This window comes from Arcicella sp. GW822-FHT02H01, from assembly GCF_058802005.1.
Genome location: NZ_JBXANT010000001.1, coordinates 1,913,872 through 1,971,542 on the forward strand (window position 1 = coordinate 1,913,872; position 57,671 = coordinate 1,971,542).

At 35.9% G+C, this 57,671-nt stretch carries 48 protein-coding genes and 1 tRNA gene (2 of these 49 only partly in view); 21 read left to right on the forward strand and 28 right to left on the reverse strand.

The window, feature by feature from the left end:
- Positions 1-150, reverse strand: the 5' end (the start) of a protein-coding gene (locus AC1RNE_RS08105; RefSeq protein ID WP_492800517.1) for an alpha-amylase family protein. 1,953 nt of this gene lie to the left of the window's left edge; the window shows 150 of its 2,103 coding nt (coding positions 1-150); its start codon is at positions 148-150; the stop codon falls past the left edge of the window.
- 166 nt (positions 151-316) lie between these two features.
- Between AC1RNE_RS08105 and AC1RNE_RS08110 the strand changes: the two genes are divergently transcribed.
- Positions 317-1,303: an alpha/beta fold hydrolase gene (locus tag AC1RNE_RS08110; RefSeq protein WP_492800518.1), complete on the forward strand. Its 987-nt coding sequence runs from the start codon at positions 317-319 to the stop codon at positions 1,301-1,303.
- Between the two features lie 245 nt (positions 1,304-1,548).
- Here AC1RNE_RS08110 and AC1RNE_RS08115 read toward each other — a convergent pair whose 3' ends face one another.
- On the reverse strand, positions 1,549-2,385 hold the full coding sequence (locus AC1RNE_RS08115) for a universal stress protein (RefSeq protein WP_492800519.1): 837 nt from the start codon (positions 2,383-2,385) through the stop codon (positions 1,549-1,551).
- A 186-nt stretch (positions 2,386-2,571) separates the two neighbouring features.
- On the reverse strand, positions 2,572-3,933 hold the full coding sequence (gene hemN / locus AC1RNE_RS08120; RefSeq protein WP_492800521.1) for an oxygen-independent coproporphyrinogen III oxidase: 1,362 nt from the start codon (positions 3,931-3,933) through the stop codon (positions 2,572-2,574).
- A gap of 249 nt (positions 3,934-4,182) precedes the next feature.
- Here hemN and ccoS point away from each other — a divergent pair, with 249 nt between their 5' ends.
- From ccoS to AC1RNE_RS08180, 12 genes are all read left to right on the forward strand, one after another.
- The gene (ccoS, locus tag AC1RNE_RS08125; RefSeq protein ID WP_309913645.1) at positions 4,183-4,326 is read left to right on the forward strand and encodes a cbb3-type cytochrome oxidase assembly protein CcoS; all 144 of its coding nucleotides are present in this window, start codon (positions 4,183-4,185) and stop codon (positions 4,324-4,326) included.
- 142 nt (positions 4,327-4,468) lie between these two features.
- Positions 4,469-6,601 (forward strand): cytochrome-c oxidase, cbb3-type subunit I, encoded by a 2,133-nt coding sequence (ccoN, locus tag AC1RNE_RS08130; RefSeq protein ID WP_492800522.1) that lies wholly within the window; start codon positions 4,469-4,471, stop codon positions 6,599-6,601.
- 305 nt (positions 6,602-6,906) lie between these two features.
- Complete coding sequence (locus AC1RNE_RS08135) at positions 6,907-7,809, forward strand: cbb3-type cytochrome c oxidase N-terminal domain-containing protein (protein WP_492800523.1); 903 nt, start codon at positions 6,907-6,909, stop codon at positions 7,807-7,809.
- 191 nt (positions 7,810-8,000) lie between these two features.
- On the forward strand, positions 8,001-9,413 hold the full coding sequence (gene ccoG / locus AC1RNE_RS08140) for a cytochrome c oxidase accessory protein CcoG (RefSeq protein WP_492800524.1): 1,413 nt from the start codon (positions 8,001-8,003) through the stop codon (positions 9,411-9,413).
- A 735-nt stretch (positions 9,414-10,148) separates the two neighbouring features.
- Positions 10,149-12,947: a GAF domain-containing hybrid sensor histidine kinase/response regulator gene (locus AC1RNE_RS08145; protein ID WP_492800525.1), complete on the forward strand. Its 2,799-nt coding sequence runs from the start codon at positions 10,149-10,151 to the stop codon at positions 12,945-12,947.
- Positions 12,948-12,970: 23 nt separating this feature from the next.
- Complete coding sequence (locus AC1RNE_RS08150; RefSeq protein WP_492800526.1) at positions 12,971-13,792, forward strand: CheR family methyltransferase; 822 nt, start codon at positions 12,971-12,973, stop codon at positions 13,790-13,792.
- A 14-nt stretch (positions 13,793-13,806) separates the two neighbouring features.
- On the forward strand, positions 13,807-14,919 hold the full coding sequence (locus AC1RNE_RS08155; protein ID WP_492803615.1) for a sensor histidine kinase: 1,113 nt from the start codon (positions 13,807-13,809) through the stop codon (positions 14,917-14,919).
- 419 nt (positions 14,920-15,338) lie between these two features.
- The gene (locus AC1RNE_RS08160) at positions 15,339-15,764 is read left to right on the forward strand and encodes a FixH family protein (RefSeq protein ID WP_492800527.1); all 426 of its coding nucleotides are present in this window, start codon (positions 15,339-15,341) and stop codon (positions 15,762-15,764) included.
- Positions 15,765-15,837: 73 nt separating this feature from the next.
- A complete protein-coding gene (locus AC1RNE_RS08165; protein WP_492800528.1) occupies positions 15,838-16,551 on the forward strand; it encodes a sulfite exporter TauE/SafE family protein in 714 nt (237 codons plus the stop codon).
- Positions 16,552-16,639: 88 nt separating this feature from the next.
- A complete protein-coding gene (locus AC1RNE_RS08170) occupies positions 16,640-17,464 on the forward strand; it encodes a universal stress protein (protein ID WP_492800529.1) in 825 nt (274 codons plus the stop codon).
- 233 nt (positions 17,465-17,697) lie between these two features.
- Positions 17,698-19,599, forward strand: a complete 1,902-nt coding sequence (locus AC1RNE_RS08175; RefSeq protein WP_492803617.1) for an AAA domain-containing protein — start codon at positions 17,698-17,700, stop codon at positions 19,597-19,599.
- A gap of 172 nt (positions 19,600-19,771) precedes the next feature.
- Entirely contained in the window at positions 19,772-20,797 is a 1,026-nt protein-coding gene (locus tag AC1RNE_RS08180) for a 2-hydroxyacid dehydrogenase (RefSeq protein WP_492800530.1), read from the forward strand.
- 68 nt (positions 20,798-20,865) lie between these two features.
- Here the strand turns inward: AC1RNE_RS08180 and AC1RNE_RS08185 are convergent, their stop codons facing one another.
- From AC1RNE_RS08185 to AC1RNE_RS08200, 4 genes are all read right to left on the reverse strand, one after another.
- Positions 20,866-22,461, reverse strand: coding sequence for a hypothetical protein (locus AC1RNE_RS08185; protein ID WP_492800531.1), 1,596 nt, complete (start codon positions 22,459-22,461; stop codon positions 20,866-20,868).
- A 44-nt stretch (positions 22,462-22,505) separates the two neighbouring features.
- Positions 22,506-23,237 carry a hypothetical protein gene (locus AC1RNE_RS08190; protein WP_492800532.1) on the reverse strand — a complete coding sequence of 244 codons (732 nt, stop codon included), beginning with the start codon at positions 23,235-23,237 and terminating at the stop codon, positions 22,506-22,508.
- A gap of 470 nt (positions 23,238-23,707) precedes the next feature.
- Positions 23,708-24,079 carry a hypothetical protein gene (locus AC1RNE_RS08195; RefSeq protein WP_492800533.1) on the reverse strand — a complete coding sequence of 124 codons (372 nt, stop codon included), beginning with the start codon at positions 24,077-24,079 and terminating at the stop codon, positions 23,708-23,710.
- A gap of 11 nt (positions 24,080-24,090) precedes the next feature.
- Positions 24,091-24,501: a hypothetical protein gene (locus tag AC1RNE_RS08200; RefSeq protein WP_492800534.1), complete on the reverse strand. Its 411-nt coding sequence runs from the start codon at positions 24,499-24,501 to the stop codon at positions 24,091-24,093.
- A gap of 160 nt (positions 24,502-24,661) precedes the next feature.
- On the opposite strand from AC1RNE_RS08200, the gene AC1RNE_RS08205 reads away from it, so the two are divergent.
- Positions 24,662-26,251: a sensor histidine kinase gene (locus tag AC1RNE_RS08205; RefSeq protein ID WP_492800535.1), complete on the forward strand. Its 1,590-nt coding sequence runs from the start codon at positions 24,662-24,664 to the stop codon at positions 26,249-26,251.
- A gap of 45 nt (positions 26,252-26,296) precedes the next feature.
- The gene (locus AC1RNE_RS08210) at positions 26,297-27,355 is read left to right on the forward strand and encodes a response regulator (protein WP_492800536.1); all 1,059 of its coding nucleotides are present in this window, start codon (positions 26,297-26,299) and stop codon (positions 27,353-27,355) included.
- A 3-nt stretch (positions 27,356-27,358) separates the two neighbouring features.
- Here AC1RNE_RS08210 and AC1RNE_RS08215 read toward each other — a convergent pair whose 3' ends face one another.
- The 4 genes from AC1RNE_RS08215 to AC1RNE_RS08230 all read right to left on the reverse strand — a co-directional run bounded on the left by AC1RNE_RS08215 (position 27,359) and on the right by AC1RNE_RS08230 (position 30,831).
- A complete protein-coding gene (locus tag AC1RNE_RS08215; protein ID WP_492800537.1) occupies positions 27,359-28,003 on the reverse strand; it encodes a DUF3267 domain-containing protein in 645 nt (214 codons plus the stop codon).
- A 59-nt stretch (positions 28,004-28,062) separates the two neighbouring features.
- The gene (locus AC1RNE_RS08220; protein WP_309913598.1) at positions 28,063-28,800 is read right to left on the reverse strand and encodes a LytR/AlgR family response regulator transcription factor; all 738 of its coding nucleotides are present in this window, start codon (positions 28,798-28,800) and stop codon (positions 28,063-28,065) included.
- A 54-nt stretch (positions 28,801-28,854) separates the two neighbouring features.
- Positions 28,855-29,955, reverse strand: coding sequence for a sensor histidine kinase (locus tag AC1RNE_RS08225; protein ID WP_309913595.1), 1,101 nt, complete (start codon positions 29,953-29,955; stop codon positions 28,855-28,857).
- 216 nt (positions 29,956-30,171) lie between these two features.
- Entirely contained in the window at positions 30,172-30,831 is a 660-nt protein-coding gene (locus AC1RNE_RS08230) for a histidine phosphatase family protein (RefSeq protein WP_492800538.1), read from the reverse strand.
- A 148-nt stretch (positions 30,832-30,979) separates the two neighbouring features.
- Between AC1RNE_RS08230 and AC1RNE_RS08235 the strand changes: the two genes are divergently transcribed.
- Together AC1RNE_RS08235 and AC1RNE_RS08240 are read left to right on the forward strand one after the other, a co-directional pair.
- Positions 30,980-31,405, forward strand: coding sequence for a hotdog fold thioesterase (locus AC1RNE_RS08235; RefSeq protein ID WP_492800539.1), 426 nt, complete (start codon positions 30,980-30,982; stop codon positions 31,403-31,405).
- A 141-nt stretch (positions 31,406-31,546) separates the two neighbouring features.
- Complete coding sequence (locus tag AC1RNE_RS08240; protein WP_492800540.1) at positions 31,547-32,797, forward strand: chorismate-binding protein; 1,251 nt, start codon at positions 31,547-31,549, stop codon at positions 32,795-32,797.
- Between the two features lie 5 nt (positions 32,798-32,802).
- Here AC1RNE_RS08240 and AC1RNE_RS08245 read toward each other — a convergent pair whose 3' ends face one another.
- The 7 genes from AC1RNE_RS08245 to AC1RNE_RS08275 all read right to left on the reverse strand — a co-directional run bounded on the left by AC1RNE_RS08245 (position 32,803) and on the right by AC1RNE_RS08275 (position 39,622).
- Positions 32,803-34,104, reverse strand: coding sequence for a hemolysin family protein (locus AC1RNE_RS08245; RefSeq protein WP_492800541.1), 1,302 nt, complete (start codon positions 34,102-34,104; stop codon positions 32,803-32,805).
- An 82-nt stretch (positions 34,105-34,186) separates the two neighbouring features.
- The gene (locus AC1RNE_RS08250) at positions 34,187-34,474 is read right to left on the reverse strand and encodes a hypothetical protein (protein WP_309913580.1); all 288 of its coding nucleotides are present in this window, start codon (positions 34,472-34,474) and stop codon (positions 34,187-34,189) included.
- 74 nt (positions 34,475-34,548) lie between these two features.
- On the reverse strand, positions 34,549-37,122 hold the full coding sequence (gene ccsA / locus AC1RNE_RS08255) for a cytochrome c biogenesis protein CcsA (RefSeq protein WP_492800542.1): 2,574 nt from the start codon (positions 37,120-37,122) through the stop codon (positions 34,549-34,551).
- Between the two features lie 132 nt (positions 37,123-37,254).
- Positions 37,255-37,692 (reverse strand): cytochrome c maturation protein CcmE domain-containing protein, encoded by a 438-nt coding sequence (locus AC1RNE_RS08260; RefSeq protein WP_309913574.1) that lies wholly within the window; start codon positions 37,690-37,692, stop codon positions 37,255-37,257.
- 124 nt (positions 37,693-37,816) lie between these two features.
- Positions 37,817-38,038 (reverse strand): CcmD family protein, encoded by a 222-nt coding sequence (locus AC1RNE_RS08265; RefSeq protein ID WP_492800543.1) that lies wholly within the window; start codon positions 38,036-38,038, stop codon positions 37,817-37,819.
- Positions 38,039-38,042: 4 nt separating this feature from the next.
- Positions 38,043-38,702 (reverse strand): cytochrome c biogenesis protein CcsA, encoded by a 660-nt coding sequence (gene ccsA / locus AC1RNE_RS08270; protein WP_309913567.1) that lies wholly within the window; start codon positions 38,700-38,702, stop codon positions 38,043-38,045.
- Positions 38,703-38,956: 254 nt separating this feature from the next.
- Positions 38,957-39,622: a heme exporter protein CcmB gene (locus tag AC1RNE_RS08275; RefSeq protein ID WP_492800544.1), complete on the reverse strand. Its 666-nt coding sequence runs from the start codon at positions 39,620-39,622 to the stop codon at positions 38,957-38,959.
- A gap of 266 nt (positions 39,623-39,888) precedes the next feature.
- Between AC1RNE_RS08275 and AC1RNE_RS08280 the strand changes: the two genes are divergently transcribed.
- Both AC1RNE_RS08280 and feoB read left to right on the forward strand, forming a co-directional pair.
- Entirely contained in the window at positions 39,889-40,107 is a 219-nt protein-coding gene (locus AC1RNE_RS08280; RefSeq protein WP_309913561.1) for a FeoA family protein, read from the forward strand.
- A 150-nt stretch (positions 40,108-40,257) separates the two neighbouring features.
- Complete coding sequence (gene feoB / locus AC1RNE_RS08285; protein ID WP_492800545.1) at positions 40,258-42,378, forward strand: ferrous iron transport protein B; 2,121 nt, start codon at positions 40,258-40,260, stop codon at positions 42,376-42,378.
- Between the two features lie 186 nt (positions 42,379-42,564).
- Here feoB and AC1RNE_RS08290 read toward each other — a convergent pair whose 3' ends face one another.
- The 3 genes from AC1RNE_RS08290 to AC1RNE_RS08300 form a co-directional block, all read right to left on the reverse strand.
- The gene (locus AC1RNE_RS08290) at positions 42,565-44,079 is read right to left on the reverse strand and encodes an NAD(P)H-hydrate dehydratase (protein WP_492800546.1); all 1,515 of its coding nucleotides are present in this window, start codon (positions 44,077-44,079) and stop codon (positions 42,565-42,567) included.
- A gap of 18 nt (positions 44,080-44,097) precedes the next feature.
- Positions 44,098-44,691, reverse strand: a complete 594-nt coding sequence (locus tag AC1RNE_RS08295) for a precorrin-2 dehydrogenase/sirohydrochlorin ferrochelatase family protein (protein WP_492800547.1) — start codon at positions 44,689-44,691, stop codon at positions 44,098-44,100.
- 179 nt (positions 44,692-44,870) lie between these two features.
- On the reverse strand, positions 44,871-46,520 hold the full coding sequence (locus AC1RNE_RS08300; RefSeq protein WP_492800548.1) for a fatty acid--CoA ligase: 1,650 nt from the start codon (positions 46,518-46,520) through the stop codon (positions 44,871-44,873).
- A gap of 428 nt (positions 46,521-46,948) precedes the next feature.
- Here AC1RNE_RS08300 and AC1RNE_RS08305 point away from each other — a divergent pair, with 428 nt between their 5' ends.
- Positions 46,949-49,612: a T9SS type A sorting domain-containing protein gene (locus AC1RNE_RS08305; protein ID WP_492800549.1), complete on the forward strand. Its 2,664-nt coding sequence runs from the start codon at positions 46,949-46,951 to the stop codon at positions 49,610-49,612.
- 106 nt (positions 49,613-49,718) lie between these two features.
- Positions 49,719-50,762 carry a WD40/YVTN/BNR-like repeat-containing protein gene (locus tag AC1RNE_RS08310; RefSeq protein WP_492800550.1) on the forward strand — a complete coding sequence of 348 codons (1,044 nt, stop codon included), beginning with the start codon at positions 49,719-49,721 and terminating at the stop codon, positions 50,760-50,762.
- Between the two features lie 5 nt (positions 50,763-50,767).
- On the opposite strand, the gene AC1RNE_RS08315 is transcribed toward AC1RNE_RS08310, so the two are convergent.
- From AC1RNE_RS08315 to AC1RNE_RS08345, 7 genes are all read right to left on the reverse strand, one after another.
- On the reverse strand, positions 50,768-51,679 hold the full coding sequence (locus AC1RNE_RS08315; RefSeq protein ID WP_492800551.1) for a DMT family transporter: 912 nt from the start codon (positions 51,677-51,679) through the stop codon (positions 50,768-50,770).
- A gap of 157 nt (positions 51,680-51,836) precedes the next feature.
- Positions 51,837-53,159: a ribosome biogenesis GTPase Der gene (gene der, locus AC1RNE_RS08320; protein ID WP_492800552.1), complete on the reverse strand. Its 1,323-nt coding sequence runs from the start codon at positions 53,157-53,159 to the stop codon at positions 51,837-51,839.
- 237 nt (positions 53,160-53,396) lie between these two features.
- Positions 53,397-54,302, reverse strand: coding sequence for a GTPase Era (era, locus tag AC1RNE_RS08325; protein ID WP_492800553.1), 906 nt, complete (start codon positions 54,300-54,302; stop codon positions 53,397-53,399).
- Positions 54,303-54,306: 4 nt separating this feature from the next.
- Positions 54,307-54,771, reverse strand: coding sequence for a group I intron-associated PD-(D/E)XK endonuclease (locus AC1RNE_RS08330; RefSeq protein ID WP_492800554.1), 465 nt, complete (start codon positions 54,769-54,771; stop codon positions 54,307-54,309).
- Positions 54,772-54,839: 68 nt separating this feature from the next.
- Positions 54,840-54,908: transfer RNA gene (locus tag AC1RNE_RS08335), tRNA-OTHER, on the reverse strand.
- 430 nt (positions 54,909-55,338) lie between these two features.
- Positions 55,339-56,067, reverse strand: a complete 729-nt coding sequence (locus AC1RNE_RS08340) for an ABC transporter ATP-binding protein (RefSeq protein ID WP_492800555.1) — start codon at positions 56,065-56,067, stop codon at positions 55,339-55,341.
- 107 nt (positions 56,068-56,174) lie between these two features.
- On the reverse strand, positions 56,175-57,671 hold the 3' portion of the coding sequence (locus tag AC1RNE_RS08345; protein WP_492800556.1) for a tetratricopeptide repeat protein. It continues 951 nt past the right edge of the window; the window shows 1,497 of its 2,448 coding nt (coding positions 952-2,448); its start codon lies beyond the right edge, outside the window; the stop codon is at positions 56,175-56,177.

Consider the following 57,671-nt stretch of genomic DNA (forward strand, 5'->3'; position numbering starts at 1 on the left):
TGGATTGAGGGTTGCAGCCTCATAAGCAGGAAGATTGGTTTGGATTACTCGGAGATTATTTCGTTTCCACCAAAAATCGGTGTTTGATTCTTGAGAAAATACTAGATTGGTCAAAAAAATAAAGACTATCGATAAGAAAGATTTTTTCATGTGCTAATGCTTGAGAGTGAACAAAATAAAAGTAAAACAAAAATCTGAAAGTAAAGGAAGGGTTTATAGGCAACAATATTTTCTTTTAGCTTATATTTTCATGATAGACATCCGTTTTTATGAAGTTTGTATATTTACCAAATATTAAAACAAAACCTTATTTAGCATGAAAAAACTTTTTATTATCGTACTATTATTATCCTTAGTTAAATCGACTTTTGCTCAACAAAAGTTTTATCAGATTGGTGATTATATTTTAGAAAATGGTCAAACACTAAAAGACTGTAAAATTGGTTATCGTACCTTTGGAAAGCTGAATGCTCACAAGTCAAATGCGATATTAGTCCCTACTTGGTTTACTGGGACGAGTCAACAAAAATCTTTTATCGCCAACCCAAGTGATATTGCCGACAGCACTAAATACTTTGTCATCGTTGTAGATGCTCTTGGCAATGGCGTTTCCTCCTCTCCTTCTAATAGTATTACCCAAAAAGATAAACTTTTTCCCACAATCAGTATTCGCGATATGGTGAATACTGAATATAAATTGGTAAAAGAATCGTTAAAAATCAATCATTTATATGCAGTAACAGGTATTTCAATGGGTGGAATGCAGTCTTTCCAGTGGATGGTTAGTTATCCTGATTTTGTTGATAAAATTGTACCTATTATTGGTAGTCCAAAGCAAAGTTCTTATGACAAATTGTATTGGAATCTACAGTTGAATATTATTGAGAGAGGTCAATATTCCAATGAGACGATGAAGACTATCAATGCCTTACACCAGTTAAACTTATGGACGCCTAGTTCCAGAGAAGAAAATACACAGTCGGACGATTATGCTAATTATATCAAAAAGATTGAGGAGGATGCATTGAAACTAAACCCTTATGACTGGGCGATACAATTAAAGGCAATGATTAATCATGATATTTTTCAAGGAAAAAAGCCAGAAGAAATTGCCACAAAAGTAAAGGCAAAGGTAATGATAGTGGTTGCTATTCAAGACCACATGGTAAATCCACAAGCGGCAATTCGTTTTGGAAAATTATTAAAAGCCCCGATAGTAGAGCTTACGGGCAATTGTGGACACATGGCTACTTCTTGTGAAGGGGATAAAATGCGTGCCCATGTTAAAGGCTTTTTGGATTAGGATTTATTTTTAGGCAGTGGCTTAAGTCCTACTCATTACCCATAAGTTTATAAATTATTAATAATCAAATACTTATCTCTAGCGAGGGACTTAAGTCCCTCGCTAGAGATGAGGGCTTCAACGCTTGGTTTTAAAGACTATTTATGTACATTTAAGCTAATTTGATCAATAATAACATTTCTATTTCAACTTTTTAAAAGATGTGGGTAATCAGTAGGGCTTAACTCTCCGCCTAAAAATAACCTTTATAACTCTTCTTTCAACTGAAAAGTAAGTACAGGTAATGGAGAACTAAGAATTACTTGTTTAGACTTACTAGGATCTACAATCTGACTTAAGAAATTACGATGATGAGAAGCCAGTACAATCAAATCTGCACCTTGCTTTTTAGCTGCTTTTAAAATACCCTCAGATACATTGTCAGCTTTGATAGTACTGATTTCAAAGTTTTCTTTCACAAAAGTACCCTTTATCTGAGTGATAAATTGTTCATCTGATTGAATATTGGGTTCAAATGAAGCTTCTATTTTTACAAGATTTACTTTAGCCTTTAATCCGTGCGTGATAGCAAACAATTGTGCTAATATATCACTTTCATCAAATTCTAACTGGGTAGCATATAACACTTGTTTGATAGCTACATTTTCTACATGTTGAGGAATTGCTAACACAGGAATAGTAGATTTGGCTGTGATATGTGCAGCATTACTGCCTATTAACTTATTCAAAAAACCACCAGAACCTGTTCTACCAATCACTAATAAATCTATTTCATGTTTTTCAATAGTATCAAAAACACCAGATGTAACATCATTCAATTCCAACAATGTTTCATATGCTAAGCCCGCTTCTTTTATTTCTTTTACGAAAGGAGCAAACTGTATATTCATACTTTGAAACTGCTCATTCACAGATTCTAACATCAATAAAGAATCACCATAGATGCCAGGCTCTGTATAATAAGGTAAATAAGTATGTAATAAATAGATTTTGGCCTTATAAGGCTTTGCTATTAAGATAGCATATTGTAAAGTTTTGTGTGAGCTTTCCGAAAAATCGGTTGCAACTAGGATATTTTTCATGGTTTGTAAATTGGTTTAATACAAAACGCTGTATTTTTTGATTTATTAGACTAATGAATATCAACCTTTTATTCGAATTTAGTCATATTAAAAGCATTATGATTTTATAAATAAATTTTCATACCAACTACTAACAAATAAAACCCAAAATCTACCTTGTAGATTTACTTTAGGATAAAACAAGCCCTAAACTGTTTGCGAAAACAATTTCTTTGCTGTATTTGCTTGTAACATTCTTTTGTCAAAAGCCATGCATATATTTCTAATAAAAGGTCGTCCTACTGGGTTTACTTCTAACGAATTGGCATCATAAGTCAATAGTTCGTCCTGCTTAAAGCCTTCTAGCTTTTCAAACAGTGTTTGTTTTTCTTCAAAGCTAAATTCTACATCATCCCAAGAGGTAGCAAACTGACACATAATATCAAGTATCTGTTGACGAACTGTTAAATCCTCCTCCGTCAGAATATGTCCTTTCAAAATCGGCAGTTCATTATTTGCTATCATGTTTTGGTACTCATCAATATCCTTCACATTTTGTGAGAAAGCACTCCAAGAATCACTAATTGAGGATACTCCTAGCCCCAACAATACCTTTGTTTGGGTAGTGGTATAACCCATAAAGTTTCTGTTTAAGGTACCTTGTTGCATGGCTTTATACATAGCATCGTGCGGTAACGCAAAATGATCCATCCCGATTTCAGCATAGCCGTTTTCTTCAAAAAGCATTCTGCCTGTTTCATAAAGCTTCCGTTTTTGTTCAGCCGAAGGTAAATCTTCGTCTTTAAAACCTCGCTGGCCACTTCCTTTAATCCAAGGTACATGTGCATAAGAATAAAAAGCCAATCTATCAGGCTGTAATTCAATCGTTTTAGCAATAGTGTCCTCAATAGAGGATACTTGCTGAAAGGGTAAGCCAAATACTAAATCGTGGCTAATAGACTCATAACCGATGGCTCTACTCCATTCCGTTACTTGTCTTACGTTTTCAAAGGGTTGTATTCTATGAATAGCTTTTTGAACGATAGGGTCATAATCTTGTACTCCAAAGCTTACTCTTTTAAAGCCTATATCATATAATGTTTTTAGGTGTTCATGAGACGTATTATTAGGATGGCCTTCAAAACTAAATTCATAAGCTGAATTAATAGTGGCATGTTTTAAAATACCATTTATTAATAAATCCAACATTTCTGGCGCAAAGAAACTCGGCGTACCGCCTCCCAAATGAATTTCTGCGATGTTCGGTTTTTCAGAAAAATGATTTAAATACAATTGCCATTCTTTCAAAACCGCCTCTATATAAGGTTTTTCTACCTGATGATTTTTAGTAATACGCTTATTGCATCCACAAAAAGTACAAAGACTTTCACAATAGGGAAGATGAATATATAGGCTAATACCTGTGGCTGTATTGGTAGTTTCAAAAGTATCACTTAACGAAGACAACCACGCATTTTCTCCGAAACTATCATCCTGCCAGAAAGGTACCGTCGGATAGCTTGTATAGCGTGGGCCGGGCACATTGTATTTATTAATTAATGTATTCATAAGTGGTGATTAGTAAACAGTGATTGGCATTTCAAATTCCTAGTTGTCATTTGTTTACCATAAATAATAACCTTGTTTAAATTATATTGATTACTTAGCTCAAAAGTAGCTTTAAATCCTCACCAAGTCTTATGATTTTTATCAGTTTAGTTACTGATAAATCCTTGTATAGGCTCTGACTTATCTCATGGTCAAAGCAAGTCTTTTAGGCGAATTTTGAGGCATAAATAATGCTAAAATCTTCAAAAAATGCAAGTTATCTTCTTTATGATTGGTATAAGTTTATTGATGGCCCTAGGTTTTCTTGGGGCTTTCTTCTGGTCGATGTCTAAAGGACAAAATGATGATTTACATACACCCGCTATGCGGATTTTATTTGAAGACAAAGACTAAAAACCCTCCCCACCATGAAAAACAACACACAAAATCAAAACAGTCAGGAACAGAAAAAATGTACTTGTGACAAAGACTGTAAACGATGCAAAGCCCTGAAAGAAATTGACTTTGAGCTAATTAACCAGAAATAAATAATATTATGTCAGCGATCAATACTAATGTAGAACATTTTGAGTACGACAATAAAATCGTCCGAAATTTTGCACTTGCCTCTATTATTTTTGCCATAGTGGGCTTGCTAGTCGGAGTACTTATTGCCACTCAACTCTTTATGCCTTCTGCCAACATTACGCAATACTTTACTTTTGGCCGTATTCGTGCATTACACACTAATGCTGTAATCTTTGCCTTTGTAGGAAATGCTATTTTTGCAGGAATTTATTATTCTTTACAACGTCTTTGTAAAGCCCGTTTGTATAGCGACTTACTGTCGAAGATTCACTTTTGGGGTTGGCAATTAATCATTCTATCGGCTGCCATTACGCTTCCTTTAGGGATGAGTACCTCTAAGGAATATGCAGAATTAGAATGGCCTATCGATATCGCCATTGCCTTGATTTGGGTAGTATTTGGTATCAATATGTTTGGTACTATTCTAAAACGCCGCGAACGTCACTTATACGTAGCCATCTGGTTTTATATCGCTACTTTCGTTACAATTGCCTTATTGCATATTGTTAACTCGTTAGCTATTCCAATATCATGGACAAAAAGTTACTCAATATACGCAGGTGTACAAGATGCCTTAGTACAATGGTGGTACGGACACAATGCTGTGGCATTCTTCCTGACAACGCCATTTTTAGGATTGATGTACTATTTCTTGCCTAAAATGGCTAACCGCCCTGTTTATTCTTATAAATTATCAATCCTCCACTTTTGGTCATTGATTTTCTTATATATCTGGGCTGGGCCACACCACTTACTTTATACAAGCTTACCCGACTGGGCACAATCATTAGGAACTGTTTTCTCTATCATGCTGATTGCTCCATCTTGGGGTGGTATGATTAACGGTTTGCTTACGCTACGTGGTGCTTGGGATAGTGTACGAGAAGACCCTCGATTAAAAATGATGGTAGTGGGTATTACAGCCTACGGTATGGCTACTTTTGAAGGACCGATGCTTTCTTTGAAAAACATCAATGCTATTGCTCACTATACCGACTGGATTCCTGCACACGTACACGTAGGTGCGTTGGGTTGGAATGGCTTCCTTTCATTCGCCATCATGTATTATATGATTCCTAAGATTTATGGAAACCAGATGTTCTCTAAAAAATTGATGAACACTCACTTCTGGTTAGGTACTTTAGGGATTTTGTTCTGGGCTGTGCCCATGTATATCGCTGGTTTTACACAAGGGATGATGTGGAAAGAGTTTACAGCAGAAGGTAATTTAAAATATGCCAACTTCTTGGAAACTACCCTACAAATTATACCAATGTACATGATGCGTGCTTTAGGGGGTGTTTTCTACTTATCTGGTGCGTTGATTGGTGCTTACAATATCTTCAAAACAATGCTTGTAGGCAAATTAGTAGCCAACGAAGCTGCTCAGGCTCCTGCACTAGAAAAAGTATTTGTGGCACAAGGAACTGATACTTATTGGCATAGATGGCTCGAACGTAAACCAATGCCTTTGTTAGTAGGAGCTTTAGTAGTAGTAGCGATAGGGTCTTTGATTGAATTGATGCCTACTTTAATGGTAAAATCTAATGTGCCAACCATCGCTTCGGTAATGCCTTATACGCCTTTAGAATTACAAGGTAGAGATTTATACATTCGTGAGGGTTGTGTTTCTTGTCATAGTCAGATGATTCGTCCTTTCCGTTCAGAAACTGAAAGATATGGTGAATATTCTAAAGCAGGCGAATTTGTGTATGACCACCCATTCTTGTGGGGTTCAAAAAGAACAGGACCAGATTTACATCGCGAGGGAGGAAAGTATCCAGATTCTTGGCATTATCACCACATGCGTGAACCAAGTTCTATGTCGCCAGGCTCTATTATGCCTAACTATGATTGGCTGTTAACGCAAACGTTGAATAGTTCGAATACAAAAGACAAACTAAAAGCCATGAAGACTTTAGGCGTGCCTTATGATGAATACGCTATTCAGCATGCTGATGAAGACCTTAACATTCAAGCAAAAGGTATTGCAGATAACTTAGCCAAAGAGGGCATTAAAGTTACTCCAGACAAAGAAATCATTGCCTTGATTGCTTATCTGCAAAGAATAGGTACTGATATTAAAAAAGGAGAAAAGTAAATTTCCCTTCCTGTCACCACTATTTAAATAGCTGATAATCAAAACATACACCAATAGCCCTTCTGTATGTCTCCCCTTCTCTTAATGAGAAGGGAGCAGAGGGTGAGGTTCCTTTTTTAAACAACCAAGAAGATGTTCAGACAATTGCTAAATAAAGTTCAAGGAGCTGATGTTCCTATGATTACTTCTCTTCTGATATTTTTTGTGTTTTTCTTAATGGTCGGAGTTTATCTGTTCATTATTGATAAAAAACACCTTCAGTACATGAGCCACTTACCCCTAGAGGAAAACAATTAAGACAAGCGATGAAAAAGATATATATATTCTCATTTTTATTAGGCTCGCATCAAATCTTTGCAGCCGATGCTCCACAAAAAGAGTACTTTTTCGGTGGTATCAAAACTGGTGAAGACCTCCTCATGGTCTCATTATTGGGCATTTTAATCATTGTTTGTATTATTATTTGTTTCCTTGCCTACGGATTACAGCAAAAAGTGAATGCTTATTTGAAGCCTACACAGCAAATTGATGAGGCTTATGAGCAAGCCATGCAAAATCGTACTTTCTGGCAAAAATTAGCCAGTTTGAAGCCATTATCAATGGAAAAGGATTTGGAAATGGAACATAAGTATGATGACATTGCCGAGTTGGACAACCCTACTCCTCCGTGGTTTATGTACCTTTTCTATGCTACTATTGTGTTTGCAGTTATCTATTTAGTAGGTTTTCATATCATTGGTAATGGTAAAATTATGGTAACAGAATATACTGAGGAGGTAACCATTGCCGAAAAAGCCCGCGAGGAGTACATGAAGAAATTTGCCAATGCTGTTAACGAAGACAATGTAAAAGTGTTGGGAGACCCTAAATCGTTAGAAAGTGGAGCTAAAATTTATACACAAAACTGTGTGGCTTGTCACGGAGAAAAAGCGGAAGGGAAAGTTGGACCAAACCTTACTGACGAATTTTGGCTACATGGTGGCTCTGCAAAAAATATATTCCATACCATTACCGAAGGTGTACCCGAAAAAGGGATGATTTCATGGAAAAAGTCATTGAATCCTATTCAGGTACAGGAGGTGCTTAGTTATATCGTTTCATTGAAGGGCACTAACCCGCCGAATCCGAAAGAACCTCAGGGAGAAAAATACGACGCCTCTGAAGCTTCGGCAGATTCAACAGCTAACAAAACCACAAGTGTTCATTAAAGTAAAATTGATACAATCCCCTAAGCGTAAAACACACTTAGGGGATTTGCTTTCTAACATTAAACAGATAAAATCGTAATAAGAAGTGATTAGAAATTAGTTATTGGTGATTAGAAAACACTCACATTTCGATGAGTAAAATAACATAAACTAATTATTACAGTCACTTACGATGATTATTTGCAAAACTTATGAAACAGGCAAAAATTGATACAAGCAATTACCGCGACCACCTCTCGAATGTTACAGAAACTGGTAAGCGTATCTGGATTTATCCTCGTATTGTCATCGGAAATTTTTATAAACTTCGAACCTACTTTTCATGGTTATTATTAGGACTACTTTTCGGTCTTCCTCTTATTGAAGTTGATGGTCACCCTGTGTTTATGTTTAATGTTATTGAAAGAAAATTCATCTTTTGGGGAGTAACTTTTTTTCCACAAGATTTCCATTTAGTAGCCATTGGTTTACTTACTTTTATTGTTTTCGTCATTCTCTTTACAGTTATTTTTGGTAGAATTTGGTGTGGGTGGGCTTGTCCGCAAACTATTTTTATGGAAATGCTTTTCAGAAAAGTAGAGGTATTGATTGAAGGCGACCATAATGCCCAAAGAAGATTGGATGCCGAAACTTGGACAACTGAAAAAATCTGGAAAAAGACCCTTAAACATGGTATTTTTGTATTGCTTTCTTTCTTGATTGCCAATACTTTTTTGGCTTATATTATTGGTAAAAGAGCATTATTAGCAATCATGCTAGATAATCCACTCGACCACCTCGCAGGGCTTTTTGCCATCATTATTTTTACGGCTGTTTTTTATTTTGTGTTCGCGCGTTTTCGCGAATTGGTTTGTATTGTAGTTTGCCCGTATGGACGCTTACAGGGGGTAATGTTGGATAAAAAATCCATCGTTGTGGTTTATGATTTCCTTAGAGGTGAGCCTCGAGGGAAAAAACAAACTGCTGAAGAAAAGAAGGTAGCTCCTATAGCACATGGTTCTTGTATCGACTGTAAAATATGCGTGCAAGTTTGTCCAACAGGTATCGACATCCGCAATGGTACGCAATTAGAATGCATCGGCTGTACGGCTTGTATCGATGCTTGCGATGAGGTAATGGATAAAATCAGCGAACCGCGCGGATTGATTCGCTATGCTTCTCAGGAAGGTATCGAGCAAAAGACCAAACTAACATTTAATACCAGAATTGCTTCTTACTCTTTTATATTGGTGGCTTTGTTAAGCATCCTGGGTTATTTATTAATGACCAGAAATATTATTGAAACCACTATTCTGAGGGCTCAAGGGCTTACTTATCAGGAAAATAAAAATGGAACGGTTTCAAACCTTTATAATGTACAAGTATTGAATAAAAGTTATAAAGCTATGCCTGTACAGTTTAAGATAAACCAACAAAATGCACAGATTAAAATGATTGGCAAGGCTTTGGTAGTTCAGCCAGGGGAATTAGCCGAATCATCATTTTTCATTGAGATTCCAAACAAATCACTCACCGATGGAAGTGTGAAATTGGATATTGAAATAATTTCAGAGGGCAGAGTAATTGATCATGTAAAAACAAAATTCCTCGGCCCGATTCTTTAGGGGACTGGAGGATTAGGGACTTTAGGATTTGAAGAAGCTAGACTTTAGATTAGAAGACTTTAGGACTGGAGGACTTGAATATGATAGATTTTAAGATTATGGACTTTAGAACTGGAAGATATTAGACGCTAGACTTTGAACCTTAGACTTTAAGCTTTTTTTTCACTTTAACATTGATATTTTCATATACTTTTAATAAAATCTATTAATTATAATAATAGCATTCTCATTAACACTACAAATTACCATATGGTAAAAAATATTAATATTTATTTAATAAATATAACTTTTATAAAAAAATAATATTTAAGCCCTTTATACATATCTATTCAATTGAAAATTCCTACTTTCATAGTGTAAATTAGTGCATCCTTGCCTAATTTTAATCAACTTTTTTTCCTTATTTTAAAACCGACAGCGGCTCCATTTCGTATGTATAGTATGATATGCAATTTAAGATATGCCTTGTCTGAGTTCAAGCTGGCTATCTCAATATGACATATTGTGACTGTTTCGAATAGCTTACAGCCTTCGAATTCCTTATTAACAATTTATCGTTTTTGAAATAGTCGCTTTATGATGAACAGACGCTTTCTCCTATGGTTTAGCCTAGCTATTCTACTGGTAATTGTCGCCGGTGCTACCGCTTACATTTTACTAAAAAACAAAAGTGCTGCCGCCTCGGCCAATGGTGCGCTTGTCGTGGGTATCGAAACTATCCTTGTTTTAATTGCAATGGTAGGGCTCATTCGCTTGGTCATCATCGAACATAAAAGTCGCATTAAAGCAGAGTTGATGCTCAACGAGAAATACGATGAGCTAAACCATATTAACAAAGTTACCAACACAGCTAATTTGTTGCTTAATGGGCTTCGTGAGGTAAATAATAGTTTAATGGGCAATGACAACGTGAGCGAACTGGTAAATAATTGTCTGGAAACCATTACTAATTACCTGAAAGCGCCTTGTGCAGTATGTTATTTATTTGAAAGCGACCAACATCTGTTGGTACGGGCTGGCTCTATAGCCCTTGCAACAGGAATGAACGAGCGTATCAAGCTTGGTGAAGGAATAACTGGTGCTGCAGCAAACAGAAAAACAGTCACGGTAATTCATGATATTCCAACTGATTATTGGCGGATTAATTCGGGTAGTGGTACAGCCCGACCAGATACTCTGATTATACTCCCTCTTTGGAAAGGAAGCGAGCTAATCGGCGTCATCGAATTAGGATGTTTTGGCAAAGATGCGTCTGGTGCAGAAGAATTACTTAGAGAAATGTCTGCAAATATAGCCCTTGGTCTTTCCGCTGCAAGATTGCTAAGTTTGACGCAAGAACAGCGTGATGTGCTTGAAGTACAACAGGAAGAATTGCGACAAACCAACAATGAACTGTCTATGCAAGCCGAAGAGCTTCGGGCTTCGGAAGAGGATTTGAAAGTTCAGGAAGAGGAACTCATCAAAATGAACTTAGAGCTGGAAGAAAAAACAGAATCACTGGAAATAGCTCGTTCGGAAATGCAACAAAAAGCTGAAGCTCTTGAACAAGCTGGTAAATATAAGTCAGAGTTTCTGGCAAATATGTCGCATGAATTACGCACCCCTTTAAACAGTATTCTGATTCTTACTTCTCTTATGAAGGAAGATAAGCAAAAAAACTTATCGCCTAAGCAATTGGAAAACCTAGGGATTGTATATAATTCAGGTACTGATTTGCTGAACCTAATTAACGATATTCTTGACCTTTCTAAAATTGAGGCTGGCAAAGCCGATTTCCATTTTGAACAAGTGCCTATACGTCATTTGGCGGATGATATGCAGAATATGTTTAAAGCAGTGGCAACGAATAAACACATCGTGTTTAATGTCACCTTTGATAGATTGATGCATGATAATATTGTTACTGACCGACAGCGGTTAGGGCAAGTATTAAAGAACCTGTTATCGAATGCATTCAAATTTACACCCAACAAGGGCAGCGTTATGCTTGATTTTGCTACCACAGATGGAGGAGGCATAGCCATTAGTGTAAGCGATACGGGCGTCGGTATACCACAGGATAAGCAGGAACTTATTTTTAACGCTTTTCAGCAAGCTGACGGTGCAACTACTCGGCGATATGGCGGTACGGGCTTGGGGCTGTCTATCAGCAAAGAGTTGGTAAGCAGACTAGGTGGAAACATTAGGTTGCAAAGTACTGAGGGCAAAGGTAGTATATTTACAGTCTCCCTGCCATTACAACACAGCGCAATACAGTATGCCACTAAGACAAACATTTTAGAAGATAGTATAGCGGTACCAAAAGACATCCAAGTACAAACACAAGTAAAAGACGACCGACAAGGGCTTATCCCTCAGGAGCGTGCAGTACTGATTATTGAAGATGATGTAAACTTTGCCCGCACAGTTAACGATTTTGCTACTCAAAAGGGATTTAAAACCATTATCGCCCTGAGCGGAGACGAAGGGCTACAATATGCACGCCAATATCGTCCGTCAGCGATTATACTCGACTTGGCTTTGCCAGTATTTAGTGGACAGCATATACTAAAAATTATCAAATCAGACCACAATCTTCGTCATATTCCCGTGCATGTTATCTCTGCTTACGATGGTTCAGATATCGTCGCAAGAGATGTGGCCAGTTATGTGCAAAAGCCCATTAATCAACTTGACCTTGAACATACTTTTGAAAGTATTGAAACCTATATTAGTCAGCATTATCGTAAGGCACTCGTTTTGTGCAATCCGCAATCACCTTTAAAAGAATTGTTTGCAACGGCAGCCACAAAAGTGCTGACAGGCTTGGTATATGAACTTACCGAAAACCGAGAACATGCACTGGAATTGGTAAAAGCGGGTAAGGCCGACTGCTTGATTGCCGATTGTAGTGGACAAGCAGCGGAGGAGGCTGTTGTGTTAAAAGAAATTCGTGATACGGCTCCTGATGGTTTATATGTGATTACTTATGTCAATCGGTCGCTTTCAGAAGAGGAAATCAAACAATTTAGTAGTTTCTCAGATACCGTAATTGGAGCATCGACTCAAGCAAACAAGCGTCTTTTGGACGAAATCGAACTGTTTCTAAAAAAAGTTAGTGAAAATCCATCATTGACATCCTATAATCAGACAGATACTGCATTTGGAAATATCTTAAAAGACAAAACTATATTAATTGCAGACGATGATATGCGTAACATTTTTGCACTATCGGCCTTACTGGAAGCACACGAAATGAAAGTGTTGACAGCCGAGCATGGCAGAGAGGCGATAGAAATGCTCCAGCAACATCCAGAGATAGACTTGGTTTTGATGGACATTATGATGCCCGAAATGAGTGGCTACGAGGCTATGAGCCTCATTCGTAAGAATAATAAATATGCACGATTACCGCTAATCGCCCTAACGGCAAAGGCCATGCTGGGTGATCGTGAAAAATGCCTAGCGGCGGGTGCATCAGATTATATTACCAAACCTGTAGATAATAATAAATTGCTGTCCTTACTGAAGGTATGGCTTGCTTATAACGTGTGAATAATCAGCTGACATCAACGGAAATGCAAGAGTTAATTGCACTGGTCCGTTTTAAATATGGCTACGACCTGAGTGGATATGCCGAAGCATCACTTCAGAGAAGGTTTGAACGTTTTATGCAATTAACCACACTTTCCTTTTTTGATTTGAAATATCAGGTGACCAACAGTGCTGCATTTTTTAATGACTTGTTGGAATCCTTAACGGTTAACGTCACAGAGATGTTCCGTGACCCTGATTTTTATAAAAATATTGCGGAAATAGTAATACCCGAATTGGCTAAACTTCCAGTAATACGGATATGGCATGCGGGCTGTGCTACTGGTGAGGAGGCATTTTCAATGGCCATTCTATTGCACGAAGCAGGTATTCTTTCACGGGCGAAAATATATGCCACTGACGTGAACAGAGCCAACTTAGAAAAGGCCAGCACAGGCGTTATCCCGCTTAAAAATATGCAGAAATATACCACCAACTACCTGCTTGCTGGCGGAAAGTGTGATTTTTCAAGTTATTACACAGCTGGATATGGTGGTGCTATCATTGACCGCGAATTACGTAAGCAAATTTATTTCACACAGCATAATCTCGCCACTGACGAAGTTTTTAATGAATTTCAATTAATCTGCTGTCGAAATGTGTTGATTTATTTTAAAAGTTCACTCCAAAATAGGGTCATCGGCCTGTTTGATAGAAGCCTTACAGAAAATGGCTTCCTAACGCTTGGTAATAGAGAGTCGTTGACGGCTTCTGGTTTTCAAAAGAAATTTGAAGCAGTAAGCCCACAGCAAAAAATTTTCCGTCGTAAAACACCCATTTTACTATCTAACACTTTACAACAATGATTGACCATACAATAATGCTTGATCACGAAAAGCAACCTTTTAAAATTTTACTAGTAGATGATCGCGAAGAGAATCTGATTTCATTACAAGAGATATTGGAAGCGCCAGGCCGACACTTTCTGAAAGCTCGTTCAGGTAATGAGGCTTTAAAGATTGCTCTTAAAACCGAAGATATCGGCTTAATCATGCTGGATGTACAAATGCCAGATATAGACGGGTTTGAAGTAGCTACTATCTTAAAATCAAACCCACGTACACGTGACATATCGATTATTTTTGTTACCGCCATCAGCACCGAGCTACAGCATGTACTTAAAGGTTATGCCCAAGGTGCAGTCGATTATTTGCAAAAACCGCTGAATATTGCAGTGACACAATCAAAGGTTAAAGTATTTCAAGACCTGTATTATTATCAGCGTGAGTTAAAAGACACCATAGAACTGAAGGATAAGATTAATAAGCAGTTAGAGCGTTTTATGTTTGTAGTAGCACATGACCTTAAATCTCCACTTGCAGGGGTTGTAGGCTTGCTGGAACTGATGAAAGATGACGAACGGATTACTTCGTCTGAAGAGTTGTTTGATTACATGAAGTTGATGTTGGAAGCCTCTAACCACCTCATAAAAATGATTGGTTCTATATTAGATTATAGTCGCCAGAATAACAATGACCAAAGTATTGAACAATTTGATGTACATGAACTGGTAGAAGAAATGTCAAAACTGCTTTTCCCACCAAATCATATCAGTATTGATTTTGACAATCGTCTACCGATTATCCAGACTAAAAAACTAAAGCTTCAGCAGGTGTTTCAAAATTTGTTGACCAACTCAATTAAATATATTGATAAACCTGTTGGAAAGATTGCTGTAGGACACATAGACGACGGAGACTTTTATAATTTTTATGTGAAGGATAATGGCGCGGGTATTCCTAAATCAGACCGAGAAAAGATATTTAATTTATTTGCAACGGGCAATCAAATTTCATCACGCGACTCTAGTACGGGTGTTGGTCTAAACATTATGAAAATGCACGTAGAAGAGCAAGGTGGTAAGATAACTGTTGACTCTATTCCTGGCGAAGGAAGTACGTTTTATTTTCAGTGGTTAAAGAAAATGATTTAATACTTAAAGATTATCTGTTTAAGACAGCCATAATAGCTGGTTGGAGACGATTTTCCTTGCTTGTTAAAGATGAACTAAAAAGCATCTGTCAGTTATTATTTATTATTAAAGTTTGTTTTAAAAATTCATCAAGCACTTGCGCTATACCTCAAGTACTTGATGAATTACACAGTTTATGAGATAACATTCTTAAAATGCTCAATGCTAAAAAAGACACAAAGTCTTATAATCCCAAGTCTAGCATCTAATATCTTCAAGTTCTAAAATCCATAGTCTAAAATCTAGCATCTTGTGTCATAAAGTCTTCCATCCCAAAGTCTCAAAATCCCAAAAAATAACTCTTTTCATACAAAAGACTAACAAAACTCATATTTTTTTATTGTTTAATCCCATAGCTTTGAATCATAATAATAACAAATATGAACTGGGGTAAATCAATCATTTTATGTTTTATACTTTTTGCCAGCTTTATTGGTACAATGGCTTATAAAATGGCTACTGCCAAGGTAGATTTAGTAAATAAAGATTACTACAAAAACGAAATAAATTATCAAGATCAAATTAATAAAAGAAAGAATTCATCCAATTTCAATGCTGGCAATATCATGACTTATTCATCCGATAATCAAACGTTAAGAATTGGCTTTCCAACAAAGGTAAATAATGGCGTTATTACTTTCTTCAGACCTTCTGACAAACGTTTAGACTTTACTGTACCTGTTAAAAAAGAACCCGTTTTCAATTATTCAACCGAAAAATTAGAAAAAGGTAAATGGAAAGTACAGGCTACATGGACAGATGGAATCAGAGAATATTATCTGGAAGATGAATTTGTTGTTCGTTGAGTACAAATAAAGATTATGCTTTAACCATTTTATAGATACGGCTTTACAATCCGTCCAAGTTTGAATTGATAAAATGAATGTTCTTTTTTCCATAGCTTTTATGACGGGTCTGGCTGGCAGTTTTCATTGTGTTGGTATGTGCGGTCCTATTGCCCTAGCCTTACCCGTCGGAAAGCTTTCTTACATTCAAGCTACCCTTTCACGCATATTCTACAACCTCGGGAGAACGCTTACTTATGGGCTACTAGGCTATATTTTTGGATACTTCGGAGGACAAATTTTTGTAGCAGGTTTTCAGCAACAGTTATCAATTTCAATTGGTTTGTTGATGCTCATTTTTATGATTCCCAACAAATTAATTTCGTTCTATCCTTTTCAAAAGTTACCTTCTTTGATAAAAAGAAGTTTCGGTTCGTTAATAAATACCCATTCACTAATTAATTTCGCATTGCTAGGAATGCTAAATGGACTTTTGCCGTGTGGTACTGTATACCTAGCATTGGCTGGCGCTACAGTTACCACATCGCCCATTGAAGGAGCTATGTTTATGACATTTTTTGGTTTGGGAACTTCTCCATTAATGTTTTCTGTTAGTATTTTACCTAAGTTTTTAAGTTTAACTACCCGACAAAAAATCAATAAGTATTTACCCGTATATTCTTTTGTATTAGCGTCTTTTTTTATAGTTCGAGGATTGAATCTAGGAATCCCTTATATTAGCCCAAAATTTGAAAAAGTACCCCTTAGCCAAAAAATTTCAGATTGTCACGGAAAAATAAATAATTAACAAAAAATATTCATACTTATCTGCTTTCGTGCTCGTTAATATTATGTACGGCTTCGCTAAATCAAGCCTGATTTAAACAAATACAGTCATGAAAAAAATACTTGTTCCAACCGACTTTTCAAACCTTTCTTTACTTGCATTAGATGCAGCGGTTGAGATTGCACAACAATCAAAAGCGGAAATTTTACTTTTCCATGTTCAGCCTTTACATTATATGGTAAGTGCTGATCCATTTCCAGTAACAATGATGCCAAATTTAGATTTGGATTTATATAAATATGAGGTAGAAGATGCAACTAAGAAATTACACGAAATTGCAGACGCACCTATTTACGATGGTGTAACCATTACTCCTATTTTAGCAGATAGTTACTTACCCATTGAAGATGCCATTACTCAACAATCGGATGTAGATTTAATTGTGATGGGTTCTACTGGCGCTGATGGCTGGAAAGATTTATTAAGTCATTCAAATGCTGAATCAGTTATCAGAAACTCACATTGCCCAGTATTAATTGTAAAACAAACTGAGAAAAAATTCAAGATGAAACGCATTATGGTTGCGGTAGATTTTGACACTAAAATTACAGCCAGTTTTATTCATAAACTACAAGCTACCAAAGCTAAATTGACCTTTGTATTCATTAACACACCAGATGGTTTTGAAGATAGTCATACTACTACCCAAAAGATGTTTAAACTTGGTGAAGAGTTAGGTATTAAAGAAATCGATTTCTTGATTTACAACTATTATAATATTGCCAAAGGAATTGTAGCTTGTGCTAAAGATATGAAAACTGACATGGTTGTATTAACAACTAATGGCAGAAAAGGCTTGAGCTTGTTATTTGCTGGTAGTATCACTGAAGATGTTGTTAATCATTCAGATATTCCTGTATTAGCACTGGTTTAAAATAAAATCTTATTGACTATCAAAGCGACTTTTTCAGGTGAAAGAGTCGCTATTTGTTTTTAAATATCGTTATAGCTACCTGTCAACACCGCCATGATGAGAGCAAGTCATCATTTTCTTTCTTTATTGACTCTCCCATATTTTTATACCCGAAAGCTTTATCAAGAAAAGCTTGCATAGCCTTCATTTAAACAGATTTCTTCATGAAAGTCAATAATCCATTACCTTTGTATATGGATTATTTTAAAAAACTACTCAACTTACTAAAAACTGAGCGCGACGAAAGCCTAAATCAGTATATCCAACTTACTGAAAAATCATCCGTGAGCGAACGTAGAGCAAACGGACTTACATGGTATCCGATTGCCATAAGAGGTTCTGAAATTGGTCGTGGAGATTATTTAACGGTTGAAATTGAACGTACTACCCATCATGACCTTTCCCATCAATTCAGATTTGGTATGCCTGCGGTGCTTTTTAGTAACCACGACCCTCAAACTGATAGAATAGAAGGTACAATTACCCATCAAAATGGCAATCGTTTAAAAATTACCCTCAAAACAGACGAATTACCCGACTGGAGCCGAGATGGTAAGCTGGGCATTGATGTCTTGTTTGATGACAATAGTTTCGATGAAATGCAGGCTGCTCTTAAACAAGCCTCTGCCCTTAGCGAACAAGCTAATACCAATTTGGTAAAAGTACTTATTGGCGAAAAAACGCCTACTTTTCAAACAGACATTAAAGCGGTTACTATTCCAAGTTTAAATACTTGGCAAAATGAGGCTGTCAATAAAATACTAGCTGCCAACGAACTAGCCGTTATCCATGGCCCTCCGGGTACGGGTAAAACCACTACGCTGATTCAAGCGATTAAAGCCCTTATCCAACGAGATAATCAAAAAATTCTGGTAGTGGCACCAAGCAATACCGCTGTAGATTTACTCAGCGAAAAATTGCATGAAGAAGGACTAAATGTATTGCGTGTTGGTAATCCAGCCAAAGTAAATGAAAAGCAATTGGCGCTTACCCTTGATAGTAAAATGGCTGACCATACGATGCTCCGTGATGCTAAAAAACTTAAAAAACAGGCTCAGGAATACAAAAATATGGCACATAAGTATAAGCGTAGTTTCGGCAAATCTGAACGAGACCAACGCAAACTACTTTTTGATGAAGCCCATAAAATCATGAAGGAAGTCGGTAATACCGAACAGTACATCATTGATGACATTGTAGGCAAAGCACAAATTATTACGGCTACTTTGGTGGGGGCTACTCACTACACAGTTAGAAATCTAACATTCGATACTGTAATTATTGACGAAGCTGGACAGGCCCTTGAACCTGCTTGTTGGATTCCGATTCTAAAAGCACAGAAAGTAGTATTAGCGGGTGACCACTGTCAGTTACCACCTACTATCAAATCAAGTGAGGCGGCAAAAGATGGGCTGAACAATACCCTATTAGAAAAATGTATTGCTCTACATTCCGAAGCAGTTACTTTATTGGCCGAACAATATCGTATGAATGAGCAGATTATGGGCTATTCTTCTAAAGTGTTTTATCATGACAAACTAAGGGCTCATGCGTCGGTCGCTAAACGTACCCTTAAAAGTGATAATACACCATTACTATTCATTGATACTGCTGGCTGTGGCTTTGAAGAAAAAATAGAAGGCACTAGTTCTACTAATCCAGAAGAAGCAATGTTGTTGATGAAACACCTCAGCCTTTTTAGTGATGAATTGGCACTGGAATATAAACCCGAAGATTTCCCGACTGTTGCAGTTATTTCGCCCTATAAACAGCAAATCAAGTTATTAAATGAACAATTACTCCATACGCCTGCTTTGCAAATATTTACGGATAAAATATCTGTAAACACGATTGATAGTTTCCAAGGGCAGGAACGTGACATTGTCTATATCAGCATGACAAGGAGTAACACAGAAGGAGCTATTGGCTTTTTATCAGACATTCGTAGGATGAACGTAGCAATGACTCGTGCTAGGAAAAAACTAGTAATTATTGGCGATAGTGCTACGTTGGCTCAGTTTCCTTTCTATGCAGATTTTATAGAATATACCGAAAGCCTAAATGCCTACCAAAGTGCATGGGAGTTCATTAATTAAGTTTACTGTCTTCAATCAATAATTCAACTAACAAATATCATAGTTTAGGGATAAACAAGGGGGTAATTTTGATGCAAGAAAAACAGAGAATCAGTAATTATTTATCTGTTTTATGAGACGTTAAATGAAGCGATAGTAAAGTCAAAATTATCACTCAATTAAACCTAAATCCATGAAGACTTTTTTTTATAGTGTCAAAGAATTTGAGAAACAATACCTTATTAATGCCAATCAGGACAAACACGAAATTAGTTTGAGTACCCAGAGTTTAGCAGCTGAAACCGCCATTTTATCTGCTGGCTATGAGGCCATTTCAGTGTTCACTAACGATGATGCCTCGGCAGAAGTCTTAGAGCTTCTTCGAGAAGGTGGGGTTAAATATATTGCTACACGGTCAGTGGGAACAGACCATATCGACCTTGTAACAGCGAAACAGATGGATATTAAAGTAGGTAATGTTCCAGCCTATTCGCCTTATTCAATAGCAGAACATAGTATCGGTATGATGCTGGCATTGAATAGAAAATTGATTTTAGCCAATGCCAATGCCCATCAGTATCAATTTGATTTAGCTCCGTTAATTGGTTTCGATATGCACGGAAAAACTGTAGGCATTATTGGTTTAGGTGAAATAGGTTCGATTATCGCCAAGATTCTACATGGCTTTGGTTGCAAAGTATTGGTTTATGATGTTGTTGAAAAACCTGAAAAGTCTTCCGAATTTAATTTTACGTATGTTTCGTTAGACAGACTCTATGCTGAGTCTGACATCATTACTTTACACGTACCTTTTACGCCAGCTACAAAATACTTGATTAACCAAGAGAGTATTGCCAAAATGAAAGATGGAGTGATGTTGATTAATACTAGCAGAGGAGGAATTGTTAATACTAAAGCTGTTTTTGAAGCCTTACAGTCAGGAAAGATTGGGTATTTAGGACTGGATGTTTACGAAAGTGAACGAGGCATCTTTTTCAAAAATCACGAACCTACCGAGAAAAAGGACGAGCTTTTGTTAGCACTCATGCAATTAGAAAATGTGTTAGTTACAGGTCATCAGGCATTTTTAACGAATGAGGCTTTGACGAATATTGGAGACAAAACCATCGAAAATTTAAGCGACTGGGAAAATGAATATTATAAAGAGTGTAATTCAAAAATAGGTAAGGTTGCACATTTAGAAGAATTATTACATTAGTTTTAGGGTGGATATATGAAAAAGGCTTCCGAATTCGGAAGCCTTTTTGTTAATAGCTTACTTTTTATTTACTTACATAAAAACGATGGTAAGCTAAAAGTAGAATTCAACTCCGCAGAATTATCAATCCACAAATCGTTCTGATAGTACCAGATACCACCAAGGTTAAACATAAAGTTATACTTTTCTCCTCTGACTAATAAAGTTGATTGAGCTACCAATTTATTATCAGCCGTCGCCTTTAATGTTCCTATACTCGTATAGCCTTTTCCATCTTTTAAGTCTGCCGCTGCTTGAACATCCCCTATTTTGAATGGATAACCATTATCACATTTAGGAGTAATCGTTATTTTAACATAGTTGATAGGACTTATCAAAGTAACATCAACATTTGTCACAGCATTTACATTAGTACAACTTACATTCAAAGATTTAGTAAACAATACTTTGCCTGTAATACTTGTAGTAGTAATGGTTAAGTTAGACGACGTTGGGGTATTACCACCTATCTGACCTTGTACAAAAAGTTTGCAATTCAAAGTTACTCCTAAGCCATGCGATTCGTTAAATAAAATTCTTCCGCTATTATCTACCACAGTCGTTTTAACGGTCTCTCCTGTATACAAAGGATCACTTAATACATTCAATTTCAGGGTTGAACATTCTGATAATAAGTCACCACAATAAAATTCAGTTAAATGATTTACCGAAGCCACAAATTCCAAAACACTTCCATTTTTCTTCACAATGGCTGTTCCTTCATATTTAAGTGTTTTAGCATCTGCATCATAACTTGCAAAGTTTAAAGCATCTCCCTCTTTAATATCTTGTCCAGCTGAGTTTTTAGTACCTACACCAAACTGAAACTTGATTTCAATTGGTGATGAAAAAGTTTTCACCTTCTGACTATTTTCATTAGAAATCACAGCACTTACTGCCGAAATTGGATTAATGCTAAAGTTTGGAATTACATTATCATTTTTATCTACTACTTTCATCCCAGTTTGTTGCTTGTTAACAATTACACTAGCCTTTTGTGGGTCTATCTGTATAAGTACAACATTCAACTTACCTGCTACTGGAACACCGGCACCATCTTTCAATGTTATTCCAGCTCCGATACTCAAGGTAGCAGAATGACTACTCCCTGCTAATGCTGGGGTACTTATCTGAATGGCTTTCGTAGTTTTTCCTGTATTATCAGCATCCTCTTCTTTTTGGATTACCGTTGTTCCTGTTGGTGGCGTAGCAATTTTTGTAAGCTTAACAATTACTTTTTGATCAGTAGTGCTTGTAATTTCTACAGGTGTTATCTCTTTTAAATAACCATCTACTGCCGTTACTATCGTAAATTTAACTGGTGCTGTTGTACTAGCTGTAGTACCAGGTTTTAATGCCAAAATCATGATACCATTTTTAGGTTTATAAACCTTTTTATTAAAGCTATCTACAATTTTTGCTGAATCACTCCCTGCAATATGCACATCTATGGTGCTTGGTAATTCTCCTAAATTATCATTCGCTTGTGAATATTGAACGATAATATTGGTGCTTACTACAGCGTCAGGAAATTTGAATTTTACACCTTCTAAAGGTGGAGTACAGGAATAGCTTATTGTGATACAAGCTAAAAGTAATATTGCGTAAGTAATATATTTTTTCATTGTGTGATGTCGTTTTAAGTTAATATCATTACCCTTGAATTAAACTATATTTTAATTCGAACAGAAAAAGATAATTTAGGAATAAAAGAATAGTTCTTCACGTTATTCTGAATACTCAGGATGTTGGCATCAGTAATCAATGTTTCAACCACACCAGAACGGTCTAAAGCTAATTGAGGCGAACCTGAATAATAAGCACCCATTTCAAAACCAAAACCTACACTGCTTTTCGGAATTGCTCGTCCAAAACCTAAGCCTAAATAAGGGCGGATTTTATTGCCTGTAACTTTCAAATTTGCTTTTCCAAAATCCTGTGCATCTATTTCAAAATCTGATGCAAATTTAAACTTACCCGTTTTAACTGTTGGTTCTGCCATCACTTCTGAATCTCCAGTACCATAAGCTAAACCTGCTACCAGTTTAAAAGACTTTCTCTTGAATGGATGAAAGTCAACAAGTGCATCAATTTGAAGAGATTTAACCTTGGGAGTAATATCAAGGTCAGAAGCACCATCTCCAAGTGATACGGTTATGGGAGGTGTGACAAACATACTTACATCCAAGTAGTTAAAGCCAACTCTAAGGTTGATAGAATTGTCTAACTTAAGTGCCTGAGCGACTTCAGCACCAAAGCCCATTGTTCCAAACTGAACACCTATAGAGTTTCTTCCATAAATATGTTCTGTTAAAATCGGTGGTGTCTGCGACGGCGATGATTGAGCAATTACATGGGTCGTCATGCCAAATGTCAGCAAAAAGTAGAATAGCTTTTTCATTAGTTCAAAAATATATGATTTAGTTATAACGTTTAATTTATTTTTAATAATAAGGATTCGAAAATTATATGTTCCTACGATATATTAGAATGTTAAAATCAAAAATATAACTTTATTTTGATTTTTTTGATTTTTTTCAATAAAAATAAATAAATAGCCGAGAGGACGAAAATATAATTTTATTTTCATCTGCTTGATTTTTTAAATAAAATGACGACATACTGGAAGAACCCAAAAATATAAATTTATTTTTATTTTTTTGGCTTTTATGAAAAAAAATGGATTTAGTGGAGCAGACAGGAATATCGTCCTGCATGAATAGTCATTAAATATACTTTATTAATACCAATAAATACAATATATTAAAAAAAAACATCATTATAGGCTTAGTTGATTGTCTATTAAAAACAAATAGGAGCCTACCCATGATAAGTAAGCTCCTTTAAAACTTAATTGAAATCAGCGTTTATTTATAGTATTTTGCTAAGGAATTGATACAGTTTATGCTTAGAAAAGTTAAAGTCTTTTTCAAGCATTTCGAATGCCGACCTTTGGCGTTCATGAATTAGCTCCATTTGTTCGTCAAACAGAAAACGTCTATTTTGGGCATAATCTACAAAAGCACTTTCCTGAGTTTTGATACCAATCAGTAAATTTTCGCTTACTTCATTAATATGAGTAAATCGCTCATCGAATGTAGCTACTTCTTTTAATAATTCCTCCTCCGTATTTTTACTTTTAACCTCTTCTAAAAGCGTTTGGAAGTACTTTACTTCATCAGCAAAAAAAGCTAATGATGCTATCCATTGATTATTTTCATGGTGACATACTTCAAATTTCATAACTATTGGGATTAAAGAATTTTTGATAAACACTTATAAAAATCATTTTTGGTATGAATAAACTCTTTCTCAAAAACTTGATAACGTTCACGAAGTATATAATGCTGGTTATAAATCTCTTCTCCTAATAAAAACTCTCTCCCCAATGCATCGTCTTCAAAACCCCATTGCTCTTGATTGATTAAGTGTACTAATTCATCCGACTCTTTATATAAATTTTGCCATCTTGTTTCAAAAATAAAAGCTTGATTCAATACTTCCAATAAAGTATTTTTTGATTTCACTTCATCAATGAGTGTATAAAAGTACGTTAATTCTTCCCGATAAAAAGTTAAATTTAGTAGCCATTTGATATTTTCTTTATGATAAACGCCATATTTAAACACCTGTGTATCATAAACGTTTTTTGTTATCTCATCCATATTTTCAACAATTTGATAATTAAATATTTATATCATAAATTTCTTCAACTTTTGGGGTTTTAGCTATCATTAGAATCATATCAAGAACTGACATATATCAAGTTTCTTGGGTTGATAGCTGTCAAATTTGTACCTTTATCATATATTAATATCTTTTACTATGGACTTCCCTATCAATAGCCTACTTTTAAAATCAATTCTAGAAGATACCCCAACGTTTATGGGTATCTACAATATCGCTACCAATCGGTATGTCTTCATTAATAAAGTAGGTTTAAACATGTTTGAAGTTAGCGATATAGAGGAGTTTGCTGCAAAATATCCAGAAGGCTTTAGAAAAGATAAACTGAATTTAGATAATCGCAACGAAATATATGAGCATGTAAAAACCAAGCAAACTAGGATTGAAGAAGCACTCTTTCAGACATCAAGCAAGCTTCAATTTTGGGGAACACTTCAAATTTCCATATTTGAAAGCGAAGGGAAGGAATATTACTTGGTTAGAATCAATGATACTACCTATCAAAGAAATGCTGAACAGCAACTAGAGGACGATAACAACCGTTTTGAAGCATTATTTATGCACGCTGCTATCGGGCTAGTCATGGTTGACCGTGAAGGCAAGATTATTTTATCAAACCGTTTTGCCAATGTAATATTTGGCTACGAAACGGGTGAATTAGAAGGGCAATTACTAGAAGTATTGATTCCACACAATATTAGAGAGAAGCATCGCGAAACATACGAAAACTATACCCATAAGCCACAGTCAAGACCCATGGGTATTGGGCTTGACTTAAAGGCTCGTAAGAAAGATGGTACACTTTTCCCCGTAGAGATTAGTTTAAGTCATTTTAAATCGGGCGGCAAGCCTTATTATATTTCTTTTATTAATGATGCTACATTCAAGAAGAAAGCCGAGACCGATTTATTAATAAAAACTACTGAAATACAGAAACTGAATAATAGTCTTGAAAAAGAAGTAGTAAATCGTACGAATGCTTTGGTTGAAACGCTAAAGAACTTAGAGCAATCTAAAAAAGAGCTTGAAGTTGCCCTTAACAAAGAAAAAGAATTGGGCGAGCTAAAATCAAGGTTTGTTTCAATGGCGTCGCATGAATTTAGAACACCCCTTACAGCCATTCTTTCGGCGGCTTCATTAATTGAGAAATATGTTAAAACTGAAGAGCAAGATAAAAGAGAACGCCATACACAGCGAATTATGAATGCTGTGGGCAATTTGACTGATATATTGGAGGAATTCCTTTCTGTAGGTAAACTAGAAGAAGGAAAAGTATATGCTAAGTTGGCTAATTTTGAATTGCCAACACTAGTCGAAGAAAGTATAAACGACTTAAAGAATATGCTCAAGAAAAATCAGCGAATAGATTATCAGCATTTCGGTGATACTATAGTATGTCTTGATAAATCGTTGTTCAGGAAAATCATTATTAATCTAGGCTCTAATGCGGTGAAGTTTTCAAATGAAAATACAACGATAAGTATATCTACTGAAAAGCTTGAAAAAATGCTTATTCTTAAAGTATCCGACCAAGGTATTGGTATTTCAGAGGAGGATCAAAAACATTTATTCGACCGCTTTTTCAGGGGTGCTAACGTAACAAATATTCAAGGAACTGGTTTGGGTTTGCACATTGTGGCACGATATACGGAGTTACTTGGTGGACAAGTATTTGTAGAAAGTAAACTTAATCGCGGAACAACTTTTAGTATTAAGTTTGATTTATAATTTTAAACCACCCTTTATTTAAAAACATCTTAACTATTCAAACATATGAAAATAATCCTGCTTATCGAAGATAGTGATGACATCAGAGAAACCACTGCTGAAATATTAGAACTTGCTAGTTATAATGTTCATACAGCCGAAAATGGAAAAGTTGGGGTTGAGCTTGCCCAGAAAGTAAAACCAGATTTAGTAATTTGCGATATCATGATGCCTATCTTAGATGGTTATGGCGTATTGCATATTTTTAGTCAACATCCTGATTTACAAAATATTCCATTTATTTTTCTGACTGCTAAAGCTGAACGTTCAGACCATCGAAAAGGAATGGAAATGGGCGCTGACGATTACCTCACAAAACCTTTTCAGGAAATCGAATTATTGAATGCTGTAGAAAGCAGGTTAAAGAAAATAGATAACCTTACGAAGGCCTTTAAAAATACCGAATCAGAAATAGAAGAGCTTTATCAGCAAGCACGTGAATATGTTGATATCAATTCTCTTTCTAAAGATAGGAAAATATCGAACATTAAAAAGAAGCAAATCATCTATACCGAAGGGGACGAACCTATTAAGTTTTATTTTTTAAAGTCAGGCAAAATAAAGACGTATCAGTCTAATCGTGATGGAAAAGAGTTCGTTACGGGCTTATACAATTCTGGTGATTTTTTCGGTCATATCGCCATCATAGAAAGTAGTGAATACCAAGAATCAGCAGAAGCCCTTGAAGATTGTGAAATTATCGGTATTCCTAAAAATGATTTTTTAGAGTTAATCACTAGAAATCAGTCTGTTGCTAATAAATTCATCAAAATGTTGGCTAATGATATCCACGAGAAGGAAAAGCATTTAACTCAAATGGCTTATAATTCTTTGCGAAAGCGTACGGCGGATGCACTAGTGATGCTATCAAGAAAATATAAAACTGAAAAACAAGATAAATTTTCAATCAGAATTTCCAGAGACGACCTAGCTTCTGTAGTGGGTACTGCCACAGAATCACTTATCAGAACCCTGAGCGATTTTAAATCTGATAAGCTTATTGAAGTAAATGGTAGTGAAATTACTATTCTTGAAGAACACAAGTTGGCTAACCTTAGGGGATAAGCATCAATCTTTTTCAAAAAAATAAGACATTCCCTCCTCATCAATATCGTCATAAGTGAACATTTCTTTATGGCGATTTTTTGTGTAATATCTAATCAAAATGAAATCTCCCAAGCAACCATAAGTATGCAATATGAAGGTTGTAATAATCAACACCTTGTAGCTAGGAATAAATACCAAGGCTGTTATCAACACCGAAGAAATCACGAGGAAAGGCATTACAGCCACGATGGCATTTTCTTTAAGGCTCATCACAAATTTTTGGGCATAAGCATACACCATCAAACTTTTGGGTGTCCAACCAAATCCTACTTTTTCAGCCCCCAATATTTTAAATACTAATCCATGAATACCTTCATGAATGGGTAATAAAATGAATAATAAGACTGGGAATGCTGCTGCTATTTGTCCAAAATCAATTTTTGCTTGCCCTATCTGTTTACTAATCACATATCCGAAAACGCCGCCTACCATTAATAAAGCCACAAAAATGATTTTTTGAGCAAGAGGCTTTTTCGTTTGATTCGAGCTAGTAGGTTTAACCCCTAATTCCCTCATCAAAAACTTCATCATTTCTTCAATCCTAAACGATTCAATCAATGAGAAATAATTAGGATTATGCAGTTGAGCAATACTTGGCTTTTCCATGTCAAAAAATATGTTCATCAATTACGGTGACTGTCTGTAATTAATGAACATATCAATGTCTATAAACTTAATAATTCTTTAAAGCGAATGGCCTGGCGTCTAGAAATTTCGATTTTATCACCGCTTTCTCGCAAGGTTACTTGTAAACCTCCCGAAAACCAAGGTTCAATTTTCTGAATGTATTTTAGGTTGATAATATGTTTACGGTTGGCTCTGAAAAAGGTTTTAGGGTCTAATCTGTCTTCCAAGGCATTTAATGATTTCAGCACCAATGGCTTTTGGTCATCAAAATATAACCTTACATAATTCCCCATCGACTCGAACAAACGAACATTTCCTAAGCGTACAAACCAGCATTTTTCACCATCTTTTACAAATACTTGGTCATTTTCAGTTAATACGATTGTATTATCTTTTACTGTTTCTGTAAGTTGCTTTTGGCGGTCAAACTCCTCCTCTACTTTCTGAATAGCCTCGCTAAGTCTGTGTAATTCTATTGGCTTTAGTAGATAATCTAGGGCATTAAATTCAAAGGCTTTAATAGCATATTCGTCGTAGGCCGTCGTAAAAATCACTTCTGGTACATTTCCTTCAAGGTCGCTTAGCAAATCAAAGCCCGTTTTGCCTGGCATTTGAATATCCAGAAACAATAAATCTGGATGTACCTCGTCGATAAGCACTACTGCTTCATCAGCATTAGCAGCTTCGCCAACGATATTAATTTTAGGAAAATTCTCTAGCAAGCGTTTTAACTCGTTTCTTGCCAAACGTTCGTCATCAACAATAATAGCCTTCATATTTAATTTTATGGTTTCTGATTAGCGGTATTATCCTTTATAACTAATCATACATTAGATTGTCACTTTGGGTTTTACAATATTGGTTATTTTTGAAAACGGTGTATCTTTTTCTGGTTCTACTGAGGGTATCGGTATGGTAATCTCGGCTGTTACTACCTCTTTGGAAGCCTGATATATTCTAAATTTAGACTCTGGTCCAAACAATAATTCTAATCTATGGGCAGTGTTTTCTAGTCCAAATCCTCCTGATTCCGTCGTTTCTAAAATACCCGTATTACTGATAATAATTAATAGATTCTTTCCTACTAATTTTGCTTCTAAGCTTACGAATCCTCCTTTTACAGGCTTCGATACGCCGTGTTTTATGGCATTTTCTACCAGCGTTTGTAATAACATCGGTGGAACTTGCACATGCATGGTATCTGGATATACATTCTTTCTGATTTGCAACCGTTCTTCGTATCTTATTTTCTCTAAAGCTAAGTAATCATCAACAGTTCTTAGCTCTTCCGACAGCGAAACGGTTTTTCTTCTATCTGCTAATAAAGAACTTCTCAGAATATTGGATAATTGCGTAACCGCTTTTTGGGCCTTGTCTGGTTCTTCCAAAATCAACGCACGAATACTATTCAACGCATTGAACATAAAATGCGGATTCATTTGTGCTCTTAATACTTTCGATTCTGTTTCTTTTACCGATGATTCTAATCGTATTTTATCTACTTCTACTTCCGACTTCCGTTCAAAATAGTGTGAAGCGTAATAAAACAATGTCCAAATCATCAATGGCTTTGCCCAGCTAAATATGAATTGCATGACAAAAAAGAACGACCATAGGTTTCGTCCTTCTTCTTCGCGCAATAGATAAGAATCTAAAGGGATGTTCACAAACGCCATAAAAAACGACATAAACCCCACCGCTATCAATATGCGTGGGATTACTCTATCTATTGGCAATTCTACCCATCCGTATTTTTTTATTACTTTCCTGAAATTATGTGTAATTATAATGGCTACAACAACATTTAATAATGCCGCCACGAACCAATCTAAAGACCAACCGAAATCATTCGAATAAATCAAGGCCTCGTTGGCCAACCACGCTGACCAGCCGAATACTTGCAGAATCCAATATAACTTAGCTCTAGACATATTAATCTATTCAAATACACTTCAAATAAAAGCGTATATATTTATTTACTACCGTTTCTTCTATCCTTTTTTATAACAAATTAAGGCAATGTAATAAAAAGCAATGGAATTATTCAGTAAACGGAAGGTGGGGATGATAAACGGATAAAAGAAGAAATGAAGATTTGAGGGAAATATGTGTTGAAGTATTTTAACGCCATATTTCCCTGAATGATTTTATTCAACGATTAGGTCGTCTAAGTGAGAAAGGTCATTTTCTAATTCTACAGAAAACTTACCTTGTTCATAATCATAAGTAAGTTTGTATAAACAAAGGTTGGCATGTTCAAAGGTATCCATTTCGTGTAGCTCTCGTTCAAGCAACAATGTCAGGATTATCCTAATAGCCCTACCGTGCATGGCTACCAAAATTGTTTCTTCGTCCGAACGCGATACAATCAAATCTATCACGGGCTTCTGGCGGGTTAATACATCTAGTGGACTTTCTCCTCCTTCAGAAGGCATATCTACCTTTCCATTAATCCAGCCGTCTATTAATATTTTATAATATTCGTTATCAACATCATTAGGCACTTTTCCTTCACGCACTCCCCAACTGATTTCGTTAAGTCCTTCGTGTTGTTCCCAAGGAAGCCCTTTTTCAAGGAATTTTTTTACCGATTGGTGGGTTCTCTTTAAAGCAGAAGTATACACTTTATCAAAAACAATACCTTGATACCTTTGATAGAAAGCTTCAGCCTGCGCTTGTCCTAATTCATTCAAATCAGAATCTACACCACTGCCTTGAACTATTCCCTGACGGTTGAAGTCTGTTTCTCCATGACGGATTAAATAAATGGTTTTAACTTTTGGAGTTTTTGATTGGTCGTTAGACATTGATTTGAAGGATTATATTTATGGCAATCTTAATAAAGTATTTCTCGCCTTTTTTCAACTTTTATAAAGTTAATCAATAAAATAACAATTTACTTTGACTAATTTCCCGCAAAAATACAGTTTTTGAACATAATTCATACCATCTGACATGATAAAAACATCCTATACCCTCGAACAATTGAATGAAAGAAGTGCAGGTAACATGGTAGGCTACTTAGGAATCGTATTTACCGAAGTTACAGACACTTACATTTCGGCTAAAATGCCTGTCGATGAAAGAACCAAACAGCCTATGGGATTACTCCACGGTGGAGCTTCGGTAGTGTTAGCAGAATCGTTAGGAAGTATTGCCTCATGGATGGTTTTGGAAGACCCTGACAAGTATGCACCAGTAGGAATTGAAATCAATGCGAACCATTTAAAGTCAGCACGTGAGGGCTATGTTTATGCCAAATGTTCTCCTTTGAAAATCGGAAGAACTATGCACGTTTGGGACATAAAAATAACCGATGAAAAAGGAGATTTAGTGTGTGCTAGTAGATTGACAACCGCTATTATTGAAAAACGTTCATAGTTGAAGCATATCAATAAAATACAAATTACTAATACTCAACATCTTATAAAATATCAGGAAAATTTTAAGTTTTCTGAAACCTCATTACTATACAAGATGTTATTTTTACATCAATAATACATCACTATAAAACTTCAGGATATGACCCCGACTTCGGAATTTCATATTTTACAGCAAACAAACAAATTAGCAAAACTCTGGCAAACGGCTTTTTCAGAAGGTTTTCCTATGGCGTTATGGCAATTGCCACAGTCTACCGAGAAACAACTTATCATTGATCTTTCCGGGAGTACTCAGCGAAAAAAAACTGATTTAGATGAATTACCTGCTGGCTTTGTCATGAGTCCTTTTCAGGGAGAATCTTTATTCCTAAGAGGTGACCTATACTATCGTTTTGATACCAATAATCACGAGATAGAAGATGCCATCAAAGGCAAAACCCTTGAAGCAGCAATTTTTGAAAAAAAATACCTACATTATTCAGACGAAGAGGAAGTAGCATCAATTACCGAAAAACAAGATGAACAAAACCCTGTTCACCCTCTAGACGGTAGTTTAGAGAAATGGAATGGTGGTTTATACAATGAAATGATTTTTGCAGAAATGGTTTCTAAAGCTATTATAGCTATTGAAAATGGAGATATGCAAAAAGTAGTTTTGTCAAGGACTAAAAATGTTACTTTGCCCGAAAGTTTTGAGATTATTGATGCTTTCCAGAAATTGTGCAAAGCTTATCCAAATGCCTTTATCTCTTTAGTCTATTTGCCAGAATTTGAAGCCATTTGGCTAGGTGCTACTCCTGAAACCTTAGTAAGCGTTGATGGTCAAGGAATTTTTAAGACGATGTCTTTAGCGGGAACTCAATCTGCCATTGGTGATAACGGAGAGATGCTTTCACCTATCAGCATTCGTTGGTCACATAAAGAAATTGAAGAACAAGCCTTCGTAAGCAGGTATGTGATTGAGTGTTTTAAGAAAATCCGTTTGAGAGAATATTGTGAGAGCGGTCCTAAAACCGTACAGGCTGGGAATTTGATGCACTTACGAACCGACTTTAAAGTTGATACCAAAGCCCTCAATTTCCCACAACTAGGCACTGTCATGCTTGAATTACTTCATCCTACTTCGGCCGTTTGTGGAATGCCTAAGGATGCTGCATTACGTTTGATTGCTGAAACAGAACTCCATCATCGTGAATTTTACAGTGGTTTTTTAGGCCCTGTAAATATTAAAGACGAAAGTCATCTGTTTGTCAACCTCAGAACAGTAAAAATTCAAGGAAATCACGCTACTTTTTTTGCAGGCTGTGGCATCACCGCAGATTCTAACCCTGTGAAAGAATGGTACGAAACAGAAATGAAAAGCCAGACTTTAATGAATGTAATCTTATAGATGACTTAGTGTTTCATCGTAAAAGATTCTGATTTCTTTTCGATATCTCCTATGATAAGCAACTTAACAATATCAATTCTGGCGTCTGTCATTTCAATGATTTGAAAGTTGAATGGGTGGAGGATAATCGTTTCATTAATTTCAGGAATGTCCTCGTTAATGCTAATAATCATTCCGCCTAGGGTATCATAATCCCCTTCTGGAAGATTCCAGTCATATTTGTCGTTCAAATAGTCAATCTCTAATCTTGCCGAAAGCAAATAGGTTTTATCTTCAATTCGTTTTTCAGTAAGGTTTTCATTATCATCGTATTCGTCTTCAATCTCACCGAAAATTTGTTCCATTACGTCTTCCATGCTTACTAAACCAGCAGTACTTCCAAATTCATCCACTACCAACGCTAACGATTTATGTTCTTTAGAAAAGCGAAACAATAAATCTTTGGCAGGCATGGCCTCTGGCACAATAGGAATAGGCGTAAGAATACCCTGAATTTCTTTGGGTTTTTTAAACAATGCCAAAGAGTGGCAATATCCCAATACATCCTCCATGGTTTCTTTGTAAATCAGTACTCTTGAATGACCACTTTCTACAAATACTTTTTTCAATTCCTCAATTCCACCTTCGATATCCACTCCTATAATATCCGTTCTTGGAATCATGCAGTCGCGTACACGTACTTGTTTGAATTCAAGGGCATTATTGAAAATCTTCGTATCAACTTCAGCTTCTTCTTCTGTAGATGTTTTACGATTAAGATTCTGTAAGTAATTATTCAAATCAGTCAAACCAAAAGCTGGTCTTTCTTCTGAATATTCTAGTCGTAAGATATTGTTAATAAACCATTTAGACAAACCTACGATTGCCCAAACCAATGGGTACATCAACGTATAAATAATCAGAATCGGAATGGCTAGTACTTCTAAAAAGCCGTCAGGATTCAATAAAAATATACTTTTAGGGGTAAATTCAGAAGTAGCTAAAATGATAATTGTACCGATAAAAGAAGCTATTAATCCAGCGGCTATTCCCGAAATGGGCAAATAGGCTTCTATTTCATGATGTAAATATCCTTCCATAAAGATACCATACGCTACCAAGGAAAGTGTATTCCCGATGAGCATCGTACCGATAAATTTTGAAGGATTTTTAAGATAATTTGAGATAATCTGCCCCGTGATTACTCCTTGTTTGGCTTGGAGTTCAAAGTACAGTTTATTGGCAGATACGAAGGCCATTTCAACCCCTGAAAAAAATGCCGAGGCTATAATGGCTATTATTATACTTAGTGCTTGTTGGGAGTCCATATTTTGGGTTAGGAGCTTAGAGATATACCTAACAGAATTGTTGTTTCTTTTTCAAATATAGAAAGAATTCTTTAAAAATCACTTATTTTTTCCCTTTCATTAATGCCTTTCTTTGGGCTTGTTTATCATCCTTTGGCTTTTCGGCAGGCTTATTTTTTGCTTCTTCCTCCTCTTTCTTCAAACGAACTTGTTTAGTATATTGGAAATAAAACAAACACACCATCGCAAACATTAAAAATGAATAATGATAAAATATTTTATTCCAAAAGGTAGGCTCTAGCCCCGCAGGTAAACCAGCACGTAAATCTAATATCCACATGATGATGAAACCAATGGCTGCGAAAAGGAGGAGTATTTCTTTCTTACTCATGTTAATCTTAAATATTAATATATCAAAGGCTAACGCTTTTCAATGTTAAATCACCAAGCGTTAACCTTTGTCACTTAAAAACCTTTGTCTCTCATTAATTTAAACTCTCGGTATCTTCTGATAATAGCCATTACAAAGCCTATAATCAATACAAAAGTACCTAACCAAAGTAGGTTGATTAATGGTTTTTTGATAGCCTTCAAGATAATGAAATCTCGCTGAGTAGTATTGATGGCAAACCCAAACTGACCAGTTTTAGGGTCGATATTCGTAAATTTAGCTCTTACACCAATCTCGTCGTTTTCTACCGAAGGCATTGCTACTAAACCTTCTTTAATCACAAAAACAGGATTTACTTCATAAGGTCTAAAGTCTTTGCCCATTACTTTAATCGTCGCTTGTACGGCTGCGTCGTTAGCACCTAAAGGTTTGCCTTCATACGTATCAACACGTTTTACTTGGTCTAACACAGCTACATAGTCGTTCAAGAAGAAGGTATCTTTCAACGCCACTGTAAAGTTTTCTGTTTTACTCCACTCCTTTTCTTCCAAATTTGGCGCTAATGCCACATAAGTGTAAAGGTCACCGCCAATCGTATGTTTCAAGGCTGGCGATGGTGCATTACCCATTTTTTTATTAATCTGAAATCTCGGATACAGCGTAGTGATTTTCCCTTCTTTGTCTCTGAAATCAATTTCATAGAATTTATTTTCAGGGAAAACTGGTAAAGTATCGCCCACTGAATAGTATTTCTTTCCTTGCTGAACGATGTCTTCTAAAGCTACTGCATGGAAATCATTCTCGATTAATTCTACTTGCTTAGGATGCAGGTATTCAGGCAATTCCCTTCCTTCTACCCTCACGCCTTTGTAAGTAAGGGTATAATCACTCATTTCAGAAGGTGTATTCAACCAAAGAATTACGTTTTCTTTATTCTCTTTGTCATTATCCTTTGTAAAGGCTTCGTCTTTTTCAGAAATAGCAAAACCGCTATTATTAATAGACACTACTTTTGAATAGCCCGAAGAAAACAAGATTCCTAGAAGCATCATGGCTACCCCAATATGTGTAACTGCTCCGCCTGATAATTTATAATTCCCTTTAAAAATATCTAATAAAATACTTCCATTGGTGATGATAGAGAAAATTCCTCCGAACAATAAGGTAATGTAAGTTGGTGTACTAAAAAAATCTCCGACTTGCGTTTTTGCCGTAAAAAATATCACAACAAATGTTAACACTAAGCTCAACAAAAGGGGTGTAAGTAAATGTTTACTAAGCGTTTCTTTCTTGATTTTTCTCCACCAAAATGCTTGTCCAATCCCTGAGAAGATTGCAATACCTACGCCAAACCATAATTGAAATTTAGAATAGTAGGTTGGTGCATCAGCTGGTGGTGCTAGTTTTGAAACAAACCCTAACCCTTCTACAATTTTATTATATACTGGCAATGACGTAGCGGCAATAATCTGGAAAGCCGACAAGCAAAGCGTAGTAGCACCCATAAAAATCCAAAACTCACGGCTGTAAGTGGTTATTTCTTTATCATCTGAAGGAATTTCTTTCCATCGGATGATTAGTAACACTACTGCCACAAACAGGAAGAATAACATATAAATCAATAACTGACCAGAAAGTCCTAAATCTGTAAATGAGTGTACAGATGCTTCTCCTAAAATTCCACTTCTGTTCAAGAAGGTTGAATACAAAACCAAGATAAATGTTGCTACTACCAAGATAAAAGAGGTACGAAGGGCAGCTTCATTATTCTTGTAGATAATCATACAGTGAATGGCCGCTATTAATACTAACCAAGGTACAAACGAAGCATTTTCAACAGGATCCCAGTTCCAATATCCCCCAAAATTCAAGGTTTCGTAAGCCCAATAGCCCCCCATAATAATACCAACGCCTAATACCAACGCCGATACTAAAGCCCAAGGCAAAGCTGGACGAATCCATTCACTAAATTCTTTTCTCCAAAGCCCAGCAATAGCATAAGCAAATGGAATTAAGGTAGTAGCAAAACCCAAGAAAAGTGTTGGTGGGTGAATAACCATCCAATAGTTTTGAAGTAATGGATTCAAACCATTACCATCTTCGGGTACAAAATCTGGTTTCATCGTCCAAACTGGTAAGTCTGGCATGGCTTCACGCATTAATAAAAATGGAGACGAACCTATTTTTAGGTCAATCAACGGCAATACTACGCCCAAAATCATAGAACATAAAAACACCTGTACTGCCCCAAATATGGCCATTACGGGTGCTTCCCAATGTTTATTGGTGTTGATTAATACGACTCCTAATACGGCATGCCAAAAAATCCAAAGCAAAAAGCTACCTTCTTGACCTTCCCAAAAACAAGAAACAATATAATAAACGGGTAATGCTTTTGATGAGTGTGACCACGCATAGTGGTATTCAAAATAATGCTTGTAAATAATGGTGTACAAGACTGCGATAATTCCTACAACTGCGGCTCCGTGGATATAAAAAGCGAAACGCGAAAAGCGTTTCCAAGAAGCTTGCTGTAATAAATCAGTCGTTTGTACTGATTTGAAGTAGCCAATTGTTGAAATTAATGATGTCACAAAAGACAAAATAATAAACAAATGACCAATATTTCCGATGGTTGTATGTAACATAAAGGGAATTGGGATTTTGGAGTAGGATTGAATCGACCTAAATACCCACTCCAAAATCGTTGATAAAGTTGCTATCGCAATGTTCGGATAACCTAAAGCTGATGGCTGAAAGCTATTTAATATTCAAGAGAATTATGACTGTTTTTCGGGTTTTGCTTCTTTAAATTCTACTTTGCCGTCTTGGTATTTTGAAGGACATTTTAGCAGAATTTTCTCGCATTTAAATACATTGCCATCCATATTGCCGATAATCACCATTTGCTCTGCTCTGCCCATATCTTGTGGTTTAGGCGCATTATAGATTACTTTTTGTTCACGACCATTGTTATCAATAAGCATGAACTCTAAATGGTTGGCATCTAATACAGGGTTATAAACCAAATCTTGAATATTACCAGAAGCGTCTTTTTTTAATTTCCCAACTACGTGTACTTGGTCATTGTCTCCTGCTTTAGCCATATTTTCAGCTACAGAAAAATCAACATAAGTACTTGCTTCCGTACCTGTTGAAACAAGAATGGCAACTGCAATAGCAATTACGATAAGTCCGATGATATGAGTCTTTTTCATATTTGTTTATAATTAGTGATTGAGTGAATTAGTGATTGAGTGAACAATCACATTGGTAAGCCAACATCTAACTTTCCAATCGCTCATTCCTAAAAGCTTAAAGCTGAAGGCTCAAAGCTTACAGCTATTTTTTAAGTTGTTTTTCTAACTTAGTAATCTTGCTATCAAGATTTATTAAGTAAACAATAATTCCAGCAAAAATGGTTGCAACAACTGCTACTACCACATAAATTCTACCGTCAGCAAATAATTTATCCGCCATTTCAGGTTCTCCTGCGGCGTTATCCTGAGCAAAAAGGCTTACAGACATCAGTAAGCAAATAATTAACGAAAGTGATTTTTTCATATTTCTAATCTTGATTCAATGCTATCAATTTTCTAATTCTTAATCGTAGGCTAGTAATCCAAAAAGCCAGACAAATCCAACCAATACAGGCAGGATAAAAAACGATTCTCATCGTATGTTCAGTATCCATCGGTTTAAAACCTGGGTTTCCACCATTTCCTGGATGAAGAGAATCTGTCATTCTTGGTAAAATAATCAATAACGGAATCAACAGAGCTACCGCAAAGATGTTATAAATCGCTGAAATCCTTGCCCTTTGCTGTTCATCTGTAAAAGAACCTCTCAGGATGATGTAAGCGAAATAGATTAACAGCCCAATAGCGGCTCCGTTCAGTTTAACATCATTTGTCCACCAAGTCCCCCAAGTATATCTTGCCCAAATACTGCCTGTAGCAATGCCAACAATCCCAAATACAATCCCTGTATTGGCATATTCTGATGCCTTATCATCAAAACTCATTAAAGGATTGCGGAGATATTGGATAGAATTCCATACTGAAACACCTAGCATGGCGAACATCGCAAACCACATAGGCACATGAAAATAAAGGTTACGAGCAGTTTCGTGAAGAATAGGTTGACTAGGGATACGTCCTAGAAACCCCCAAATTACTACATAGGCCAATAGCACTACGGCCAAGATTTTATACCAGTTTTGTTTCATTATATTATTTGTGATTGAGTGAGTTGTGAGTTAGTGATTTACTATTTCACTCTACATTTTATCACTCTCTCGTTATTTTTTTTGTAATCTAGTGATTGATAATTTCCATAATCTATTTTATCAACCTCAACTTATATCTTTTCCCTTTTACAAATATTTAAGCCAACAAACTCAAATCTAAAGTCTTACCTCTTGTCTCTAAAGGCTCAAAATCCTAAAGTCTAGAATCTTGCGTCTTGTCTCTTGCTTCTCCTCTAACTCCTCCACAAAAAAGGAAAAAGAATAACACTTAATACTAATACAATGGCATCTATCGCCAATAGCATCAATACTTCATCTAAACTGCTTGCTCTATCCAACCCATCCAACGCATTTTTAGATATTTTCAATAACATCAATAGCATTGGTAATATTACTGGAAAGCTAAGGATAGCCATCAGCGTAGCACTGTTCTCTGCTTTTGAAGCAATACCTGCAATCATCGTTAACGTACTAGAAAAACCTACTGCCCCTAATACGATACTTGCTAGGTACAATGGCATATCTCCTACAGGATTGCCCATTACTATTGCATAAACCCCAAAACCCGCCAAAGCCAACACTAACATCAAAAGCGTATTATAAACAATTTTTGAAAGAATAATGCCTACAGGGCTAGCCAAAGTATAATAATATAAAAGTCTTCCGTATCGCTCTTGGGTAAAACTTTTGGCAATGGCATTCATTGCTGTGAATAATAAAATAATCCAAAACAGCGTATTCCACGTAATTTTATCGATTTGATTAGCTTTCATCCGAAAAGACAAATAACAAACATACACTGTACTAACAATATATAACAACATGCCATTAAGGGCATATTTTTGTCTTAGTTCAAGCGTAATTTCCTTTTCTATTAAAGCTTTAATCTCTTTGTACATGCTGCGGAATAAGCAATTGTCTATTTTGCGTATTTTTTTGCAAAGTTACGACACAAACAAAACGCTTGGTCATGAAACAAAATAATATTTTGACATTCCAAAATGATTTTAGTCATTAATTGTTTCTAATGAAGGAACTCTTTGTTAATTTGCATTTGTTTTAGAATAAGTCTAAATAAATCATTTCAAGATTACATGAAATTGACTGTTTGATTCTGTTTTTAGAATTGAATTTCTATTCAGTTGAATACTGATAAATAAAGCCCATGAAAACCATTGCAGATTTACAAATAGGAGAAAGAGGAATTATCGTTAATTTTACAGACGAAGGTTTGTCGTTAAAATTACTTGAAATGGGTTGTTTACCCGGTACACAAGTAACTATGACACATATTGCTCCTTTTGGTGACCCTATCGCTGTTAAGGTTTCTGGGTACGTACTTTCGATGAGAGTAGATGAAGCCTCAACGATTGTAGTTGCTTAACAGTAATTGAAATATGATATTTGTGTGTTTCTTGACGAAAAGGCAATTATCAAAAACTGCAAAATTCAGTTTTATCGTTTCAGTTGCTCAGCTTAAAGCCTCTTTGTATGAAGTACGCTCAAAAAATTGCCGTTAATTTAATTTAAAAAATTGAAAAAATCTCCAAAAATAGCTCTCATCGGTAATCCAAACGCTGGGAAATCATCATTATTTAATTCACTAACTGGTCTTCGTCAGAAAACAGGTAATTTTCCTGGGGTGACGATGGACAAACTAATTGGTAAATGGAAATTAGAAAGTGGGGATGATGCTGAAATTCTAGATTTACCAGGTATCTATAGTATTTATCCCAAATCTGTGGATGAACAAGTAGTTATCAACATTTTGGCTAATCCACAACATCCCGACTATCCAGATTTAGCCATTGTTGTGGCTGATGCATCCAACCTTAAACGCAATTTATTGCTCTTTAGCCAAGTACGTGATTTAGGCATTCCTACTGTACTAGCTTTAAATATGATTGATGTTGCTGAAAATCAGGGAATTGTAATCAATTCAGTAAAATTAGCGCGTGAATTAAACGTTGAGATTGCCGAAGTTAATGCGAAAAAAGGTATCGGATTAAATGGCCTACGTTTGGCGGTTAATAAAACATTGGCATCTGGTTATAATTCTAATGATACGCTACCAATGGCTTATTCAAGCGAATTGGTGGATGAAATCAAGCAGAAATATGGAGATACCGACGATTATCATGCTTTACTATGGCTTTCGGAACATGATAATTTAAGACAATTCAATACGCAACAAAGAGTAGGCTTTGACGAACTGCAAACAAAGTATGGTTGGAAAACCCAAGAGGCACAATCAAAAGAAACTATGGCAAGGTATGCACAATTGAATGAAATTGTGGATAACTGTTTACATGAAATGCCTGTTGAAGAAGACCCTATCAATACTTGGACAGACCGCCTTGATAAAATATTCTTGCATCGTTTCTGGGGTTATTTCATTTTCTTAGCCATTTTGTTTATCGTTTTCCAAGCCATTTTTACTTGGGCAACCTATCCAATGGATTTGATTGATGGTGGCATAGCATCCCTCAACGAGTTCCTTAAAACAGAACTTCCTGATTCTAAACTAACCGATTTGCTCACCGATGGATTGATTTCTGGTATCGGTGGCGTATTGATTTTTATTCCTCAAATTGCTTTTTTGTTCTTCTTTATTTCAATGTTGGAAGAAACAGGGTATATGTCGAGAGTGATGTTTATCATGGATAAACTGATGCGAAGATTCGGTTTGAGTGGAAAATCAGTAGTGCCTTTAATTTCAGGGGTTGCTTGTGCCGTACCAGCTATCATGAGTACGCGTAGTATTAGCTCTTGGAAAGACCGACTGATTACCATCATGGTAACGCCATTGATGTCTTGTTCGGCACGTTTACCTATTTATACAGTATTGATTGCCCTTGTGGTGCCAGAAACGAGTTCTTTGTTCGGTATTTTCAATTTACAAGGAGTAGCCTTGTTTGCTTTATATTTATTAGGCTTCTTTGTAGCATTGGTTTCAGCTTGGATTATGAAGTTACTTTTGAAAGTAAAAGAAAGAAGTTACTTCATTATGGAATTGCCTTCTTATAAAGGCCCTAGGTTTTCACATGTTGCCATAACGATTTGGAATTCTACAAAAGCTTTCGTTTTTCAAGCTGGTAAGATTATCGTGGCAATCTCAATCGTCCTTTGGGTATTAGCCAGTTACGGCCCAGGAGATGCGATTGAACGAGCTGAAATTAAAATAAAAGCAGAAAACCCAACATTGACGGGTATCGAGTTGGAGAATAAAATAGCTTCACAGAAATTAGAAAATTCTTATGCTGGTGTTTTTGGTAAAGTAATTGAACCTGTGATTAAGCCATTGGGATATGATTGGAAAATCGGAATTGCCTTAATCACCTCTTTTGCAGCACGTGAAGTATTTGTCGGTACGATGTCGACTATTTATAGTTTAGGGGGTGAAGTAGACGATGAAAACTCTACAGTAATGAACAGAATGCGTGCGGAAATCAACCCAGAAACGGGTAAACCTATGTATGATACTGCTTTGGGCTTTTCGCTATTAATTTTTTATGCCTTTGCCATGCAGTGTATGAGTACTTTAGCAATTACTTACCGCGAAACTAAATCATGGAAATATCCAGCTATCCAATTATTTTATATGACTGGCCTAGCTTATATTTCAGCATTTATTGTTTATCAGGTTTTGAAATAATAACGTTAATCGTTAAAAATATTGATAGAAGGCAAGCTTAGGTTTGCCTTTTTTTGTTTTCAATGAAGTAAATTTTACTGAAAACTTTAATTTATTCTTTGAATGAAACACAACAATATATTAGATAGATTAAATAAGGTAAAAAATGCATAATAATAAATCACTCAATCACAATTTTCCCTCTCTTCACCACCTCAAACTATCAATAATATCACTCGCAATCATAGCCATTTGTCCACGACTATTCGCTGCTAAATCTCCTGCTTCACCATGTTTAAAAACGCCTAGAATAGCCGCTTCTTTGGCTGAATATCCTTGAGCTAATAAAGCTACAATAATACCTGTCAACACATCTCCACTCCCCGCAGTTGCCATACCTGCATTACCTGTTGAATTAAAATAAACATCTCCTTCGGGAGTAGCAATAGCTGTTTGATAACCCTTTAACACTACAAATATTTGATGCTTTTTAGCGAATTGTTGCAGTAAACTCAGTTTGTCATAATCATCTTTCCATGTCAATCCCAATAATTTTTGAAACTCTTTAGGATGAGGTGTCAAGATAGTATTGGGAGGCAATTGTTTTAGTAAACTTCTACCTTCTTCAGTTCCTAGTAAATTCAAGGCATCAGCATCAATAACCATTGGTTTATTAGTAGCCGTTATTACACTTTCCAACATTTTACAAACATCTGGGTGGGTACTGATACCAGGACCAACAGCAATAGCTTGATAATGTTCGAAATCTTTTTCGGTAAACTGTGTAGAAATAAAATCTAAATTATCTGTGGTAGTTAGCGTCATGGCTTCTGGCACGGAAACTTGCATCATTTCATAAGCCATATTCGGCACATGGCAAGTAAGTTTACCAACACCTGACCTCAAACAAGCCTTAGCAGATAAAATGGCAGCCCCCATCATTCCTTTTGAGCCCGAAATTATCAGGCTATGCCCATAAGTACCTTTATGAGAGAATTTTTGACGGTGCTTAGGGAAGATTTGTGCCGTATAAAAATAATAAGAAGGGAGTTCATTAATCATTTCCTCCTGCAAGCCAATATCTAGTACCTCCCATTCACCTACAAAATCATAATTCTGAGGCAACATCAATGCCAATTTAGGCAACTGAAAAGTAACGGTAAAATCAGGCTTAAAAATAATATCTCCTTTATCATTTGTATTATCCATAAACAACCCCGAAGCAATATCTACGGCAATTTTTATGGCTGGTGTTTCATTTAAAGTATTGATAAGTTCTTTCAAGATTCCTTCTACACACCGATTGATTCCCGCCCCTAATAGGGCATCAATGATAATATTATTTTGCTGAATTTCTGAGAATAGTGTAAAGTCGTTAACTGTCTTGATAAAATTAACTTTAGCAAAATTTTGAAGACGTTTCAGGTTTATATCAAAATCAGCACTTGTTTTGTCGGTATATTGTACGACAAAAACCTTTACACAAAAGCCCTGTTGTTTTAACAAGCGAGCAATAGCTAAACCATCTCCCCCATTATTGCCTAAGCCGCAGAATATGTTGATACACAATTTTGTATTCGAATAGTATTTTTGACCGAACCAATTGACAAAAGTAGCGCACGCCCTCTCCATTAAATCAATAGAAGAAATTCCTTCTTTTTGTATCGTAAAAGCATCCAAAGCTCTTATCTGACTAGCATTAAGGATTTTAAGCGTTTCCATTGATTTATTATCTATCATTTACTTTTTATTAATCATTGTTTCTGTTACTTCATTCAACACCCTGATTTTTTCTTGAAAATCCCCTTTGATTGATTTTCTGATTTCTCGCAAATTATCCAGCAATTGTTGAATATCGTCTGGAATAATATCATCCAAAAATTCTCGCATCCTTTTTGCCATCGTGGGCGATTTTCCATTGGTCGAAATACCTATTTTTAAATCTCCTTTCTGTACGATTGACCCCAAATAAAAATCACAAAGGGCTGGTGTATCTGCTACATTGCATAAGATGTGTCTTTCAGCAGTACTGCGTTTGATGTTTGCATGCAATTCGGGATTATCCGTTGCCAAAATCACCAAATCTCTATTATCTAAATCATTATACTCAAAATTCCGTTCCTCTAAAATTACTTGTGGAAAACTCTGCGCATATTCTCTCAATTCGGGTCTTATTATCGTTCCCACCACAGTTACTTTAGCTTCAGGACTATTATTGAGCATCGCCGAAAGTTTTTCTAAACCCACATTTCCTCCGCCTACAAGCAAAACATTCAATTCTTCTAACTTAAGAAAAACGGGAAACAATCGGTTTTTTATGGAAGTATTTTGCATCATCTTTTTGTTCGAATAATTGAATGAGAATGTCTATAAATATAAAGTTAATACCCAACAATGGCCATTAATAGCAATTTGAAAGGCGAAGATACAAACAAAAAACCTTGCTCGGAATCCGAGCAAGGTTTCAGTAATCAAGCATTTATATAAAAATCGTTATGAAAGATTTTTCTTCTTTAGATTGGCAACAAAGTTCTAATCACTTTTTTGTCAATTTTCCCGACTGATGTTTTCGGGATAGCTTTGGCGAAATCAACCGATGTTGGGATTGTCCAAGCAGTGATTGTTTTATCATCCACATACTTTTGCAAAAAATTCTTCAAATCTTCTTTGCTCAGACTTTGGTCTTGTTTCAGTACAATCATCGCATGTGGACGTTCGCCCCATTTTGTATCTGGAATCCCCACCACTGCCACTTCCTGAACAGCTTCATGTTTTCCAATGAGGCTTTCCAAGGCGATAGAGCTTACCCATTCCCCTCCAGACTTTATCACATCTTTTATTCTATCTGTTATTTTTAAGGAATGATGCTGGTTCATTGTAGCCACGTCGCCAGTATGCAACCATCCTCCTTCCCACAAATCCTCCGACTTTTCGGGTTCATTAAAATAACCTTGTGTCAACCACGGTGTTCTTGCTGTCACTTCTCCGATGGTCTCTCCGTCTTTGTTAGCAATACTTCCATCTTCTGTTAACAACTGTAAATCAACTAAAATAGCAGGCGTTCCAGAACGCGTACGGGCTTTTACTTGAAAATCTATATCTGGATTTTTTGCATCTTCAGGGTTCAAGTGCACTGTTGATAAAATCGGGCAGGTCTCAGACATCCCATATCCTGTAATTACATCTATTCCTCTTTGTAAAGCTGCTTTAGCCAAAGCCTCTGGTAAAGCAGAACCTCCAATGACTACTTTCCATTGAGATAAATCAATTTGTTGCGTAGCTGGATGTGAAACAAACATCTGTAAAATAGTAGGCACGCAATGTGAAAAGGTAACTTTTTCTTTCACAAAACATTTCAATACCATTTCAGGCTCAAACTTGCCAACATACACTTGCTTAGTATTACACATCGTAGCCACATAAGGAAAGCCCCATGCGTGTACATGAAACATGGGCGTAAGTGGCATATATACATCGGTATTATTAAAACGACAAGCACCATCTATCGCACTGAATGTTACGCTGATGGATAAGGTATGCAAGACTAACTGACGATGAGTAAAATATACCCCTTTAGGATTGCCTGTTGTACCAGTAGTGTAAAAGGTAGTAGCTACAGCATCTTCGTCAAAGTCCTCGAAGTCATATTCATCAGCAGCATTTTCTAATAGAGCCTCGTATTCGCCTATTATTGGTAACGAAGTGTTGTTAATATATTCGCCATTATCAGTACAAACAATAATACTTTTAACGGTAGTTATTTCATCAAATAAAGATGCCAGAAGTGGTAAAAAATCAACGTGACAAATAATTACTTCGTCTTCCGCATGATTAATAGTATATAATATCTGAGCAGGTGAAAGTCGCCAATTGATGGTATGTAATACATTGCCCGTCATGGGAATGCCAAAGAAACACTCCAAGTATCTATGAGAATCATAGTCCATCACGGCAACAGTTTTGCCACCATCCAGCCCCATGTTTTTGAAAACATTTGCTTGTTTTCGAACTCTGCGATTCAGTTCGAAATAATTATATCGTAACGAGTCTTTATAAACAATTTCGTTATGAGGTTCCAAAATTGTAGAATAAGCAAGAATACTTTTAATCAATAAAGGATATTTAAAAGCGTGACTGGCTGAGGGTAACTTGCGAATATTCATTTAAAATCGTCGAGTTATCACAAATTTTTTATAAAAAATATAAAATTATTAATAATTATACAAAGGTATATGTTTTGTGAAATTAATGTAATTAAATACAAATTTTTATTTATAAAATCAACTTAATACTATATTACAACACGATTTATGAGGGTTTTAAATTGTATCAATACCCTGAAATTTTGAAATAAATAGATTTAATAATGACTAAATCCAATACAGCAAAGCGCTTAAATTATCTAAATCAAAAAGTTTAATGTTTTTTTTATGGTTTTAAGCGAGTCCTGTCTTATTTTTACTCCATACTTTACAAGGCATAGCATTTATTTAGAATAAAATAAGTAAATTGCTACGAGCATTAAAGCGGAATTTCTAGTGCTTTCTAAAATCTCAACCTAAAAATTTTACCAAAAAAAAATATTTTAATTATGAACAACTTTACTCAAAGAACACTCTTAGTCATTTCCTTTCTGATAGCGTCTTTTGGTGTTGTCTTAGCGAATGGTTCTACTTCAATTTCAGAAGAGAATAAGAACACCACAAACACATCCATTCCAGACGCTCCAACTGTTCAATATGTAGGAATAGATAGATGTGGCTACCAAGCTATTGGTGATCCTCGAAGCGTTGTAGTATTAAGATCTTCTGGTTGTAATACTGGAACAATCACTTGGTACGATTCTAATGGACGCGATTTAGGGTTAAATACTCCTACTACTGAGTTAAAATTCTTAGAAATCACTGCAAATACTACCGTTTATGCTACTTGTACTATCGTAGGAAATGGTGTTAGCTTACATTCAAATCATTTGGATGTAAAATATTTATCAGCACCACAACTTCCACATATTACTCAGGATAAAATTATTGCCTGTGATGGCGATGCAGTTACTTTAAAGTCTAATATAACTAATCCTAATTATGAATATAGATGGCAGCGAATGATTAGTGCTTTCCCATCTCCAAATCATATTGACCCTTCTACTGAAGGCTTCGGTACTCCTGTATTGAAAACTAAAGTTTCTGGTTATTATTATCTTTCAGTTGTTTCACCTGAATGTCCTCAAGCTCCGGCTTATGCAGATGGTCAGGTTTTTGTAGAATTTTATTCATTGCCTAAGCCTAAAATTACGGCTTCAGCTCCTGTTTTTTGTGAAGACTTCGGTACTAGCCTCAAAGTAGATAGTATTCAGTTTATAAAAAGCTACCAATGGTATGTAAATGGTGTAAAACAAGATAATTTAGGTACTGTAAGCCATATAGATAAATTCACACAAACTGGCAATATTCAAGTAGTTTCTGTAGAATCTAGAATAGGGTGTCTTTCTCCTATTTCTGACCCTGTTGCTGTAAAAGCGATTCCTATTCCTAGCAAGCCTGTTATTACAGCTAGTGCATTAGAGTTTTGTGAAGATAAAAGCGTATCATTAAAAGCAGACAGTAGTGCTTTAACGTCAAAATATCTATGGTATATTAATGGTGTAAAACAAGACAGTTTAGGTACAACAAGTTTGGTGAAGTCTTTCAACAAAACAGCTACCATTCAGGTAATAGCTACAGAAAAGCAAATAGGATGTTATTCGCCTATATCTGAACCCGTAAAACTAACATCGCTGGTATTACCAACTAAGCCAGTTATTACGTCATCAAAATTAAATGCTACCATTTGTGCTGGCGATACAATATCCCTTACTTCAACAGCGGGCTTTAGCTATAATTGGAACACAGGTGCAACTACCAGAACTATCGCTAATATTAAATTAGCAGGAAAATATGCTTTGCAAATAATTGATGCCAAAGGTTGTGTGTCTAAATCATCAGATACTACAACGATTAAAGTAAATGCGCTTCCTGCGAAACCTGTCGTTACAGCAAGTGGGCCAATCGCATTTTGTGATGGTGGCTCAGTTACTTTAACATCAACGCCAAATGTTAAATATATTTGGAGTAACAACGAAACTACTCGCTCAATTACGTTAAGTACTTCTAGAGATTTGACAGTAGCTGTTATTGATGCAAATAACTGTACTTCGCCTTCGTCTGACTTAGTAAAAGTGACTGTTTATGCATTACCTGCTAAACCAACGATTACTTCAAGTGGAAATTTATCTTTCTGTGCAGACCAAAGCGTAATTATTACTTCTTCGGATTTAATCAATGGCGAAAAAACAAAGTATATATGGAGTAGTAAAGATTCAACAAAGTCTATTACAGTAAAAACTACAGGTACTTTCTCTGTAAAAGTAATTGACCCACGTGGATGTATTTCTCCTTCGTCTGACTTAGTATCAACAGTTGCTTTGCCTGTACCAGATGCACCAACGATTGCTGCTGATGGCGCAACAATATTCTGTTCAAGAAGTAATGATGATTATAGCAAAATCAATACTGTAAACTTAGTAGCAACAAGTACTTTTGAAGTAACATGGAGCACAGGCTTTGTAGGAAAAACCCTTAATTTAACTTCTATTAATAGCCAAGGTACTTTTGTGGATATTTCAAGAGAATATACTGCATTTGCGAAAAATACTAGCACGGGTTGTATTTCACCAAAATCAGCACCGATTAACATCATTGTTAGAAACAACCCTGATGCATCAGCAGCATCTATTGAAAAAGACGGTACTTATACTTTAAAAGCGGTTAATTTCCCTGCTGGAAACGAATATGAATGGAAGTATGGTTCGGAAGTATTAGCCTTCAAAGAAGGAATCATTAAAGCCAATAGATTTGGAGACTATACAGCGAGAATTAAAACATTGTTTGCTATTCCTTCAGCACCAGGTGGTCAGTTAGCATGTTTTTCAAATTTCTCTAAAGCATTTTCTTTCAAAGAAGACCCAAGTTTCGCAGGATTATCTATCTATCCTAACCCAAGCAACGGTTTGTTAACCATTGAAACGTTAGCTGATTATGACAATCCAGAGATTTTGATTTATGACCTTTTAGGAAGACAGATTTATGCTGGAACTTTACCAACTATCAAAGGCAAAGTAATTATTGATTTAAGAAATAACAATGAAGGCGAATATATGCTTCGTTTCAAAGCAGCAAATTTTGATTTAACAAAACGTATTATTGTTAATAGATAATTTTAAAAATCATTTTAAAGCCTTCTCAACAAAATTGAGAAGGCTTTTTTATTGGGCTTTTTGTACATTCGTAATTCAAATCATTTAACATTAAATCTTTTCATCAATGACGACCCTTAAGTATTTTACCTCCTTATTCCTAATGCTAGTTTCCATTCATGCACATGCTCAATGGCTTAAACAAAACATAGCGACCGATGCAAGCTTTAGGGCTGTGCATGCTGTATCCGATAAAATCGTTTGGATGGGTGGCTCAAAAGGGACTTTTATTAAAACGATTGATGGAGGAAAAACTTGGGAGGTAAAGCAAGTATCTGAAGCCGAAAAATTGGATTTTAGAGACATCCATGCTTTCGATGCAAACAAGGCTATCTTGATGAGTGCAGGCGAAGCTGAAAAAGGAAATGCTAAAATATACCGCACTGAAGATGGTGGTAAAACTTGGAATATCGTTTATCAAACTAATGAGAAAGGCGTTTTCTTTGATGGTATCGATTTTTGGGATAAACAAAATGGTATCGCTTTTAGTGACCCTATTAACGGACATTTCTTTATTATTAAAACAAAAGATGGTGGCAAGACTTGGACGCCGATTAATCCAGAGAATATTCCTACTAACCAAGAAGGCGAAGCAGCTTTTGCTGCAAGTGGAACAAGTTTGATTGTTTCAGAAAAAAGTAATGTATATATATGTACTGGTGGAGCCAAAAACTCAAGAATTTTCAGAAGTACAAATCAAGGTAATAATTGGGAAGTAATCAACACGACGATGTCGGCGAGCCAAGCCAGCGGATTATTTGGTATGAGGTTCTGGGATACTAATCATGGTATTGCTGTGGGTGGTGATTATTTAGAAGTTAATAAAGCTATACCAAATGTTTTACTGACAAGCGATGGCGGTAAAACTTGGGTTGATGCTCCCCAAACAAACCCTGCGGGTTTGAAAGAAGGGGTAGCGGTTTATAAGAAAAAAATCCTGATAGCCGTTGGGCCATCAGGAACTAGTTATTCTAAAGATTTTGGAAAGTCGTGGAAAGCTATCGACACCTCCGCTTTTCATGCCATTAGTATTATGGGAAATGGCATTTGGGCAGTTGGAGGAAGAGGAAGCATCGCCAAATTGGATACTTCATTGTTAGAAAAAGAATAAAGCAATCATTTCCCTTTCCAAGAAATCATTAACACGCCAGATAACACAACGAAAGTTCCTGCTAATTGCCAAGCAGTGATATTTTCATCTAAAAAAATATTAGCCATAATAATCGTGGCTACTGGCCCGATACTTCCAATAATAGACGCATTGCCTGAGCCAATGCGTCTTATTCCTTCAGAAATCATAAATGAAGGAATAACCGTAGAAAATACAGCCATCGCAAGGCTCAGCCAATAAGCTCCTGCTTCATAAGAGAGTAATCCCTTTTCTCCCGCAATAAAGTAATGCACGATAACCATCCCTGTAGAAATAAGCATGGCATAGCAAGTAAATCGTAGAGCACCAACCTTTTGAATCATTTCGCCACTGCCTATTAAATATAACGCATAAGTAAAGGCACTTAAGAAAATCAGGATTGAGCCAATTACTAAGTCTTTTTGCAAACCTAATTGCAAGTCAGGGACAAAAGCAATCGCTACGCCCAGATAGGTAATTATTAAAGCTAAGTACTGAATTTTATAAATAGGCTTCTTTAAAAAAATGGCCGATATGATTACTACAATAGTAGGATATATAAAGAGGATGAGGCGTTCTACACTGGCAGTGATATAATTTAAGCCCCAGAAATCAAACAATGAAGCCAAATAATACCCGACTAACCCGATAGCAAACATCCAAAACCATTGTCGCGTAGTAAGCTTTACTTGGTCTTGTTGTTTTTGTTGTTGAAAGAATAGAATTATCAGATAAAATGGTGCTGAGAACAACATTCGTAGGGCTAACAGAGAAACCGTATCTACGTGATAATGTAGATAATTATATTTTACCAGAACAGCTTTTCCTGCAAATAAAATTGCGCCTGTCAATACTAACATTACTCCAACAAAATACTGAAACTTACTTTTTTTCGTCATGGTTTATTTTAAGTTAAGGTAAAAACAAAAAGACCCTTCACATTGCTGAGAAAGGTCTTTTTAATAAATTCATATCAAATAGTTACTTATCTCATGCCTTGAGGGCTGATAGCGAGAAGTAACCAAGATGCTGAAATCATTTTCATGATGTATATTATTATTTTTTTCTAAAAAATATCTGAATCGGTACACCTGTAAAATCAAAGTGCTCACGCATTTGATTTTCTAAATAACGTTCGTAAGACTCACGAATATACTGAGGTAAATTACAGAACATCACAAACGATGGTGCTTTAGTTGGTAATTGAGTCATGTATTTGATTTTGATATACTTCCCTTTCCAAGCTGGCGGAGGATAGTTTTCAATCACTTTCAACATCACATCATTTAATTTAGAAGTAGGAATTTTTCTGGTTTTGTTTTCATACACTTCCAAAACTTTTTCTACTGCTTGGAAAATACGCTGTTTATCTTTTACAGAAGTAAAAATAATTGGCATATAATTGATTGGTGCCATTCTTTGACGAACAGCATCTTCAATGCGTTTTGCAGTCATTGAATCTTTCTCAACCAAATCCCACTTATTAATCATCAACACGATACCTTTTTTAGCTTTATCAGCCATTGATACGATGTTCATATCTTGTGCTTGCAAACCCGTCTGAACGTCAATCGTTGTAGCATCAACAATAATCACTGCTACATCACATTCTTCCATCGCTTTGATTGAACGTAATATTGAATAATATTCAATGTTATCATCAATCCTAGCTTTTCTACGAATACCAGCAGTATCAGTAATGATAAAATCTTTCCCAAATAAGGTATAGTGATTATCAATAGCATCACGCGTTGTACCCGCTATATCTGTTACGATACTTCTTTCTTTTCCTAATAGCGCATTCAAGAAAGATGATTTACCTACGTTTGGCTTACCTAAAATAGCAATTTTCGGAATACCAGCATTCGGGTTTTCAATTCCTTCTTCAGGGAAATGGCTCACTACAGCATCTAATAAATCTCCTGTTCCCGAACCGCTTTCTGCTGCAATAGGATAAGGCTCGCCCATTCCTAATTCATAAAACTCAACAGCTTCCATACCTTTTTCATAAGTATCAGCTTTATTGGCTACAATATAAACAGGTTTTTTTGAACGACGAAGCACTTTAGCAAAGTCTTTATCTAAATCGGTTACTCCTGTAGAACAATCTACTACAAACAAGCAAATGTCTGCTTCTTCGATTGCCATTTCTACTTGTTCACGGATGGCACCTTCAAAGGTATCATCAGAACCATGTACATATCCACCAGTATCAATAATGGTGAAAAATTTACCAATCCACTCACCATATCCATAGTGGCGGTCACGTGTAACGCCCGAAACGTTATCCATAATGGCCTTTTTCTGTTCGATAAGGCGATTAAAAAGGGTAGATTTACCCACGTTTGGGCGACCTACAATTGCAACAATGTTTGACATTTTTTAATTTTTTGAGCTGTTCCCTGCGTACCTTTTATGATTAATTTCCTGAATATCAGTCGCTCAATCTTGGCTTAACAAGCACCTCAACGTTAAAGATTATAATATACTGTTAAAAATTAGGGTAGAATGGCTGTCGGCTATCAGCAGTGAGCTTTCAGCTTTGAGCTAATTATATTTTAAAAATCATTTAAGTATTAATTTTCAAATTAGCACACTTTCAAATTTTCAAATTCATTAGTCTTGACTATAACCAAATGATTTTACTTTTTGTGCTTTTGAGCGCCAGTCTGGTTCTACTTTGATAAATTGCTCTAAGAACACTTTTTTACCAAAGAATTTCTCCATTGCTTCACGTGCCTGAGTACCTACTTTTTTGATAGATTCTCCTTTATGACCAATCAGAATCGCTCTTTGTGTTACTCTTTCTACATAAATTTCTGCTGAGATTCTGATAAGATTGTCTTCTTCTTTAAATGAGACGATTACTACTTCGCAAGAATAAGGAATCTCTTTTTTATAATTCAAGAAGATTTTCTCTCTTAAAATCTCTGATGCAAAAAAACGTTCGGGCTTATCAGTTAATTCCTCTTTATCAAAATATGGAGGATGTAATGGCAATTGTTCAACGATAGAATCAAAAATCTGACCAATATTTTCTTCTTTCAAGGCAGAAATCGGAATAATAGCTTGTGTTGGGAAACGTTCGCGCCAATGGGCTATCTTTTCTTCCACCTGTTCTGGAGTTGCTAAATCAATCTTGTTGATTAACAACAAAACAGGCACATGGTCAATTCTAGCTAATTTATTAATAACATCGTCTTCATCATACTTCTCAAAAATATCTGTAACAAACAAAATAACATCGGCATCTTCTAAAGAACTATGCACGAAAGTCATCATTGATTTATGTAACTCGTATTTTGGAAGAATAATTCCAGGCGTGTCAGAGTAAACCAATTGAAAATCAGTTCCTTTATGCGTACCATTCAAGATACCCATGATACGATGGCGAGTAGTTTGTGCCTTTGAAGTAATAATTGAAAGGCGTTCACCCACCAAGACATTCATCAAAGTAGATTTTCCGACGTTTGGTTTTCCGACAATACTGACAAAGCCTGCTTTATGATTGAGTTGTTCCATGCGATTAGAAGTTGATTTCTGCTATTCGTTGTTGATTTACTAAATTATTATTCAATAAATACCATGCTTCACGATAATCTGCAGATTTAGGTTTTCTTTGCCTTCTTTCTGATTCAACTAAATGAATTTCAGAGCTATAACTAATAAAAATTCCAACAGGAATAATGTAAAAAATATGTATTTCTTCAAGATAAACAATGGCAAAGTCAAAGTCGGTTTCACAATACCTCTCCCTTAACATTATTCTTCTATTTGTTTTTGTTCTGCGATTATCAACAACATAATTTTGTCGTTTTTCATCAAACCAAGCACTTTTCACTTGTATTTTAATAAACCTGTCTCCAATATCAAAAACCAAATCGTACGGCATTCTATCACCAATGGGTCTCAAAACATTCCAGCCCTTCTTTAAAGCTTCTAGAACAACCGCTTGTTCTGCTATATCTCCTTTGTGTTTGGTGTTTATCATTTCTCTAATCTAAAATAAAAACAAAAAAGCCAATTACTTGAATATCAAATAATTGGCTTTATTCTGTGTAGCAGGAACAGGACTCGAACCTGTGACCTTTGGGTTATGCTTACCACTATAGCTTTCGCTACCCTACTGGTTTGTGGTCTGGACTGTCTCTTTACCTTCGACCTAATCGTTAAGGTATCTGCCATTCAGTCTCTACACCTTCCTTATTTCTAAGGCTTGGCTCGGGATTGCCATACTTAAAGGGTTCCCCGAATTTGACAAACTTTCACGTAAAAATTTCTTTCTACGCAGCCCTCTTGCAAATTGATTGTAAAACTTTGATAAAGTAATTTTCAAAATTCTCAATTAACAATAACTTGAGCCCAACGAGCTACCTACTGCTCCATCCTGCGGTGTTGTTTCCATTTGATTGGACTGCAAAGGTACGAAAGTTATTTTATTCTGCAAGCATTCACTTAAATAAAAATCTAAAATATTTTTCATTTAATTTTAAAAATATTCCAAGGCAATGATAATCAACAACTTATAACGTTAAAATATTTTCAAATAAATTCATTTTCAATGTCCTTCAAGACCTGCCATCAAGTCTTTTGCCTTTTTGACATTGTTATTTATCTTATCAGATTCGACTAAACCATCACGCAATCTTACAATTCTGTGTGCATATTGAGCAATATCGTCTTCGTGCGTTACCATTACAATGGTATTTCCTTTAGAATAAAGCTGATCGAACAAATCCATGATTTCGTAAGAAGTCTTAGAATCTAAGTTACCTGTTGGCTCATCGGCTAATAGAATCGAAGGGTCATTCACTAATGCTCTGGCAATGGCTACACGTTGGCGTTGCCCCCCTGAAAGCTCATTAGGTTTGTGTCCAGCACGGTTTTCTAGTCCCACACCCTTTAGGGCTAACATTGCTTTCTCAATACGGTCGGCTTTGTTATAACCTGCATAAATCAATGGTAGCGCTACGTTCTCTAAAGAAGATTGGCGAGGCAATAAGTTGAACGTTTGAAAAACAAACCCAATTTCCTTATTACGAACTGTGGCCAATTCATTTTCAGTCATTTCACTTACATCTTGATTATTTAGTATGTACCTGCCAGTAGAAGGGGTATCCAAACAACCAATTATGTTCATCAATGTAGATTTTCCTGAACCCGACGGGCCCATAAAGGCTACATATTCGCCTTTACTCACTGAAATACTTACATCTTTCAAGGCTTGAATTACTTCTGCACCCATTACATAACGTCTGGAGATATGGCTAGTTTCAATAATTTTCATTTTTCCTGAGTGGTAAAGATTTGTATTTAATAGGCTGACGAAAGAAAACGCAATTTATTTTTCTTTTTTTGACCCACTAATAGTTTACATTAAACAAACTTAAAAAATTACTGAAAACCAGCACTTACCTTTTCTATGGATTGTATTTTAGCTTGGTAGGTCGGCAGAAAACGCTGATAGTCGGTTGGAGATAATTTTTGTAGTATCTCCAATCCATCTATCGCATACTCTTTCATTCCAATTTCTAAGGCTTGTAGAATATATAATTGATATAAAACAGGAGAGTCTTTCCGCCAAGTTATCGCATTCAATACGGCCTGATAAGCCTTTTCGCCTTGTTTCTGTTGATTAAAAATTTGTACGGCTTTTTGTACTACTAATTCATTAAGAGGGTGCTGTTTCAAGCCATCAGTAGTCAGATTTTTCAATGTTAAAATATCTACTTTTTCTACTGATTCTTTTTTCAGCAAAGTATTTAATAATAATTGATAATACTTCCCTTTTTTATCGGTAGAGTCGGCAGCGGCTAATGAATATAGGCTTTGGAAAGTCGATATTTTATCTCCTTTATAATATTCTTGAACAATGTTTGCAAAGTGTAAATCCTCGGCATGTGCTTCATTGTCTTCTAATTCAGCTAATCTTAACAAAGGAAACTTCTCTCCTTGTGATTTCTGAAAAAGTGTTTGATTATATATCCAAGCGAAGTCTGATATATTGCTCAATACAGAATCTGGCGACAATATTACCTTCCAATCATCCTTTGAAGCATCTTCCACATTGGCAATGTTCTTAAGCGCAGAAACATTAGCCTGATAAGAAGCATATTGAATATTCTCTGGCTTAGCTAGTAACTCCTTTATCGTTTGTTTCTTGCCATTCATTGCCCAAAACGCTAAAAGATTACTTGACGGAACTGCTGGTTTTTGGGCATTCTTAATCGCCATGTCGTAATACAGCACTGTAGAATCTATTAAATTAGATTTGTTGTATAAATATGCTAGATTATTCTGTAATTCACCCGAATTAGGGAATTTTTGTAATCCCTCTTTTAGCGTAAACATGGCATCAAAAAAATGTTCTTCTTCATAGAAAGAACGGCTCAAGCCTTCATAAGCAAAGGCTGAGGGATTCTTCGCTAAAGCTTTTCTAAAATAAAGGGCTGCTCTTTCATTATCATTTTGCCATAGTGCCAAAGACGCCAAGGCATAATTGGTTTTATGGTTTCGGTATTCATAGATTAGGGCTGACTGGTATTCAGATTCTGCTATTCTAAATTGCTTATCAAAAGCATAATAATCGCCCAAGGCGTTATAATAAGCTGCATTGGCTTGTTGGAATGGAAAGAAATTTTTCAAGACTAACAGTGCCGCAATCACGATGACAGCTAGTACTCTAGTAGTCCAAATGGGTAAATTTAAAGGTTTGAAAACTACTTTATGTACTTCAAAACCTTGTTTGAAAAGTGGTAGAAAGTTTACTAAAACGTACATAAAAAACAAGATACCCATTGCCAAATGTGTATAGGTAATAGCATCTTCTAATACTTCAATCATTGGGTCGTTGCCAGTCGCAAAGGCTTGCCCGTTAGTGGCAAAAGTAAT

Bases quoted from the DNA above. Each gene is read 5' to 3' on its own strand.
- AC1RNE_RS08170 (WP_492800529.1), top strand. From the start codon at position 16,640: ATGAAAAAAATACTTGTTCCAACCGACTTTTCAAACCTTTCTTTACTT.
- AC1RNE_RS08165 (WP_492800528.1), top strand. From the start codon at position 15,838: ATGAATGTTCTTTTTTCCATAGCTTTTATGACGGGTCTGGCTGGCAGT.
- AC1RNE_RS08225 (WP_309913595.1), bottom strand. From the start codon at position 29,955: ATGTCTAGAGCTAAGTTATATTGGATTCTGCAAGTATTCGGCTGGTCA.
- AC1RNE_RS08145 (WP_492800525.1), top strand. From the start codon at position 10,149: ATGGTAGGGCTCATTCGCTTGGTCATCATCGAACATAAAAGTCGCATT.
- AC1RNE_RS08265 (WP_492800543.1), bottom strand. From the start codon at position 38,038: ATGAAAAAATCACTTTCGTTAATTATTTGCTTACTGATGTCTGTAAGC.
- AC1RNE_RS08175 (WP_492803617.1), top strand. From the start codon at position 17,698: ATGGATTATTTTAAAAAACTACTCAACTTACTAAAAACTGAGCGCGAC.
- AC1RNE_RS08245 (WP_492800541.1), bottom strand. From the start codon at position 34,104: ATGGACTCCCAACAAGCACTAAGTATAATAATAGCCATTATAGCCTCG.
- AC1RNE_RS08115 (WP_492800519.1), bottom strand. From the start codon at position 2,385: ATGAAAAATATCCTAGTTGCAACCGATTTTTCGGAAAGCTCACACAAA.
- AC1RNE_RS08300 (WP_492800548.1), bottom strand. From the start codon at position 46,520: ATGAATATTCGCAAGTTACCCTCAGCCAGTCACGCTTTTAAATATCCT.
- ccsA (WP_309913567.1), bottom strand. From the start codon at position 38,702: ATGAAACAAAACTGGTATAAAATCTTGGCCGTAGTGCTATTGGCCTAT.
- AC1RNE_RS08160 (WP_492800527.1), top strand. From the start codon at position 15,339: ATGAACTGGGGTAAATCAATCATTTTATGTTTTATACTTTTTGCCAGC.
- AC1RNE_RS08315 (WP_492800551.1), bottom strand. From the start codon at position 51,679: ATGACGAAAAAAAGTAAGTTTCAGTATTTTGTTGGAGTAATGTTAGTA.
- AC1RNE_RS08190 (WP_492800532.1), bottom strand. From the start codon at position 23,237: ATGAAAAAGCTATTCTACTTTTTGCTGACATTTGGCATGACGACCCAT.
- AC1RNE_RS08220 (WP_309913598.1), bottom strand. From the start codon at position 28,800: ATGAAGGCTATTATTGTTGATGACGAACGTTTGGCAAGAAACGAGTTA.
- AC1RNE_RS08330 (WP_492800554.1), bottom strand. From the start codon at position 54,771: ATGATAAACACCAAACACAAAGGAGATATAGCAGAACAAGCGGTTGTT.
- AC1RNE_RS08230 (WP_492800538.1), bottom strand. From the start codon at position 30,831: ATGTCTAACGACCAATCAAAAACTCCAAAAGTTAAAACCATTTATTTA.
- era (WP_492800553.1), bottom strand. From the start codon at position 54,302: ATGGAACAACTCAATCATAAAGCAGGCTTTGTCAGTATTGTCGGAAAA.
- AC1RNE_RS08290 (WP_492800546.1), bottom strand. From the start codon at position 44,079: ATGGAAACGCTTAAAATCCTTAATGCTAGTCAGATAAGAGCTTTGGAT.
- hemN (WP_492800521.1), bottom strand. From the start codon at position 3,933: ATGAATACATTAATTAATAAATACAATGTGCCCGGCCCACGCTATACA.
- AC1RNE_RS08155 (WP_492803615.1), top strand. From the start codon at position 13,807: ATGCTTGATCACGAAAAGCAACCTTTTAAAATTTTACTAGTAGATGAT.
- ccoG (WP_492800524.1), top strand. From the start codon at position 8,001: ATGAAACAGGCAAAAATTGATACAAGCAATTACCGCGACCACCTCTCG.
- AC1RNE_RS08200 (WP_492800534.1), bottom strand. From the start codon at position 24,501: ATGGATGAGATAACAAAAAACGTTTATGATACACAGGTGTTTAAATAT.
- AC1RNE_RS08235 (WP_492800539.1), top strand. From the start codon at position 30,980: ATGATAAAAACATCCTATACCCTCGAACAATTGAATGAAAGAAGTGCA.
- AC1RNE_RS08150 (WP_492800526.1), top strand. From the start codon at position 12,971: ATGCAAGAGTTAATTGCACTGGTCCGTTTTAAATATGGCTACGACCTG.
- AC1RNE_RS08305 (WP_492800549.1), top strand. From the start codon at position 46,949: ATGAACAACTTTACTCAAAGAACACTCTTAGTCATTTCCTTTCTGATA.
- AC1RNE_RS08215 (WP_492800537.1), bottom strand. From the start codon at position 28,003: ATGGAAAAGCCAAGTATTGCTCAACTGCATAATCCTAATTATTTCTCA.
- AC1RNE_RS08295 (WP_492800547.1), bottom strand. From the start codon at position 44,691: ATGCAAAATACTTCCATAAAAAACCGATTGTTTCCCGTTTTTCTTAAG.
- ccsA (WP_492800542.1), bottom strand. From the start codon at position 37,122: ATGTTACATACAACCATCGGAAATATTGGTCATTTGTTTATTATTTTG.
- AC1RNE_RS08185 (WP_492800531.1), bottom strand. From the start codon at position 22,461: ATGAAAAAATATATTACTTACGCAATATTACTTTTAGCTTGTATCACA.
- AC1RNE_RS08195 (WP_492800533.1), bottom strand. From the start codon at position 24,079: ATGAAATTTGAAGTATGTCACCATGAAAATAATCAATGGATAGCATCA.
- AC1RNE_RS08275 (WP_492800544.1), bottom strand. From the start codon at position 39,622: ATGTACAAAGAGATTAAAGCTTTAATAGAAAAGGAAATTACGCTTGAA.
- AC1RNE_RS08280 (WP_309913561.1), top strand. From the start codon at position 39,889: ATGAAAACCATTGCAGATTTACAAATAGGAGAAAGAGGAATTATCGTT.
- AC1RNE_RS08240 (WP_492800540.1), top strand. From the start codon at position 31,547: ATGACCCCGACTTCGGAATTTCATATTTTACAGCAAACAAACAAATTA.
- der (WP_492800552.1), bottom strand. From the start codon at position 53,159: ATGTCAAACATTGTTGCAATTGTAGGTCGCCCAAACGTGGGTAAATCT.
- AC1RNE_RS08135 (WP_492800523.1), top strand. From the start codon at position 6,907: ATGAAAAAGATATATATATTCTCATTTTTATTAGGCTCGCATCAAATC.
- AC1RNE_RS08260 (WP_309913574.1), bottom strand. From the start codon at position 37,692: ATGAAAAAGACTCATATCATCGGACTTATCGTAATTGCTATTGCAGTT.
- ccoN (WP_492800522.1), top strand. From the start codon at position 4,469: ATGTCAGCGATCAATACTAATGTAGAACATTTTGAGTACGACAATAAA.
- AC1RNE_RS08210 (WP_492800536.1), top strand. From the start codon at position 26,297: ATGAAAATAATCCTGCTTATCGAAGATAGTGATGACATCAGAGAAACC.
- AC1RNE_RS08250 (WP_309913580.1), bottom strand. From the start codon at position 34,474: ATGAGTAAGAAAGAAATACTCCTCCTTTTCGCAGCCATTGGTTTCATC.
- AC1RNE_RS08340 (WP_492800555.1), bottom strand. From the start codon at position 56,067: ATGAAAATTATTGAAACTAGCCATATCTCCAGACGTTATGTAATGGGT.
- AC1RNE_RS08205 (WP_492800535.1), top strand. From the start codon at position 24,662: ATGGACTTCCCTATCAATAGCCTACTTTTAAAATCAATTCTAGAAGAT.
- ccoS (WP_309913645.1), top strand. From the start codon at position 4,183: ATGCAAGTTATCTTCTTTATGATTGGTATAAGTTTATTGATGGCCCTA.
- AC1RNE_RS08180 (WP_492800530.1), top strand. From the start codon at position 19,772: ATGAAGACTTTTTTTTATAGTGTCAAAGAATTTGAGAAACAATACCTT.
- AC1RNE_RS08310 (WP_492800550.1), top strand. From the start codon at position 49,719: ATGACGACCCTTAAGTATTTTACCTCCTTATTCCTAATGCTAGTTTCC.
- AC1RNE_RS08110 (WP_492800518.1), top strand. From the start codon at position 317: ATGAAAAAACTTTTTATTATCGTACTATTATTATCCTTAGTTAAATCG.